Origin of the sequence: Streptomyces sp. NPDC051561, assembly GCF_044454195.1 — a bacterium.
Classification (GTDB): Bacteria; Actinomycetota; Actinomycetes; order Streptomycetales; family Streptomycetaceae; genus Streptomyces.
The window spans coordinates 1-57,671 of record NZ_JBITDM010000033.1; the positions used below are offsets into that span (position 1 = coordinate 1).

56 protein-coding genes and 1 pseudogene are annotated in these 57,671 nt (G+C 71.4%); 55 read left to right on the forward strand and 2 right to left on the reverse strand.

Annotated features, from left to right (window positions below; all coding sequences use genetic code 11):
* The first annotated feature begins 1,013 nt into the window (after positions 1-1,013).
* The 24 genes from ACIA73_RS38440 to ACIA73_RS38555 all read left to right on the forward strand — a co-directional run bounded on the left by ACIA73_RS38440 (position 1,014) and on the right by ACIA73_RS38555 (position 20,624).
* The gene (locus ACIA73_RS38440) at positions 1,014-1,436 is read left to right on the forward strand and encodes a hypothetical protein (RefSeq protein WP_399443632.1); all 423 of its coding nucleotides are present in this window, start codon (positions 1,014-1,016) and stop codon (positions 1,434-1,436) included.
* A 92-nt stretch (positions 1,437-1,528) separates the two neighbouring features.
* Positions 1,529-1,882, forward strand: coding sequence for a DUF2958 domain-containing protein (locus tag ACIA73_RS38445; protein WP_399443633.1), 354 nt, complete (start codon positions 1,529-1,531; stop codon positions 1,880-1,882).
* Positions 1,883-1,988: 106 nt separating this feature from the next.
* Positions 1,989-2,300, forward strand: a complete 312-nt coding sequence (locus tag ACIA73_RS38450) for a hypothetical protein (protein WP_399443634.1) — start codon at positions 1,989-1,991, stop codon at positions 2,298-2,300.
* 106 nt (positions 2,301-2,406) lie between these two features.
* Entirely contained in the window at positions 2,407-2,667 is a 261-nt protein-coding gene (locus ACIA73_RS38455) for a hypothetical protein (RefSeq protein WP_399443635.1), read from the forward strand.
* Between the two features lie 530 nt (positions 2,668-3,197).
* Positions 3,198-3,866: a PP2C family protein-serine/threonine phosphatase gene (locus ACIA73_RS38460; RefSeq protein WP_399443636.1), complete on the forward strand. Its 669-nt coding sequence runs from the start codon at positions 3,198-3,200 to the stop codon at positions 3,864-3,866.
* Positions 3,867-3,954: 88 nt separating this feature from the next.
* Positions 3,955-5,745: a ParB N-terminal domain-containing protein gene (locus tag ACIA73_RS38465; protein ID WP_399443637.1), complete on the forward strand. Its 1,791-nt coding sequence runs from the start codon at positions 3,955-3,957 to the stop codon at positions 5,743-5,745.
* Positions 5,746-5,888: 143 nt separating this feature from the next.
* The gene (locus tag ACIA73_RS38470; RefSeq protein ID WP_399443638.1) at positions 5,889-6,581 is read left to right on the forward strand and encodes a hypothetical protein; all 693 of its coding nucleotides are present in this window, start codon (positions 5,889-5,891) and stop codon (positions 6,579-6,581) included.
* A gap of 169 nt (positions 6,582-6,750) precedes the next feature.
* A complete protein-coding gene (locus ACIA73_RS38475; RefSeq protein ID WP_399443639.1) occupies positions 6,751-7,221 on the forward strand; it encodes a hypothetical protein in 471 nt (156 codons plus the stop codon).
* 81 nt (positions 7,222-7,302) lie between these two features.
* Positions 7,303-7,692, forward strand: coding sequence for a hypothetical protein (locus ACIA73_RS38480; RefSeq protein WP_399443640.1), 390 nt, complete (start codon positions 7,303-7,305; stop codon positions 7,690-7,692).
* A 270-nt stretch (positions 7,693-7,962) separates the two neighbouring features.
* Positions 7,963-8,778 (forward strand): hypothetical protein, encoded by an 816-nt coding sequence (locus ACIA73_RS38485; RefSeq protein ID WP_399443641.1) that lies wholly within the window; start codon positions 7,963-7,965, stop codon positions 8,776-8,778.
* A gap of 91 nt (positions 8,779-8,869) precedes the next feature.
* Positions 8,870-10,171, forward strand: coding sequence for a hypothetical protein (locus ACIA73_RS38490; RefSeq protein WP_399443642.1), 1,302 nt, complete (start codon positions 8,870-8,872; stop codon positions 10,169-10,171).
* Positions 10,172-10,246: 75 nt separating this feature from the next.
* Positions 10,247-10,858 (forward strand): hypothetical protein, encoded by a 612-nt coding sequence (locus tag ACIA73_RS38495; protein WP_399443643.1) that lies wholly within the window; start codon positions 10,247-10,249, stop codon positions 10,856-10,858.
* An 876-nt stretch (positions 10,859-11,734) separates the two neighbouring features.
* Entirely contained in the window at positions 11,735-12,265 is a 531-nt protein-coding gene (locus ACIA73_RS38500; protein WP_399443644.1) for a hypothetical protein, read from the forward strand.
* Positions 12,265-12,732: a helix-turn-helix domain-containing protein gene (locus ACIA73_RS38505; protein WP_399443645.1), complete on the forward strand. Its 468-nt coding sequence runs from the start codon at positions 12,265-12,267 to the stop codon at positions 12,730-12,732. Before ACIA73_RS38500 ends, ACIA73_RS38505 begins: the two co-directional genes overlap by 1 nt.
* Positions 12,733-12,868: 136 nt before the next feature.
* Entirely contained in the window at positions 12,869-13,501 is a 633-nt protein-coding gene (locus tag ACIA73_RS38510) for a hypothetical protein (protein ID WP_399443646.1), read from the forward strand.
* A 150-nt stretch (positions 13,502-13,651) separates the two neighbouring features.
* A complete protein-coding gene (locus ACIA73_RS38515; protein ID WP_399443647.1) occupies positions 13,652-14,080 on the forward strand; it encodes a hypothetical protein in 429 nt (142 codons plus the stop codon).
* Positions 14,081-14,135: 55 nt separating this feature from the next.
* Positions 14,136-14,357 (forward strand): hypothetical protein, encoded by a 222-nt coding sequence (locus ACIA73_RS38520; RefSeq protein WP_399443648.1) that lies wholly within the window; start codon positions 14,136-14,138, stop codon positions 14,355-14,357.
* A 154-nt stretch (positions 14,358-14,511) separates the two neighbouring features.
* The gene (locus ACIA73_RS38525) at positions 14,512-15,201 is read left to right on the forward strand and encodes a hypothetical protein (protein WP_399443649.1); all 690 of its coding nucleotides are present in this window, start codon (positions 14,512-14,514) and stop codon (positions 15,199-15,201) included.
* 170 nt (positions 15,202-15,371) lie between these two features.
* Positions 15,372-17,072, forward strand: coding sequence for a DUF6248 family natural product biosynthesis protein (locus ACIA73_RS38530; RefSeq protein WP_399443650.1), 1,701 nt, complete (start codon positions 15,372-15,374; stop codon positions 17,070-17,072).
* 223 nt (positions 17,073-17,295) lie between these two features.
* Positions 17,296-17,679, forward strand: coding sequence for a hypothetical protein (locus ACIA73_RS38535; protein ID WP_399443651.1), 384 nt, complete (start codon positions 17,296-17,298; stop codon positions 17,677-17,679).
* A gap of 429 nt (positions 17,680-18,108) precedes the next feature.
* Positions 18,109-18,816, forward strand: a complete 708-nt coding sequence (locus ACIA73_RS38540) for a hypothetical protein (protein WP_399443652.1) — start codon at positions 18,109-18,111, stop codon at positions 18,814-18,816.
* Between the two features lie 169 nt (positions 18,817-18,985).
* Positions 18,986-20,146, forward strand: a complete 1,161-nt coding sequence (locus tag ACIA73_RS38545; RefSeq protein ID WP_399443653.1) for a DNA polymerase thumb domain-containing protein — start codon at positions 18,986-18,988, stop codon at positions 20,144-20,146.
* A complete protein-coding gene (locus tag ACIA73_RS38550; protein WP_399443654.1) occupies positions 20,143-20,358 on the forward strand; it encodes a hypothetical protein in 216 nt (71 codons plus the stop codon). Before ACIA73_RS38545 ends, ACIA73_RS38550 begins: the two co-directional genes overlap by 4 nt.
* A complete protein-coding gene (locus ACIA73_RS38555; RefSeq protein WP_399443655.1) occupies positions 20,355-20,624 on the forward strand; it encodes a hypothetical protein in 270 nt (89 codons plus the stop codon). The genes ACIA73_RS38550 and ACIA73_RS38555 overlap by 4 nt, the downstream gene beginning before the upstream one ends.
* A 231-nt stretch (positions 20,625-20,855) precedes the next feature.
* On the opposite strand, the gene ACIA73_RS38560 is transcribed toward ACIA73_RS38555, so the two are convergent.
* Positions 20,856-22,232 (reverse strand): hypothetical protein, encoded by a 1,377-nt coding sequence (locus tag ACIA73_RS38560; protein ID WP_399443656.1) that lies wholly within the window; start codon positions 22,230-22,232, stop codon positions 20,856-20,858.
* A gap of 140 nt (positions 22,233-22,372) precedes the next feature.
* Here ACIA73_RS38560 and ACIA73_RS38565 point away from each other — a divergent pair, with 140 nt between their 5' ends.
* The 30 genes and pseudogenes from ACIA73_RS38565 to ACIA73_RS38710 form a co-directional block, all read left to right on the forward strand.
* On the forward strand, positions 22,373-22,501 hold the full coding sequence (locus ACIA73_RS38565; RefSeq protein ID WP_266662108.1) for a hypothetical protein: 129 nt from the start codon (positions 22,373-22,375) through the stop codon (positions 22,499-22,501).
* A 106-nt stretch (positions 22,502-22,607) separates the two neighbouring features.
* On the forward strand, positions 22,608-24,188 hold the full coding sequence (locus ACIA73_RS38570; RefSeq protein WP_399443657.1) for a hypothetical protein: 1,581 nt from the start codon (positions 22,608-22,610) through the stop codon (positions 24,186-24,188).
* 67 nt (positions 24,189-24,255) lie between these two features.
* Entirely contained in the window at positions 24,256-26,145 is a 1,890-nt protein-coding gene (locus ACIA73_RS38575) for an ATP-binding cassette domain-containing protein (RefSeq protein ID WP_399443658.1), read from the forward strand.
* Positions 26,146-26,920: 775 nt separating this feature from the next.
* Positions 26,921-27,841 (forward strand): conjugal transfer protein, encoded by a 921-nt coding sequence (locus ACIA73_RS38580; RefSeq protein ID WP_399443659.1) that lies wholly within the window; start codon positions 26,921-26,923, stop codon positions 27,839-27,841.
* A complete protein-coding gene (locus ACIA73_RS38585) occupies positions 27,838-28,140 on the forward strand; it encodes a hypothetical protein (RefSeq protein WP_399443660.1) in 303 nt (100 codons plus the stop codon). The genes ACIA73_RS38580 and ACIA73_RS38585 overlap by 4 nt, the downstream gene beginning before the upstream one ends.
* On the forward strand, positions 28,137-28,745 hold the full coding sequence (locus ACIA73_RS38590) for a hypothetical protein (RefSeq protein WP_399443661.1): 609 nt from the start codon (positions 28,137-28,139) through the stop codon (positions 28,743-28,745). The genes ACIA73_RS38585 and ACIA73_RS38590 overlap by 4 nt, the downstream gene beginning before the upstream one ends.
* Positions 28,742-31,375 carry an ATP-binding protein gene (locus tag ACIA73_RS38595; protein WP_399443662.1) on the forward strand — a complete coding sequence of 878 codons (2,634 nt, stop codon included), beginning with the start codon at positions 28,742-28,744 and terminating at the stop codon, positions 31,373-31,375. The genes ACIA73_RS38590 and ACIA73_RS38595 overlap by 4 nt, the downstream gene beginning before the upstream one ends.
* Positions 31,372-34,263: a hypothetical protein gene (locus tag ACIA73_RS38600; RefSeq protein WP_399443663.1), complete on the forward strand. Its 2,892-nt coding sequence runs from the start codon at positions 31,372-31,374 to the stop codon at positions 34,261-34,263. The genes ACIA73_RS38595 and ACIA73_RS38600 overlap by 4 nt, the downstream gene beginning before the upstream one ends.
* Positions 34,260-35,423 (forward strand): NlpC/P60 family protein, encoded by a 1,164-nt coding sequence (locus ACIA73_RS38605; protein WP_399443664.1) that lies wholly within the window; start codon positions 34,260-34,262, stop codon positions 35,421-35,423. The genes ACIA73_RS38600 and ACIA73_RS38605 overlap by 4 nt, the downstream gene beginning before the upstream one ends.
* Complete coding sequence (locus ACIA73_RS38610) at positions 35,420-36,109, forward strand: hypothetical protein (RefSeq protein ID WP_399443665.1); 690 nt, start codon at positions 35,420-35,422, stop codon at positions 36,107-36,109. Before ACIA73_RS38605 ends, ACIA73_RS38610 begins: the two co-directional genes overlap by 4 nt.
* Positions 36,091-38,709: an ATP/GTP-binding protein gene (locus tag ACIA73_RS38615; RefSeq protein ID WP_399443666.1), complete on the forward strand. Its 2,619-nt coding sequence runs from the start codon at positions 36,091-36,093 to the stop codon at positions 38,707-38,709. The genes ACIA73_RS38610 and ACIA73_RS38615 overlap by 19 nt, the downstream gene beginning before the upstream one ends.
* Entirely contained in the window at positions 38,706-39,617 is a 912-nt protein-coding gene (locus ACIA73_RS38620) for a replication-relaxation family protein (RefSeq protein WP_399443667.1), read from the forward strand. Before ACIA73_RS38615 ends, ACIA73_RS38620 begins: the two co-directional genes overlap by 4 nt.
* A 302-nt stretch (positions 39,618-39,919) precedes the next feature.
* Positions 39,920-40,483: a hypothetical protein gene (locus ACIA73_RS38625; RefSeq protein WP_399443668.1), complete on the forward strand. Its 564-nt coding sequence runs from the start codon at positions 39,920-39,922 to the stop codon at positions 40,481-40,483.
* Positions 40,465-41,373, forward strand: coding sequence for an ATP/GTP-binding protein (locus tag ACIA73_RS38630; protein WP_399443669.1), 909 nt, complete (start codon positions 40,465-40,467; stop codon positions 41,371-41,373). Before ACIA73_RS38625 ends, ACIA73_RS38630 begins: the two co-directional genes overlap by 19 nt.
* Before the next feature lie 31 nt (positions 41,374-41,404).
* Positions 41,405-42,112: an SAF domain-containing protein gene (locus ACIA73_RS38635; RefSeq protein ID WP_399443670.1), complete on the forward strand. Its 708-nt coding sequence runs from the start codon at positions 41,405-41,407 to the stop codon at positions 42,110-42,112.
* The gene (locus tag ACIA73_RS38640) at positions 42,112-42,963 is read left to right on the forward strand and encodes a hypothetical protein (protein ID WP_399443671.1); all 852 of its coding nucleotides are present in this window, start codon (positions 42,112-42,114) and stop codon (positions 42,961-42,963) included. Before ACIA73_RS38635 ends, ACIA73_RS38640 begins: the two co-directional genes overlap by 1 nt.
* Complete coding sequence (locus ACIA73_RS38645; protein ID WP_399443672.1) at positions 42,953-44,434, forward strand: CpaF family protein; 1,482 nt, start codon at positions 42,953-42,955, stop codon at positions 44,432-44,434. Before ACIA73_RS38640 ends, ACIA73_RS38645 begins: the two co-directional genes overlap by 11 nt.
* Positions 44,431-45,366, forward strand: a complete 936-nt coding sequence (locus ACIA73_RS38650; RefSeq protein ID WP_399443673.1) for a type II secretion system F family protein — start codon at positions 44,431-44,433, stop codon at positions 45,364-45,366. The genes ACIA73_RS38645 and ACIA73_RS38650 overlap by 4 nt, the downstream gene beginning before the upstream one ends.
* A complete protein-coding gene (locus ACIA73_RS38655) occupies positions 45,363-46,241 on the forward strand; it encodes a type II secretion system F family protein (RefSeq protein WP_399443674.1) in 879 nt (292 codons plus the stop codon). The genes ACIA73_RS38650 and ACIA73_RS38655 overlap by 4 nt, the downstream gene beginning before the upstream one ends.
* 61 nt (positions 46,242-46,302) lie before the next feature.
* Positions 46,303-46,530 (forward strand): hypothetical protein, encoded by a 228-nt coding sequence (locus ACIA73_RS38660; RefSeq protein ID WP_399443675.1) that lies wholly within the window; start codon positions 46,303-46,305, stop codon positions 46,528-46,530.
* Between the two features lie 2 nt (positions 46,531-46,532).
* Positions 46,533-46,928: a TadE family protein gene (locus tag ACIA73_RS38665; protein ID WP_399443676.1), complete on the forward strand. Its 396-nt coding sequence runs from the start codon at positions 46,533-46,535 to the stop codon at positions 46,926-46,928.
* Between the two features lie 38 nt (positions 46,929-46,966).
* The gene (locus ACIA73_RS38670; RefSeq protein ID WP_399443677.1) at positions 46,967-47,455 is read left to right on the forward strand and encodes a TadE/TadG family type IV pilus assembly protein; all 489 of its coding nucleotides are present in this window, start codon (positions 46,967-46,969) and stop codon (positions 47,453-47,455) included.
* Positions 47,452-47,949: a hypothetical protein gene (locus ACIA73_RS38675; protein WP_399443678.1), complete on the forward strand. Its 498-nt coding sequence runs from the start codon at positions 47,452-47,454 to the stop codon at positions 47,947-47,949. Before ACIA73_RS38670 ends, ACIA73_RS38675 begins: the two co-directional genes overlap by 4 nt.
* Positions 47,946-51,290, forward strand: coding sequence for a LysM peptidoglycan-binding domain-containing protein (locus ACIA73_RS38680; RefSeq protein WP_399443679.1), 3,345 nt, complete (start codon positions 47,946-47,948; stop codon positions 51,288-51,290). Before ACIA73_RS38675 ends, ACIA73_RS38680 begins: the two co-directional genes overlap by 4 nt.
* A 199-nt stretch (positions 51,291-51,489) precedes the next feature.
* Positions 51,490-51,612, forward strand: a complete 123-nt coding sequence (locus ACIA73_RS38685) for a hypothetical protein (RefSeq protein ID WP_399443693.1) — start codon at positions 51,490-51,492, stop codon at positions 51,610-51,612.
* Between the two features lie 496 nt (positions 51,613-52,108).
* Positions 52,109-52,804, forward strand: a complete 696-nt coding sequence (locus ACIA73_RS38690; RefSeq protein WP_399443680.1) for a hypothetical protein — start codon at positions 52,109-52,111, stop codon at positions 52,802-52,804.
* Between the two features lie 70 nt (positions 52,805-52,874).
* The gene (locus ACIA73_RS38695) at positions 52,875-53,780 is read left to right on the forward strand and encodes a hypothetical protein (RefSeq protein ID WP_399443681.1); all 906 of its coding nucleotides are present in this window, start codon (positions 52,875-52,877) and stop codon (positions 53,778-53,780) included.
* 459 nt (positions 53,781-54,239) lie between these two features.
* Positions 54,240-54,371 carry a hypothetical protein gene (locus ACIA73_RS38700; protein WP_399443682.1) on the forward strand — a complete coding sequence of 44 codons (132 nt, stop codon included), beginning with the start codon at positions 54,240-54,242 and terminating at the stop codon, positions 54,369-54,371.
* 73 nt (positions 54,372-54,444) lie between these two features.
* Positions 54,445-54,858, forward strand: coding sequence for a hypothetical protein (locus ACIA73_RS38705; RefSeq protein ID WP_399443683.1), 414 nt, complete (start codon positions 54,445-54,447; stop codon positions 54,856-54,858).
* Between the two features lie 35 nt (positions 54,859-54,893).
* A pseudogene (locus ACIA73_RS38710) lies at positions 54,894-55,025 on the forward strand (IS5/IS1182 family transposase); the annotation flags it as partial.
* Positions 55,026-55,046: 21 nt separating this feature from the next.
* On the opposite strand, the gene ACIA73_RS38715 reads toward ACIA73_RS38710, so the two are convergent.
* Positions 55,047-56,504 (reverse strand): NF041680 family putative transposase, encoded by a 1,458-nt coding sequence (locus ACIA73_RS38715; protein ID WP_399443684.1) that lies wholly within the window; start codon positions 56,502-56,504, stop codon positions 55,047-55,049.
* A gap of 251 nt (positions 56,505-56,755) precedes the next feature.
* Here ACIA73_RS38715 and ACIA73_RS38720 point away from each other — a divergent pair, with 251 nt between their 5' ends.
* The gene (locus tag ACIA73_RS38720) at positions 56,756-57,193 is read left to right on the forward strand and encodes a hypothetical protein (protein ID WP_399443685.1); all 438 of its coding nucleotides are present in this window, start codon (positions 56,756-56,758) and stop codon (positions 57,191-57,193) included.
* The last annotated feature ends 478 nt before the right edge of the window (positions 57,194-57,671 follow it).

A 57,671-nucleotide genomic window follows, 5' to 3' on the forward strand; every position in this document is an offset into this window, starting at 1 on the left:
GCGCGCGCCTCGCTCCGCGAGGACGACGCGGGGCCGCTACGCGGCCCTCTGACGGATCGCTCCGCGATCCTGACACCGGTCCACTCCGTGGCCCTGTGTGCCCGGTGACCGCTTCGCGGCCTCCGGGCTGAGGTCGGCTGGCCGACCTCAGCTTTGGTGCTCCGCACCAGCAACTCCCCTGCTCCGCAGTGGAGTTGACCCGCTTCGCGGGTGGCTGGCTACGGGGTGGCCCACCCAATCCCCCGTAACTCGACTGCACACCGTGAGGGCCGAAGGAACACCCCTCCCCTACATCCCGTACCCCGGGGCCCCCTGCGTCCAACCACATCGGACGCACAAAACTTACCCGACATCCGAGAACCGGGGGCACCCCCTCCCCCGGCGGGGTTGTGCCGCCCAACTCCCCTGTTGTGTAGGGGAGTTGGGCGGCCCGGTGACTCCGGGGTAGGTATTCGCCGTCCGGCTTCAGCGGCAGCCCGGCGATCCGGACCACGACCCGCCCGGCCACGCCCCGTGACCCGCGCTCGCCTCCCCGACACCTACCCACCCAGAAAGCCCCACAACGCCCCTCAGGGGCCCGCAGTGCCCCACCAGTGCAGGAGACCGGCAACGGGTCACAAGCCGTCAGAACGCCGCACACGGCGTCTAGGTGGTCGCGGGAGCGCAGCGACCGCACCCGAACCCAGGAAGCCGCCCAAAACCCCCGAGCAGCGTCCTGTACTGCTGCCCCGCCCTATTTTCCCAGGGGTGGCGGTACAGGAGGCTGTGAGGGGGTTGTCTGGGTTTCTCAGGGGACTTACCACGGGGCTTGACCAGGGGGGATGTCGCTTTGGGGGCTAGGAGCGTTGAAGGGGGCTATGTAGGGGACTTCGAAGGAGGCTTCGAGGGGGACTACGAAGGGGACTTGGCTCGGAGGTCGGTAAGTGGTTGATCTAGCCACTCCATGAGTGTACAGTTACAACTGTAAGGACGAGGGGGGCGGCAACCCCCACCAACCCACCTGGAGCGTGCGCATGAACATGAATGTCACGGAAATTCTCAACCTGGCGGACACGGCAACAGCGGCTCTCATCGAAGGGCTGCCCGACGGCCGGCACAGCGTGGTGTGCGCTGACGAGGAAGCCGAGTACATGTGCACGCTGGAATTCAGTACGTTGGCTGGCCTTTCCGCCATCTGTCCGGACTGCATTATGGAATTCACTGAAAACCTTGCCTGCGTAATCGCAATTGGTGCTGGTGGGCTGGTAGCGCGCACCCATGCTGAGGATGAGGAAACGGTTCGAGGATGGTCCGTTACCTCTTCCGGAGTTGCCCCAGTGAGCAAGTCGGTAACCTATTCGGCTTACACCACGGACGCGGTCACCGGGGACCCCATCCCGTCGGAAGAGGGGGTTATCTACGCGGCAGGGTTTTCACTCTCGCAGCCTGAGTCGTAATTGACGCACTGTCGGGAGGGTGGCGGCAACCACCCTCCCCTCAGACCAACCCACCAAAGTCCGAGAACCGGTCTGAAAAGGAACACACGAGAATGACATTTCCCGCCGAAAAGAACAGCGCGCGCCGAGGCCACAAGTTCTACCCGCCGGAAAGCACCCTGAAGAAAATCCCCGCCCTGTACGCGAATGAAGATGTGCCGTTGTCGGAGAAGGTTCTCCACGCGCATTTCTTCGTGGGTGGTTGTGACTGGTATGTGGCTGAGTTGGACCCGCAAAGCGGTCTGGCTTTCGGATGGGCCCATATCACTCACGGTGAATGGGGGATGTTCTCTCTTCCGGAGATGGAGAACATTTCGGTTCGGGGGTTGTTTGTGGTGGAGCGGGATCTTTATTTCGACCCCGCCCCCGCGACGGAGATTGACCGCATTCCCGCCCACGCGTACTAGGGGCGTGGGGCCGGGTATCCCCGCCGGTCCGTTCATTGCTATCGGTGCCCTTCCCGTCCGGCAAGGCGGGAAGGGCGCCCAACCCACCAGGAACGAGGTACCACCCATGGCCGAGTCTTACCACTACAGTGCCCCGCTGACGGCCGAGGACGCCGAGCGTATGGGCCAGCTACTCGGTTTGGTCATCGCGACGAGCGCGACGGCCTGCGCCACGAAGACGGGTTTTTCCGTCGACTTCTTCATGGCCCGTTTCACGATGGATTCGACCCTGGACGCGGTGCAGCTGGAATTCCTCAGCCGCATTGCTCGCGGAGAGTCCGAGGTGGAGGCCGCAGCAGGGGCCGGAGGGTTTTTGATTGACTCCGCTCACCGCGCCATGCGTCGCGCTGTTCTTATCGCCCAGTTGCAGGGCCGGTAGGACTCTGGAATGGGGAGGGGGTGCCCATTTCCCCTCCCCATTCCAGGGTTCTGCGGTCCGGCAAGGCCACGGAGCCCCAACCCACCACAGCGTGAAGGGAATTGGCATGGAGCTTGAGACGTACGAGGTTTTCGGCGGGCAGGTGCTTGCCATCGGTAACGGCTTCTTCTTTGTCCGTGAGTCGACGGAACCGGCGAATGGAATTTTCCCGGGGCTGACCTTCTGGGGTTACTGGTGGAACCACGCCGAAGGCGTGTGGGGAAGTGACACCCCGCTTTCCGCCCCGTTCGACGCGCGGAAGTGGCGCGCCCTTGAGCGCGACCATGCGGAGTCCATTTTCCCCGTGCTGCCGGGCGTGTTGTCCTAGCCCCGGATTGGAGCCGCACCATGAGTAGTTGCCACACGTGCAAGGACGGCCTCTTCTCGTGCCCGGAAGATGACGGCCGCCCCGGTTGTACGTTCATCCCGCCCGGGGGAATGACTGAACAGGCCATGGCGTATATCGCCGAGGACGAAGAGCCCGTGTTCGACGGCGATTGGTAGAGCCGCCCGGTATGGAAGGCCGGTCCGGGGAGCAGCCAGCCCCGGACCGGCCCCCGGGGCCTGCGGAGCAGGGCGCAACCGGCGCTCTCGGGTGCGGAGCGCCCGCCTGCGTGACGATCGCGTAGCGATCGGCGCGCAGGTACGCCAGCTGCCCACCGGCCCCGCAGCGCGGAGCGCTGCGCTTTCCCGCCGCGTAGCGGCGGCGCGGCGTCTCTGCGGAGCAGAGCGCGCGCAAGACAAGAGAGAGGGGCGCGCGCCCTGTGCTGCGCCCGCCCCGCACCCCCGTTTCGTGAGGAGAGTTCTGTGATGCGTTGGACAAGTGCCACGGTGGCCGCCCGAGGGCGCCGGTATGAAATGGCGGATGCTGCCGACTGGCAGCGTGACCCGGCGACGGGCAAGCGGGCTTGGGCGGTTGCCGACGGGATCGGCGATGACGTCGATGCGGCGGAGGCGGCCGAGTTCGCTGCTCGGAGCGCCGTGCGTGCCGCCGTGCGTGGCGGGGCGGTGTGTGGGGTGCACGCCGCCCGTGCCGCGCTCCGGGAGGAGGCCGAGGGCCGTTACCGCCCGGGGGATTGTGTCTTGGTGGTGGCGGTGCCGATGAGTGAGCGGGTGGGCGGGGGGTGGGACATCGGTTGGGTGGGTGACTGCCGGGCGTATGTGCTGCGCGAGGGCCGGGTGGAGCAGGTGACCGAGGATCACACCGAGGGGCAGCGGATGCGCGGGTCGGCCGACGCGTTCTGGCGGGAGTTGGCCCCGGGGTATGACCACATCGTGACGCGGAGCGTGCTCGGGGGGCAGCCGGCCGCTTCCGTGCGGGTGCTGGGGCCGGTCGATCGGCTTGTGTTGTGCACGGATGGGCTTTACCAGGCGGTGACGCCGGGAGATCTGTGGTCGGGGATGAACTGTCCGGGGCCGCCGCATGTGGCGGCGCGGATGTTGCTCCGGGCGGCGCAGGTGAAGGGGCCGACGCGGGACAACGCGACGGTGACGGTGGTTGAGCCCGTGCCGGTAGAGGGGAGTTGACAACAACCCCGAAGAGAGTACACTTACAACCGTAAGAACGGAGGGGCGGCAACCCCTCCGGCACCAACCCACCAGAAACAGGAACCACATGCCGAAGAAGACCGCACCGGCCGCGCCGGTGGCCCGCATGACCCTCCCGCTCACGGCGCTGCGCACCGAGCACAACATCCGCCACCACTTGCAGATCGGGGACGGATGGCTGATCAACAGCGTGCGCGAGAACGGGGTGATCTCCCCGCTCGTGGTGGAGCCCGCCGCAGACGCCCCCGGTGTCTTCGACGTCATCCAGGGCAAGCGCCGACTGGCCGCCGCCTGTGCCGCAGAGCTCACCGAAGTGCCCGTGTACGTCGTCGACCCGGCGCAGCGCACGGCGGGGATGCAGTACATCGAAATGATCGTTGAGAATGCCGAGGAGGGCCGTAAGTCGCTCAGCGCGCTGGAGGAGGCGGACGCCCTCTTCCTGGCCACCGAGTCGGGCATGACCGAAGCCGCCGTGGTCCGGCGCTCCGGCCGCAGCGCGGAGCAGGTCGCCCAGTCCCTCACGGCCGCCCGCACGGTCGGCGACCGCACCCGCGAGGCACTGGCGGAGTCCGACGCCTACGAGCTGGATCTTGCCGTGTTGTCCGTGCTCGGCGAGTTCGACGACGACCCCGACGCTGTGGCCCGCCTGTTGGACGCGCACGGCAAAGGACTCTTCGAGCACCAGGTGACGGCCGAGCGCGACGCCATCGAGGAGCGCGAGGCCCGCAACGTGGTGCGCGAGGAGCTGGCCACGGCCGGTATCCGGCTGATCGAGCCCGAAGAGCTGGAAGAGGGGGTGGAGCTCGAACCGCTGGAATTCCTCTGGGACAAGGAGGGCAACCCGCTCACCGAGGACGGCCACGCCGCTTGCCCCGGGCACGCCGTTTCCTGGGAAGAGGTCAGCGACACCCCCGATGAGCTGTACGCCGGGTGCACCGACTGGCAGGGCAACGGTCACCTGGACCACCCCCACGGCGAGGAGACCGAGGAGGCCACTGACGACGCCGAGGAGGAGTCCGCGCTCCGCCCGCCCCACGACCAGGACGACGACGAGGACCAGGACGACGAGGACGACGCGCCCGCCCCGCGCCCGGCACCGGCACCGGCGCCCGTCAAGCCGAAGCCGGACGGCATGGCCCACGCGGTGAAGCTCGCGGGCAACAAGGCCTACCGGGCAGCACTGAAGACCAGGCGCGCATGGGTCAAGGAGTTCTTGCAGCGCAAGACCGCCCCCAAGACCCTGGCCGGTTGGGTCACCGAGCAGTTGTTCATCTGCCCGCCGGAGGTAGAGAAGTGGGCCGGGGACGTTCCCCGGGTAGCGCTGCTGGCCGAGTTCCTGGGTGAGAACAAGAGCGTGAAGGCCAAGGAGCGCGCCAAGTGGATCCCGGCGGGTGCCTCCCCGGGCAAGCTCGCGCTGATGAACTTCGCGGTGCTGGCCGCCAGCCACGAAAAGCGGCTTGACCAGGTCCAGACGTGGCGGACGGACAAGCCCTCTTGGGACACCGAGGAAATCCGGGACGGCGCCCGGACCTACCTTTCCTTCCTTTCCACGACCGGCTACACCCTGTCTCCCGTGGAGAAGGCCATCGTGGACAACGTCACCTTCCACCCCAGCGGGGAGCCGGAGGAGTCCGAGGCCGACGACGGCCAGGACGAGCAGGCCGAAGGCAGCGACGAGCAGGCCGACGCCCCCAACGCGGAGGAGCCCGAGGAGGAGGCCCCGCAGGAGTCGGCCGACCCGGACGACGGCCCCCTCCCCGGCGAGCCCCCGGCGGTGGACCCCGAGGACGGCGGCGCGCAGGAGGAGCCGGACGAGGCGCAGGAGGACGGCCCGCCGCAGGACGCGCCGCAGGAGTAGCAGCACCCGGGGGCGCTGCCCGCCAGCGCCCCCGGTCACCTCAGTCGGCCCACCCCCGTGGGTGGGCCGGCCGCCCCGCCCCGCTGCGCACCGGACCGGCGGCAACCGGCCCGGTGCCACCAGCCCACCTCAAGGAGTACGACGTGAACACCACCATGCCCCGCCCGTCCCTGCCCCGTTGGGTCATCAAGGGAGTGACGGACGACTGCACCACGTGCGACTGTTGCAACCGCCAGAACCTGAAACGCACCGTCGCCATGATCCCGCTGGACGAGGACGGGAACGAGGACGGCGACGCCGTTTACTACGGCACCGCGTGCGCCGCCGCCGCCATGCGGCGCACCACCACGTTCGTCACCAACGCCGCCAGTGCCGCCCGCAGGCAGTCGCTCGAACGCGACGAGTGGGCGCGGGGAATCATCAGTAAGTACGGGCCGTACGAGTTCGCCACGACCCGCGAGATGGCCGCTGCCTGGTACAGCTGCAACCCCGAGTACACCGGGCGGGGCGCACGGGAAGAGGTCGAACACTTCCTGTCGATGGCCAGGGCCCAGCTCACTGACACGACGCTCGGGCCCGTCCGGCCGCACACCGTCGCCGACTTCCGTCCCTATGTCGTTGTCACGGACCGGGATGCGTCGCGCGTGTACATGGCGTGCGCCGTGCCGGTCGAGGGGGCGGAGGAGTTCCACCAGTCGGTACGCCGGGATCCCCGGTGGCGGGAGCGGTACATCGTGACGGTGTACGCGCTGGACGAGGAAGCGGCGAAGGACGTGGCCCGCCTGCGCTACTGGCTCACGCAGTACCGGGACGAGCGTGCGGCGTACGCCTTCTGAGCCCCCGGCGGGGGCACATCCCGCCCCCGCCGGTAGGAATGCTGCGGGCAACACGCTGGTAGATCACGGGGGTTGACACCCCTCATCATGAGAGTAGACTTACAATTGTTGGCATGGGAGGGGCGGCAACCCCTCCCCCCGGCACCAACCCACCACAGATCGGAACCCCATGCAGACGCACCTGCGGTACTGGACCGTTTCCTACCGCACCCGCCCCGGAACGCGCACCGGGAAGCCCCTGACCAGCCCGGCGACAGTCCGCCGCCACCACGCGGCCATGACCGCGCAGGGACGCACCGACGTCACCCTCACCGAGCACGTGATGACCAAGACCGACAGCCCCATCACGGTCGCGGACCTCCCCGGACCCGGTGAGCCGACCCCCCTGCCCCCACTCCCCGCCACCGCCCACGAGGTCCGCCGCTACTTCCGGTGCGAGAACTACGGGCCCCCTGCCCTGCCCACCGGCGACCACGTGCGGAGCTTCCTCTCCTGGGTCGCGGACGTCCGCGAACGCCACACCGCCGGAGCCCGCCGCAGCGGGTCCAGCAGCTACCCCGACCCGGCCACCCTCCGGGTGCGGGATGTCCGAGTCGTGGTCTCCCAGCGGCAGATCACCCCGGACCAGCTCCCCGCCTGACCCGCTTCCCGCCCGGGGCGCAGGCCCCGACCGGCCCCCGGGCGGCCCCCCACACCCCCAGACCAGCACCTCAGGAGAGCCATGCCCGAGTACCCCCGCTCAAGCGTCCCGGCGGCATTCGACCGCGGTCACCTCTACAGCCCCACGCTCGCCCAGACCGCCCTCTCTCTGGACGACCGCTACGCCTACGACTACCGGCCCGGCGACCTCTTCGAACCGATGCCGGCCGCACCGTGCGAGCCCAAGGCGTACCGCCGGTGGTGGAGGAACAGCGCCCACGTGACCACGCCTGACTTCCTCGGCCTGCGCCCCGGAGACACCCTCACCGTCCAGCACGTCACCAGCGTCGGCCCCGGCACCGTACTGGCGACCTGGCGGGCCGGGGCGTGGGTCGAATACCCCTACTCCGCCCCCGCCGAGTACGGCAGGACCCTGGTCCGCCGCCGCAACAATTCCGGCCACTGGTACTAGGCCTCCAGCACCGCCACCCGGTGGGGACCGCACTCCCCCGGCCCCCACCGTGCCCCTGACCGTGCGGACGGCAATCCGCGCCCAACCCACCACAAGGAGCACCACCGTGCCGAACCACCCCGACAACGAGCCGGTCATCCCCCGCCGCCCCATCCCCGGCCCCCGCCGCCCCGTCGACGGCCCCCGCGTCCCGCCTCAGCGCACCGCCTGACCGCCGCCCACCGGTGGGCCCGACCGGGCCCACCCCTCCCCCCATCACAGGAGCAACCCATGCAGCAGAACACGCCCGCCGTCCGGGAGTTCTTCGTTCTCGGGCAGGCCAACGTCGACACGTTCACCCTCTGGCACGTCTGCGCCGCCCCCGAGGACGCCGAGGAGAGCGACACACTCTTCGACAGCTTGGCCACGCACGCCGACCAGGGATGCGGCACGCTGGTCACCGAGCACGCCGCCAGCGCCTGCGAGGCCGTGTACCGGTACCTGACCACGCTCGGCAACGCGGCCGGGACCCGGGTCACGCTGCACCCGGAGAGCAACCCCGCCGCCCTGAAAGAGCTCCAGGAGTACCGCCCGGATCTCCTCAAGCGCCGCGCCCCGTACTTCGTCGTGACCGACGACCGGCGCCCTGTCGAAGCGGACCTCTTCCAGGAGGGGCACGAGGGGTTTCGTGTGGTGCACGTCGAGCGCGAGACGGACCACGACACCGACGCCGCCCGTGAGGCCCAGCTGTCCCAGCTGGCGAACTTCTACCTCACGTACCAGCCGCTGAGGATGCACTGCTACACGGCCACCAGCCGTGGCCAGGCCGCCGCCATGGCCCGGCAGGACCACGCGCGGACCCTGGCAGCGGAACGGATGGCCGAAGCGGTCAACCGCCACCTGAAGAGCGCGCCGCGCCAATGGCGCGGCGGCTCGGTGCTGGGGTGGGTGGCGGTGCGAAACACGGACGGCAGCAGCGACGGACGGCTGTACGCCGACGCCGAGGACGCCCGGAACGCCCAGCCGGCCCCCCGGGCATGCATCGTCTTCCCGCTCACCACCCGGACCCCGTTCACGGTCGACGACTGCCGCGCCTGCCTCGCATAGCCCCCCCCGACGGGGGCGGGATCCCGTGCGGCCCTCAGCCCGCCCGCCGGAACTGCCCGCCCCCGCCCCCTTCTTCCTTCAGGAGTGCACTGTGCCCCACCCCGCTACCCGTTACCTGAAGAGCGGGATCCTGACTCCCCGCCCCTACCTGCCCGGCGGCATGACCCCGGCCGCTTCCAAAGAGACCGTGTTCTCGGACAGCACATGGTCAACCGGATACGTGACCGGCATCGAGGCCGACTGCCTCTTCCGGCGGTCGGCCGCCCGGCGCCGTGGCCTCCACGTGGCGGAGTACGGCGCTGTCCGGATCTCCCCGCGCGGGAACCGGCGGGCGGTGGAGCTCACCTCCGTCACCCACCCGAAGAAGCTCACGCAGCGGCAGTTCGACGACCTCCTACTGATCGAGCAGTGCGAGAAGGGCGCCCGGATCCTGCGGGACAGCACCGGTGCCCCCTGCCGAGTCGACGCGGGCTTCTTCCGGATCCCGCGCACGCAGACCGCGATCCTCCTGGCCCGGGGCTGGCTGTCGCAGCTATCGCACTCGGATGAGGTGTGGATCTCTGCTGCGGGCCGGATGGCAATGGCCTACCGGTGGCACCGCCAACAGGGCCTGCCCGTACGGGTGCTGAAGGGCCTGTATCTGGACGCGGTTCTTACCGCGGCCGACGCTGCCGGGCACCGGCTGGCCCGGTTCGCCGATCCGTGCGGGGTTGACAACCCCACACATGGGAGTAAACTTACAACTGTAGTTACGGCGGGGCGGCAACCCCTCCGGCACCAACCCACCAGGAGCACATCCATGAGCACCACCCCGACCACCCCCCTCCCCTACCGCATCGGGGAACCCGACTTCGATTGCCGCCAGCCGGTGATCATCACCGAGGACGGACAAGACCTCGCGCTCGGGCAGGCATTCCGGTGGCATCGCGACTGGCTGGTCCTCTCCGGCGGACAGGAGACCAATCTCCGCCGCCCGCTCACAGGCGCCAAGGGCATCGACATGGCCGCCACCCACCTCCTGACGCAGTACCGCACCGGACAGCTCACCCCCATCCCGCTGAAGGAGCTGCTGACCACCGACGCGCCGAGGGAGATCCTCGGCGAACTCCCCCTGCTGCACCCCCGGATGCCCGACAACCCGACCAACCGCGACAACGCCCGCAAGGCGTTCGCCGGTCTGGCCGAGCACTTCTGGCGCCCGGTATGCACCGGGTTCCCCGGCAGTGACAACGGGTGGTACCTGCGCTGCATGCTGTGCGGCTGGGTCGGCATCCGGCACTGGTCGCACCACCGGGGCCGCAACGGCAACCCGCCCTCCCCCCACCGGCACGCGGGCGGCTGCATCGGCAAGGACAAGGTCCGCGCGCTGATCCCGGCCTACCGCACGCAGTAGCCACCTGCGCACCGCCCCCGGGCCGCGGGCTCACAAAGCGCCCCGGCCCGGGGCCCCAGGACCTGAAAGGCCCCGATGAAACCCCCTCTTCTCACCACCGCGCGGCGCGCCGCCGCTCTGCTGGGACGCGGCTGGCAGGCCGCTCCCGAGGACCAGGCGGCGTGGCCCGGTGCCGTTCTGCTGACCGCCCCCCGCCGGGGAGGTGACCCCTACCGCATCCGGCTGACCGGCGAGGGGGCGCGCATCATGGCGTACGGGCAGATGGACCGCAGCGCGGACCACTGGCTGCTCTACAGCGCCGACTCCCCGCAGATCACCATCACCGCCGACCTGCCCTCCCGCCGGATTCCGTACCACCTCGCATCCCACCTGCGGCGGCGGATGCTCCCCCTCTACGACGCGGCGCTGACCGAACTGGCCGACGACCGGGCCCGCTACGCCCGCGAGAGGGACACCCGCGATGCCGTGGCCGAACACCTGCGGGACATGCTGCCCGGCGCCCACGTCTCGGAGTCCTACCAGGACCGCGACCGCGTCACCGTCACGAGCCACTCGTACGGCAACGGCCAGCCGCGGATCAGCGCAACTGTCGCCCACGACGGCGAGAGCGTCCGCATGGAGCTGGACTACCTGACCCCCGATCAGGCCGAAGCGGTCTGCCGCGCCCTCCTACGGGTGGACCCATGAGTGAGCACCAGTCCGCCGCATGGTTCGCCTGCGAGGTCAGGACGACGCGGCACGCGACGGGTCGCCCCTGACCGGTACTGCGGCGCCCGGGGCGCCGGCCGCCAGCTCGCCGAGGCCCAGCACAGTGACAGTCCGGGTCCAGGCGTTGGTAGGCCGCCCCCGAGGGGCCTGATCCCGCCCCCGGGGGCGCTGGAGGCCCATCCGGTATCCCCTCGGGCACTGACCAGGCGACTGACCACGCAAGTGTGTCCGTCTCGTAATCGTGGTCACCCCTGCATGGTCAGCGAACCGGTCAGCCCGGGTGCGTTCACTGAGCAGCCGTCACCGGCCGCCGACCACCGAGGAGTCCGCCATGCCCCCGCTTCCCGCGCGCTGCCCGCGCACAGCAGCGCTCCGCGTGCTGCCGACGGGGCGGCTCCCCGGCCTCAGGCCCGCAGCTGACGGCCGGACCAGTCCTCCCACCGCCTTCACTGCCCGCGCCCAACGAAGGGACGGGGGGCACGGCGCGGCACGCGGTCAGGCGTGGACGGGGACCACCCGAGCCCACCACCGTCCCCGGCCCCGCTGCTGGCCTTTGGTCCACCCGTGCCCCCACGGCCCGGCGGGCACGCGCGGACGGCCGGGAGGGAACCCCGCCCGGCCCCGGCCCGGCACCCCGGCCACTTTAAGAGATAACGGCAGCCCTCTGACCTGCATGTTTGCCGCCGATTTATTCGCCTGCACGCATAAACCGGTGCTGCGGGCCCCCGAGATTTATGCGCAGTACCCGAATAAATCCCCCCGTCAAATGCGGCGCTCTCAGGCGCATAAAAACCCGCAAAAAATAGCTTGGACGCTATATTACGCGTCTGCTTTTCCAAGAAGGAGCAGGTCACCGTGGCACAGCCAGCACAACCGCGCCCCGCCGAGCGCCCGTTGGCACCGGTGCCGACCGGACGGGACGAGCCCGCCGAGCGCGGCCTGGTCGAGACGCTGGATCGGATCAGCCGGCACGGCGGGTCGGTGCAGTTCTCACCGCCGCCGCGGCCCTACGGGTTCCCGGGCGGGCGGCACGTGAACCTCTCGCAGGAGCTTCACCTGAACCTGTGGCGTTTCGGCCTGTCGGCGATGGCGCGCGACCTCCTGGACCACATGACGGTCACCCACGACGACCACGGCACCGTCGGCGTCACCCAGGATTCCCTGGCCCGGTACTTCGGTTGCAGCCAGACCAGGATCCAGCGGGCACTGGCCCAGCTGTCCCGCCACCACTTGGTGTGGAAGGTGCGCAACGGCCGATACCAGCTCAACCCCACCTACGCCTACCGGTTCAGCAGCCGCAAGCACGCGCTGCTGCTGGCCCGGCTGGGAAGCGCCACACTGACCAGGCACAAGATTGTCATCCCCCTGCCCGAGAAGAGGTCTTGATGAGCGGGATCCCCGGCTTCCACAACCCCGCCGCATGGGAGCAGCTGCCGAACGCCCGCCTGACCCCCACCACGCGGGACGTCTTCGACGTGCTCACCGCGCGCCAGGCGCCGGGCGGGGAGGTGCGGGTGCGTCAGGCCGACCTGGCCGCGCGGCTGGACACCACGCAGAGCGCGATCTCCCGGGCGATGACCGAGCTGCGGGACACCGGGCTGATCGAGGGCCGCACCCGGCACGGCCGGGTGCTCATCCACCCGCTGTTCGCCGGGTATGAATCGCTCGCCCACATGGTCAATCACATCGAGGACCCGGCCACGTTCATCTGGCCGCTGCACTTCCCCTCCGGGGACATCCGGCCGCCCCGCCGCAGCGACCCGCGCACCGGGACCCGGTTCGACCCGGACCCGGACGGGGGCGAGCCCGCGCCGGCCCCGAAGGCGCGCCCGGACCTGCGGATCGCAGGCTGACCGGGACGCCCCGGGGAGTCCCGGTGGCGTGGTGCGTGGTTGCCCCACACCCAAAAAGAGTGTATACTTACAACTGTAACGAAGTGGGGCGGCAACCCCTCCTCCAACCCACCACAACGCACGCACCCTCCGGTGCGTGAAAGGAACCTCCGTGCTCAACCCCCACAAGCCGTTCCTGTGCGTGGTCCAGGCGACCATCGTGTCCGCCGACCGCACCGGCGCCACCATCACGTCGCACGCCATGCCCGCAGCCCCCTTCGGCTCCCCCGCCTGGCAGCTCCCCACCGTCGCGGCCTACCTCAACCGCCTGCACCGCACCGGAGACCACCCCCGCCCCGAGGACTTCACCGCTCACCTGGAAGCGCGCGCCCGCACCGCCGTGCCGAGCCCGGCCCGCCCCTACCCGCACGCCCCGCTGCACGACAGCAGCGTCACGTGCCTGATCGACGTCGCCCTCACCCCGGCCACCTCGATGGGCTGGCCTGGCGTCTCCCTGGTCTTGCACCAGATGGAGCCCGGCCGCTGCGGCTTCACCCGCACCGAGACCTTCCGCGGATGCCACGCCGCGCTCGTGCACACCGAGAACGAGATCACCGCCGAGCACCAGCGGCTCGCCAGCCGGGCACGCGAGTGCCGGACCGGCGGCGTCCGGGAACTGCGGGACCTCGCCGGGGCCACCGTGACCTGGATGCGCCAGCTCACCCAGGCATCCCGCGCCGACCTCGTGATGGCCCGCGCCGCCGCCGTCCGCACCGAGATCCGCCGCTGACCTCCCGGAGCGGGCCCCACGGCCCGCCCCGCACCCCCACACCGCGCACGGCCACCGGGCAGCGGACCCGCGTCTGCGCCCCGCCCCGCCGGCCGGGCACGCCCCCCCTTGGATCCGGTGCCCCGTCCGGGGCACCGAGAGGAGAAACCCATGGGCGTTCTGCCCCGCACCACCCCGCCCACCTTCCTCCAGGAGCTCGCCGCCGCGCTCGGCAACACCGGAGCCAGCCGACTGAAGCCCGGCCCCCGCGCCACCCACACCGCCACCGGCCTCGACGGCACCCCGTGGCAGATCACCTACCTCACACGGCACAGCCGACAGCCCGTGTGGGGCCTGAAGGGCCCCGGGCACGAACACGGTGTCGCCGTCGGCACCGCCGAGGCCGCCCGCCTGATCACCGCCCCCGCGCCCGAGCCGCAGCCCGTCCCGGCCGACCCCCACCCCCGCGCGCCGCGCACCCACCTGGGCTTCCCCGTGCCGGAGTTCGTCCGCGCCGAGTGGGATTCCGAGCGCGCCCAATGGTGGCGCCTGGGCATCGCCACCGCCGTCGGCACACTGCCCGACAACCGCCCCCGCTGACCCCGCCCCATACCGGCCGGGCCCCGTGCCCGGCCCCCTGAATAGGAGGCAACCCATGCCCGCTTCCGAAACGCCGACCACCGGCCGCCCGGCCACCTACCAGGTCACGTGGCGCGCCGACTTCGAGGCGGCCAGCCCGCAGGAAGCCGCAGAGCTCGCGTACGAGCAGCTCACCACGTACGGCACGGACGCATGGCCGCCGGAACTGGAGGTCGACGGCCCGCACGGCGAAACGCTGGTCATCGACCTGCACACCACGGCCGACGCCGACCGCTGACGGCGCGGCGCCTGCACGCACCACCCGCCTGACCGCCCACCTGGCTGTCCCGGGGCCCGCCGCCCCGGGACGGCCAGGGGCAGCCGGGCACACCGTTGTCCACCTTCTTCCGTCCCCGGCGGCAACCGGGGTCCGACCCACCAGGAGCACCACCATGATCGACTCACACCCTGCCCTGACCGCCCACTTCCCCCGGTGGGCGGTGAAGGGCACCGCCCGCCACCGCACCACGTGCGTGTGCTGCGGACACGAGGGCCTGGAACACACCGTCGCCCTGGCCCCCTTGGACACGGGCGGGGGCGAGAGCGGCCCGGCGGTGCACTTCGGCCCCCGGTGCGCGGCTGCCGTCCTGCACCGGCCCGTCGCTGCCGTCGGCCTGGCCGCCCGCCAGGCCGACATGCACGCGGAACGCAGGGAGGCGTGGGCGCGGCGGATCATCAGCCAGTACGGCCCCGTGGAGTTCGGTACCGACCAGGAGATGGAAGCCGCCTGGAACCACTCCGGCAACGCGAGCAGCTCTGCCCGAGAGGCCCGCAAGTACGTGACGGAGTTCCTCGCTGACGCCCGCGCGCAGCTCGCCGACACCACGCTTCAGCCCGCGCGCCCGCACAACACCCGCGACTTCCAGCCCTATCTGGTCGTCCTGGACACCAGCACCCTGCGCCACCACTGGTGCGGCCCGGTGCCGGGCGAAGACGCGGAAGCCTTCCACACGTCCGTGCACCGGGACTGGCCGGGCCTGGTCAGCGTGACCGTGGGCGCACTGGACGAACTCTCGGCCCCTGCGGTGGCGTTCGCACGGCGCGGCATCGCCCAGTACAACGCCGGGCGCGGCTGGTTCTGACCCGCCAGGCCCCTCGTGCAGCCCCGGTGAGCCGTCCGGCCCGCCCCCCCCCGCGCTGCACAGACCTGAACCCCCAGCGGCCGGTGGGGAAGCCGGGCGGATCCCGCCCCCCTCCCCCACCCCTGCCGCCCCTCCCACCCCGCACACCTCACGTCTTCAGGGGACCTCCCATGCCCGTGTCCGAGAACCATCACCAGGCCCGCCCCGTCGCCCCAGCCCGGACGACAGCCGTCGAGACGGCCCGGCAGGCCGCCGCGCTCGCCGTCGCCGCCGCCGACACCGCCATGCACGCCGCATCCCACGCACCGTGCGGGCAGAGCGCCCACCGGGAAGACGCCATGCACGCCGCCCACAAGGAAGCCTGCGAATCCGAGCGGTACGCCCGCCTGGCCCAGGACCCATCCGGCGACGAGCACCGGCGCGCCCGGTACGCGGCCCTTGCCGTCGAAGCCGCGGTCCGCGCCCAGACCGCCGCCGGCACGGAGACGACGGCGGCCGCGCTGCGCACCCGCCCGGAGCGCCCCGCCACCGCCGAACAACGGGCATGGCGTGCCCAATGGGAAAGCGCCGCGCGCGCCCAGGAGACACAGGAGGAGGCGCGGGCGCGCGCGGTCACCGGCATGGACAGCGACAACCGCGACCGGGAGGCCCGCAACCGGGATCTGGCCGAGGACTTCGTGAGCGCGCTCGGCTGGACGATCGGCCACCTGCGGGTGGTGGAAGCGGCGGCGACCGGGCGCCTGTTCTGGCGCGGCGGCCGGGCACGCCTGGCCTCCCGGCCCGGAGTCCGGGACGGCGGGCGCCTGGTCAGCAAGGACCGGACGCTGCCCCTGTATGCCGCCCGGTTCCTGGTCGCCGCCGGTCACGACGACGGGGTCCGGCAGCTGACGCTCAGCCCGATGGGCGAACGCGCCCTGGCGCTGGTCCGCCTGCACCCCGCAGGCCTGTACCCGGACGATCGGGCGGCGTACGAGGCCCGGTATACCCTCTCGGCGAAACGCTGGATGAGCAGCGACCAGAAGAAGGCGGCGGCCCGCCGTCTGCCCCCGCTCGACCATCTCGCGCTGCGCTTCTACCGGCGGCCGGTGACTCTGGCCGAACAGGAGGAACGGGCCGGGCGTGAGGCACAGGAGCAGTGGGAGGACGAGGGCGGGTACTGCCCCGGCGTGCCGACACCGTCACCCGTCGCCGCCCCCGCCGCTCCCCGCCCGCCCGCAGCGGCCCGCCCGGAAGCCGCCCCCCGCACAGCACCGGCAGCGGCAACGGCTCACCGCTGGCCGGTTGTCCGGCGCCCGCAGCGCACCCTCACCCACCGTGAACTCGCGGCGGTGCGCCGCACTCCCCTGCTGAATCTGCACGGCGCGCTGCTCATGGGCATCACCGACCCGGTGCCCAACCCGTCGCCGATGCCCGAGCCGGAGGGGGAATGGGTGCGCAGGCGCGTCTGGCCCGAGCATTACCTGGAGATCGACCGCAAATACCCCTTCGGGTTCTGGCGGTGGAGCACCTGTGAACGGGGAACGTGCTGGAACTGCCTGGCCAGCCGCTGCGAGTGGTGCGTGCACCGCCAGAAGGGCGGCCCGCACGTGGACAGCAGCACCGACTGGGTGCACAACCATCACGGGCAGGCCGTCGCCCCGCTCCTGCTGCGCGCCGGCGGTACGCCGTGCATCTGGTGGTGCCGCTGCCCTTGCCCGAAGGAACCGTCCGCCGCCAAGCCCCGCCGGGGGCGCCCGCGGCGTACGGAGCACCCGGCTGGCGCACGGGCAGCAGCTCCGGCCAAGGACGGGCCGCCGACACCTGCGGCAGCTGCCGCAGGCGCCCGCCAGGAGGACACGGCGCCCGGATGGGTGCCCGGGACGTTGTTCTAGGTAGCTATGCGAGAACCTTCGCGATGTGGCACGGGCGGCGCAAAGTGCCTTTGACAGTTGGGAACATGCCGTCATGGGAGACCCGCCCCCCCGCCGCTGGTCAGGTTCGACTGAAGACCCGAACGGTAGGGAGAAGCCGTACCACGGATTTCGTCTATCCCCCCTAGAGATAGCCCTCTAGGGGGGATAGACTTTCCATCTCGTCCCGAGGAGGGTGCTGAGTATGGAGCTGCCCAGGATCATCGCCCGTCGCGCCGACGGCGGATGGATGCTCGAAATGGAGGGACTCGCCCCCGCCTACGTGCGCCGACTGAGTGAGGCAGCCGAGTGTGGACGTGCGCTCATGAAAGCCGCGGACGCACCCGGGGCCGATCAGGGTGTTCAACTCAAGGTCGACCTTGGCAAGGAACTCAACCGACGCATCAAGGCTTCAACCCAGGCAACCGTCGACGCTCACAAGGCCCAACTACAAGCGGCAGCGGAGCTTCGACGAACAGCGTCAGCCCTCAAGAGCCAGGACATGACCGGCCGGGACATCGCCCACATCCTCGGCGTCTCGCCCCAACGGGTATCCCAACTACTTACCCAGCCCGCGACCGGAGGTTAATGCGCAAGCTAAACGGCCGCACCCCCTGCCCGCAGGGCACGGCCGCGGGCGCGGCGGGCAGGTACGCCGGAAGCGAATGAGCTGTTCAGGGACTTGGGGACGGTCCCGGCCGGGACCGGACAGCACCATGGGAAGGCCCCGGGAAGGCTGGGCGGGCTCTGCGGCTGCGGTCATTTCGCCGGCGGCACGGTTGACACCCACACCGAGCGGGAGCAAACTTAAAAGTGTCCACATTGGCGGTACGTCGTGATGATGGCCGGCAGAGGCACCCCTAGGGGTGTCGACCCGGGCGGCAACCCGGCCGAACGCCTGCCGGCCATCGACGTTCCAACCCACCAAAGGAAAGGAACGCTGACATTCTAGGCCCGCCGGACACTCCCCTCGCACACCCCCGCCCGCCCGCCAGCCCGCACCCCGGAGAAGCCCGCCATGACAGAGACCGCCCACCCCGCCGAAATCACCGTCGGCGGCCGCACTCTGGTCAGCCGCGACTGGATGGCCGAGCGCTCCGGCGCCAGCAAAGTGACCGTCGGCTACTGGCACAAGCACCGCTTGGACAACCCCGACCCCGCCACCCGCTTCCCCGAGAAGACCGCCACGGTCAACCGGGTCGAGTACTTCGACCAGGAGCAGTTCGAGCGGTTCTTCGCCGCACACCAGGAGAAGAAACAGAAGAAGGTCCTGCCCACCGACCCCGCCCTCTACCAGGGCCACCCCGAGGACCTCATCCCGATCGGCGAGGCCGCCAAAATTTTCCACTTCGCCGAGCCGGCCGTGATCCGCAAGTACCTGCGGGACAACCCCGGTTACTTCCCCGAGCCTGCGGGCACCGAGGTGCTCGACAGCGGCAAGGAGGCGCGCGTCTTCCGCCGTCGCGACCTCCAGGACTTCGACAAGCGCCGCACCGGCAACAACATCGCCACCGGCGCCCGCAGGACGGCCAACCCGCCCCGGGGCGCCAACGCCGAAACCGAGCGGCGGATCGCCGTCGCCGCCGCCTACCTGGACGAGATCGGCGGCTGGCGCCGCGGCGCCGCTGGCGAACTCGCCCAGCGTGAAGGCGGCTCCCTGCCTCAATGGGACCGGGCCGTCCGCGCTGCCCGCGCACAGCGCGAAGAGCGGACCAGCAGCCGCTGACCCCGCCCCGGCAGCGCAGGACAGGCGTCACACCTGGCCACTGCCGCAGCAACGGCCTCGTCAAGGACCATCCGCACCCACCGGCCGCACCCGTCCGTCGCAAAACAGCGCCCCGCGACGTACTCTAAATAGAACAGAGGTTCGACTTAGCGCGGTGTGGGAGGTGCTCGTGAGCGAGCAGACGGGCCGAGAGGCGCCTGCCAGCACAGTGCTGCGGGTGCACTTCCACTTCTCCGGTGAGGGCGAGGTGTACGAGCGGCTCCTGGCGCTGTTGCATGAGGCCACCCCCCGGGTGCATGCGCTGCCGCCGTTCGCGGCCGAGCTCGATGTGTCCGGCGCCCTGCGCTACCACGACACCGACGCCGCCGGACTGGCCGCGATGATCCAGCTGCGCGCCGCAGGCCTGCACGGGGTGTCCTCCAGCGTCGGGATCGCGCCGACCCGCAGCCTGGCCCTGATGGCCGCCGACAGGACGGCGCCCGGCTGCATCACCACCGTCGGCCCCGACCCGGAGACGGTCCAGGAGTTCCTGCGCCCCTGCAAGGTCGGCGCACTCCCCGGCGTGGGCCCGGCAGTGGCGAGAACACTCGCCCGGTACGGGCTGCACACCATCGGCGCGCTCGCCGACGCCTCGCTGCTGACCGTGCAGCGCATCCTCGGCGCGGCCACCGGCCGACTCCTGCACGAGCGGGCCCGCGGCATCGACCCCCGCCCGGTCGAACCCCACGAACCGGCCCGCTCGCTCTCCGCCTCGCACGCCTGTCCCCGAGACGAGCTGGACGCCCTCGCGCACCGCAACGCGCTGCTCGCCCTGGCCGAGGGCCTCGGGCAGCGGCTGCGCACCACCGGGGACGCCGCCGCGGCCCTGTCCCTCCAGGTCCGCTACGCCGACCGCTCCACCACCACCCGCAGCCGCGCCCTGTCCGTGCCCAGCAACCACACCCCCGCCCTGACCGCCACCGCCTACGAGATGTACGACCGGCTCGGGCTGCAACGCGCGCGCGTCCGCACCCTCGCGCTGCGCGCGGAAAGCCTGCAACCGGCCGACACGGTGGCCCACCAGCTGTCCCTGGACCCGCAGGACGACCGCGCCCACGCTGCGGAGGCCGCCGCCGACCGGGTCCGCGCCCGGTTCGGGCCCGCCGCCCTCACCGCCGCGTCGCTCGCCGTGCCCGGCCGCACCACCTCCCCCCGCGACCGGGCCGCCAGCCGCCACCCGATGCGGACGCAAGGCCCTGCCGGGGCGGGGCTGTCAGAGGCGGCCCATAGCGTCGGCCCACGGACCCCCCGCCCGGAAACACCCCTCGCCCACAGGAGCAGAGACCAATGAACGACACCCCCCGCCCCCGGACCGCCCCCTCCTACCAGGACACGTTCGACACCCTCGCCGCCACCCACCGGGGCCGGCCAACGGCCACGATCGTCCCCCTGCTGCGCCGCGCCGCCGACCGGGCCCTGCTCGGCTTCCGCGACACCGACCTCCAGGAACAGGCACAGGCCATCAGCACCGGCGTCCCCTGCTCCCTGCGCATCGCCCGGTGACCCTCCCGCACCCGCACCCGCACCCGCACCCACCGGACCGTCCCCGGCAAGCGCGCGCAGCAGGCCCCGTCACGACGTACCGGACCGAGCTGCGCTTCACCCTCGGCGGGCCGAAAGTGGCCGGCTTCTGGGAGAACCGGGCCACCGCCGACCGCACCCTCACCTCCTGGATCGGCCTTTACGGATCCCACCCCCAAACGCATATCCGGCTGGTCGAGGTCAGCGCAGCGGGCGAACGTCTTCTGCAGCAGTGGCCCAAGCCGTAGCCCCCGTCCACTCCCCACCCGCGCCGCTACTCGGCGCGGACGCGAGTCACGGTGGCGGTGCGTGCCGGGTGGCCCCCGCCGCCACTTCCACCATCAGCCCGGCAGCGGGCCCCTTCGGTACGTCCGAGGAGGAAGTTCCGGAGTCGAAGCGGACCGGGGCGTCCGTCACGGCTTTCGCCGCCCGCCCCAGAGCTCAGTCCGGCTGAGGTTACAGCGGGTGCGGCACGGTCCTCACCGGTGGTGGGCGAGGAAGACGCGGGCGCGTTCGTCGAGTTCGGCCGCTACCCGTACGCCGCGGGACCGGTACGGGCGTAGGTCTGAGCGCAGGGTCCGGACAGACTTGAGGGTGCGGGTGGACTTCACACCGGTCATGGTGTCGATCGCCTGGCCCCAGGTGGTGCACGCCTGCTCGATCTGCCCCTGCTTGGCCTGCTGCTCGGCCTGGGCAACGAGGTCCAGGGCGATGATCCTGGCGTACGTCGTCCCCGGCCGGCTCGCTGCGGCGGTCGCGTAACTGCGGGCGGAGTTGGGCCGGTCGCCGAGCGTCTCGAAGACTTTCGCGCTGCGACTGTGAACGGTGGCGGCGGGCGGGCCCCACACCAGGGCCCAGAACGGGACGTCGTCGGCGGCGCCGGCCACAAGCGCCGCGTGGGCACGGTCGACGCCGGTGAGGGCCTGGGGAATCTGGCCGGTCTTGGCGAGGGCATGCGCGTGGGTGATGGCGAACAGCGCCTCGACCTGGGAGCCGACCCGGCCCTTGGCCCGGTCCCAGCCGGTCTCGGCGAGCGCGAGGCAGTGCTCGGGCCGGTGCAGTTTCATGCCCTGCTGGGACATGGTCCGCATCACGAAGCCGTCCTGGCCGAGAATGCCCGACTCCCGCGCGAGCGCCAGCGACTGGACGTAGTAGCGCTGCGCCAACCCCTGTTCCCCACTGTCGTACGCCTTCCAGCCCGCCAGGTGTGCTGCGGCCGAGGCGACGGACAGCGCCTCGGCGCGGATCTCTTCATTGGCGAAGCGGCCCCGGCACAGGCCGGCGATGTCGGTGACCAGGTACTGCACGAACGCGGAGCGGCCATGCTGCCCGCCGTGGCGCTCGTCCATGTCCATGAAGAGCTTCACCATGTCGCGTACCGCCGCGACGTCGGCGCGCCCGGCGACGGCTCCGCTGCTGACGGTGCGGGTCCGGGCGGCAGCTTCCTGCACGCTCTCCAGCGGCAACGTCGCGGCGGCCATGGAGTAGGCGGAGGCGGCGAGGAAACGGCGTCGGTTCACGTCTGCGCTCCCGATGGCGGTCAGCGTCTCGATGGGATCGAAGTCCAGCGTCAGACCGATGCTTTCATCTTCGCAGCCCGTGGGGGAAACGAGTCCGAGATCTTCGCGGGTGATCCGGCGGCCCAGGCGCCGGGAGAGCGCCTCGGCCAGGTATCCAGGGGTCTGGCCGGTCGGTGTTGCGCCGAGGGTCCAGTGATGGACGGCCGACTTGTTCGTCCCCAGCCGCTGGCCACTCTCCGACGCGATGGCCTTCACGGCCCGCGCGACACCGTCGTACGGCAGCCCGGACTCGTCGATCAGCCTCTTGAGCTGGTGGTTCGCAGTGCGCTGGGTCATGGGGTCCCTACCCTCTATATACCCGATATACGGTTTAGCGCAGTCCGTACGGTACCCGTGAACTCCCCTGCCCAGTTCACTGATTGACGAAGCCCGATGACGTTCTGTTAACGGGTTCGCCCAGTGAAAAGGGGATCGCCATGCAGGACCAGAGCCGTCCGTGGGAGTCCGTGTTTGCCGGACCGGAGATCACCGCTGTGCCCAGTGACACCGCGCGCTTCGACGAGAAGCCGCAGGAGAGCTCGGACCAGGGCCGGTTCGAGGACTGACCGCCTCGCTCCATCCGGCACCACCAGAACCACCGGGGCCCGCGCCCGACCTGTGCCGCGCGGGCCCCGTCGCATGTCCGAAGGCCGTTGCGAGGGGAGTTCAGGGATGTTGACGTTGTCGGTCGATCTGCGGGCCGGTAAGGGGCCGTGGCAGTGGTGTGAGCAGGGCGGAGGCTGCTGGGGACGCGGTGGGGACCGCATCCGGCCACTGGCAAGTGAGGCACTGGAGGCACGGGCGGTCACCGACGGCACGGCCACGCTGTTGGTGGTGCGCGAGCGGGCCGTGGGCCGCGCCTCCCTGCTCAGGGCGGCGGGGCCGGTACGGGTCGACGCCGCGGTGTACGCCCGCGCCGTCTCCGAGTGCGAGAAATGGCCGCTCCAGTCCGTGTGGATTGAGGCTGGCCCGGACGGGCTGCGCCTTGAGACCGGGCTCGGCGGGGTGTGCCCGCTCTACCTCGCGTACGACACGGGGCGGCTCGTCGGCTCGTGGCAACTGATGGACCTGAAGGCCCGCCAGGCGCCGGACAAGCTGGATGAGAAGGAGGTGATGCGGCTGCTGACCGGGCACCCCCGCTATGGGCACGACACCCTGTTCACCAGCATCAAACGGCTCTCGGAACGCTCCGGGGCGTACGCGGACGCTGAGGGTCTGCGCCTGGTCTACCCGGCCGCGGCCGAGCACGCCCAACCCTCCGAACTGTCCGAAGGCACCGACAGCGACGCTCTGGTGGGCGCATTCGAAACCCTCGTCGACTACATCTACGCCCGCCGCCCCCTCACCCCCGCCCAGACCGCAGCGCAGCTCTCCGGGGGCAAGGACTCCACCAACCTCGCGATCTCCCTCGCACTCGCGCACCCGGGCCTGATCACGCCGTGCGCGCTGCTGATCGGCGGCGACGCCGGACCGCAGCAGATCGCCCGTCGCCGCATGGTCATCGACCACACCGGTTTCGCCCCGGACGTTACGGTGCCCGCTGCCGAGTATCCGCCGCTCGCCCCGGGCGGCCTGCGCCGCGCCCACCCCGAGGCGATCAGCCCGCTGGACGAGCCGCACCTGGAGGCCGCCGACGCGCTTGCCCAGGCGCTGATGGCGCGCGGCATCACCACAGTGGTCGCCGGGTTCGGCGGCGACGAAGTCGCCCGCGTCCGGCGCCCTGACGGGGCGCCCGTACGCGCCCCGGAGGCACCCACCTGGTGCGGTGAGCGGGTCCGTGACCTGCTCGGCGAGGTGAACACCGGGATCTCCCCGGCCACCGTGGCCCCCGAGACCGCGTTGGTCGCCCTGGAGGTCGCCACCCCGCTCCTCGCACGCCGGGGCCTGTGGGCCCTCGCCCCGTTCACCGACCCCGACCTGGTCCGCTTCGGGCAGCGTCTCCCACTGGAGTGGAAGCGCGAGAAGAAGCTGCTGACGACACGGTTCGCTGTCCGGGGTCTGCCCGATGCGGTGGTGCACCCGGTGATGCGGGAGAACTTCGGGCACCTGATGAACCGGGCCGTGCACGAATACAGCACCGGGTTACTCCGCAGCTGGGGCAAGGACCTGTACCTGGTCGAGCAGGGCTACCTCGATCCGGCCGTGCTCGGCGAGACGATCGAGCGTGCCGCGCTCGGCCCGGATGAGGCGGCACCGTACCGCACCGGGCTGTTCCTGATCACGGCCGTCGAACTGGCCCTGCGGGCCCTGTAGACACCGGGTCCACCAGGCGGGCGAGTTCGGCTCAAAAGGCCCCGGCCACCCCGGCGGGCGCACCAGGATGGGGCGGGTGACACAGTCCTCACCCGCCCCCACGACCACCGGTTCCCCGCAGCAGGTCGGCTACCAGAGCGACCCGCACTTCGAGGACATCGCCAACGCCTCCTGGTGGCGAATGGCCGCCCGGCTGCCGCGTACGCTCGCCGCCGCTACCCGGCTCGGCTGGGCCGCCGACCGCCCGGCAATGCTCTGGCTGGGTCTGTGCCAGCTGGTCGTCGCCGCCTCCGCAGCGGTCGCGCTCGGCGCACTGCCCGGCGCGATGAACCACCTCTTCGCCGGCGGCGCGGTCGCCGACCGGGTCAGCGCGGCCACCCCCGCGCTGATCGTGGTCGCGGTGGCCACCGGGGTGCGGGCCGGAGCCGATGCGTTCGCCGTCTATGCCTCGGCCCGCCTGTCACCGGAGGTCGCGACCGAGGCGGACCTCCAGATCCTCGCCGCCGCCCCGGAGGTGGAGTTGGAGGCATACGACCGGCCCGGCTTCACCGACCGCCTCCAGGCCGCCGGCAAAGGCGCCGAGGCGACCGAGAACCTGATCGGCGACGCCCAGGCCCTGGTCTCGGCACTCGCCCAGCTCATCGCGGCGGCCTCGGTTTTGACGGTCTTGCACCCCCTGCTGCTGCCCCTGCTCGTACTGGCCGTGGTCCCCAAGGGCGCCGCCGCCATCACCACCGCGCGGATTCAGCACCGGGCGGACTACCAGAACATCTCGGACAACCACCTGCGCTACCTGCTGCGGTACTACTCCACCGAGCGCCGCACCGCCGCCGAGGTCCGCGCCACCACCATGGCCACCTTCCTGGCGACCTGGTACCGCCAGATCACCGACCGGATCAAGGCTACCCACCGCGCGGCGGCCCCGCGTGTCCTGCGGGTCACGCTGCTCGGCTCCACCATCAGCGGGCTAATGCTCGGGGCAACCTGGGTCGCACTCGGCTGGCTTACCGCCACCGGGCGGATGGACCTGGCCATCGCGGCCACCGCCGTCATCGCCGTCCGTACCTCCACCGGCGCCCTCACCTCCCTGGTCATGGCCGCAGCCCGACTTTTCCGCACGTCGCTGTACCTGGACGACTGGCAGGCGTTCCTGCGCCGGGCGAAAGCCCTGCGCGCCGTACGCGGCACCATCCCGATCCCCGCCGACGCCCCCGCGGAGATCCGCGTCGAGAACGTCAGCTACACCTACCCGGGCTCCGACGCCCCGGCGGTCGACGGCGTCAGCCTCACGCTCCGACGCGGCGAGCTGATCGCACTGGTGGGAGAGAACGGGTCGGGTAAGACCACCCTGTCCGCCCTGCTCACCGGGCTGCGCGTCGCGAACACCGGGGGAACGGTGGCCTGGGACGGCACCGACCTGGCCGAGGCCGACCCGCACAGCGTGTGGTCCAAGGTCGGATTGGTCCCGCAGGGCTACACCCGCTGGCCCATGGACCTGCGCGCCAACATCCACCTCGGCCAGCCCCGCACCGACGACGACGCCCTGCTCCTTCACGCGGCGAAGGCGGCCGGCGCGGACAGCGTCATCAACAAGGTCCCCTACGGGCTCGACACCCTGGTCGCGAGCTCCAACTGGGGCGGCACCGACCTGTCCGGCGGACAGTGGCAGCGCATCGCAGTCGCCCGAGCGTTTTACAGGGACGCCGCCATGCTGATGCTCGATGAGCCGACCTCCGCGATGGACCCGCGCGCCGAGCACCTGGTGATCCGCCGGTTTAAGGAACTCGCCGCGGGCAAGGCCGCCGTGTTCGTGACCCACAACCTGGAGAACGCCCGGATCGCGGACCGCATCATCGTCCTCGACCAGGGCCGCATTGCCGAGTCCGACACGTTCGAGGCGCTCTTGGACGCGGGCGGACTCTTCGCCGAGCTGTACAAACTCTCCCAGGACCGGTGAGAGATCCAGCTACGCTGACCGGACCGTCGGCCCCGGCGCTGTCCTCCCCCGTGGGGCAGTGCGGGGGCCGGCCTGGTTTCCGGGGGTCCACTCCTGCCCGCCGCCGTCATCGTTGTCGAGTCGACGGCATCCGAGTCACGCAGGGGCCGCAGCCCGCTGACCAGTTGTGAGGCCGTGCCGTTGGCATCCCCTACCTTGCGACCCAGCGCCCGCTCCGCACGGGAGGCGCCCGCGTCCGCTGGTCACTGGGCATGCGCGGTGGCCACCGCGCGCCCCGGTGGCCAGCGCGAGTGGCCACCGGCCAGTGGCAGCAGCCCGGCGGCCTCCGGCCAACCCACTGTGGCCACCCCGGACGCGGTGGCCAGCGGCCGCTTCCTCCTGCGGGACCTACCCCATGGTCAGGTGGCCACCGGCCATGGTCAGTGCGGCCGCCAGCCGTGGCCGGTCCCCCTGCCGGTGCACGCTTGGCCGCCCTCGTGGCCAGTGCCGGAGCGGAAAGAGGCGTGGTCAGTACCATGGTCAGTTCAGTGAACGTCATGGTCAGTGCCGTGGTCAGTGTCTGCCCCGCCCTCCTTGCGTGGTCCGTGCCGAACGAATGCGGGCAGCGGCGCGGTCAGTGTCATGGTCAGTCTGCCGCCGGGCTGACCATGACACTGACCAGGAGAAACGAGACCGCCTTGTGATCGTGGTGAGGCGGATTCGGTAAGCGAACCGGTAAGCCCGGGTGGGTTGTCTGCAGGTGTCATCCCCCGCAGACAACTCCCAGGGAGTGCCGGTGTCTCCACGTTCCGCTCGTACTACTGCGTCCGACGAGGCGTCCCCGCCCGTCGCCGACGGGGCCGCGCTCGGTGCTGCCCGGCGCCGGGTGTCCACCGGCCGGATGGCCGTCTGGGGTGCGCTGGCCGCAGGGCCGGCCGCTTTGGTCCTGGCCGTGCTGCCCGCCCCGCGCACCGTGGCCGCCGCCCCGAAGGAGGCGCCCGCCACGGTGGCCATTGCCCCCGTGGCCGACCCGTCCGGGTACGCCGAACTCCTCGTGTCCTCCTGGCTGGCCAGCAGCACGAAGGTCGTGTCCGAGGCGTCCCGCCGGGTGCAGGCGATGGCGCCGGGCACCGATCTGCCGGACACGCCCGCTCCGGCCGCGATGGTCAGCGCGATCAGCGCGACGGCCACCGCCCCGGGCCGGTGGCAGGTCACCGTCGCGGCCACCGGCAGGGGCGGGTCGGTGCGGTACTTCGCCCTCCCGGTCACGGCCGGCAGTGACGGACGGTTCGCCGTCCCCGGCGGGCCTGCCCAGGTGGCCGCCCCCACCCCGGCCGCCGAGGTTGCCGAGTCCAGCTACCCGGTCGCCGTGCCCACCACCGGGCAGCCGCTGTCCACCACGGTCGCGGAGTTCCTCACCGCGTACCTCTCGGGCGGGCAGATCGACCGCTACGCCGTCCCCGGCGTGAGCCTGAGTGCCCCTCAGGCCGCTTACCACCAGGTGGAGGTGGAGCAGCTCGGCGCCGATCAGCAGGCCGCCGCCGTCGAAACGGTCGCGGCCGACGGCACACGGGTGCGGGTGCGGGCACAGGTGCGGGCGAAGGACACGGCGGGCGGAGCCTGGCCGTTGGACTACGGCCTTGACCTGACCGCGCGGGCCGGACGGTGGGAAGTGGCCGCCGTCACCGCCAGCGGCCTCACCGGGGGTGCCCGGTGAATGAACTGATTCTGGCCGGGCAGGTCGGTGTGCTCGGCGACTCGTGGATCGCGACCCTGGCCGACTGGGGCGACAAGGGGCTCAAGGCCGCGCTCATCGTGATCGTGGTCATCACCGTCATCCGCCGCGCCAGCCTGAAGGCGGGCATCGGGGCGCTGCTGCTGATGGTGATCGCGCTCGCCCTCTACGACTCCCGCAACGCCCTCTCGGACAAGTTCGAGGACGAGGTCAACAACCCGGGCACCAAGCCGAAGGCAGCTGCGGTGATGTGGGTGCGGCCCGAGGATCCGGTGCTGTGAGCGGGGCACCGGCGCGGGTCGGCCGTACGTACACCGCCGCCCGCCGCCACCCATGGGTGCTCGGGCGGGTCGGCGAGTGGAAGTTGCCGTTCGGTCCCTACACGCCGATCCAGCTCACGGTCGCCTTCCTCGGTGCGTTCACCCTGATCAAGACCGTCGGCTGGTGGGCGCCCGCGCTGGGGCCCCTGCCGATCGTCGGCTGGGCCGTCGCGGTCTGGGCGGTGCGGGGCGCACGGATAGCGGGCCGCGAGCCGTTGTCCGCATTGCTCGGCTGGAGCAGCATGCTGCTCCGCCCGCACGCCGGGCGGATCAACGGACGCGCCGCCCACGGCCGGGCCCCCCGCACCCTGCACGGCGGGTTCGTCATCGAGGCCGCCCCTGTCCCGGGAGCGAAGCCGGCTCCCGCGGCCCAGCGGGCGGCGGCCGCCCGGCGGAGCCCGGCCCCGCGGCGGCGGCCTTCCCGGGCCGCCCCTTCCCCGCGCCCCAGCGCCACACGCCCGCCGTCCCGTCCCGACCGCCGGGCTGCTGCCCCGCTGTCCCCGCTCCACCAGCGGCTCGCCGCCTCTGCCGCCGTTTCCGTTTCCACGTCCAGGAGTTCGTCATGAGGGTCCCCATCCGACACATCGCCGGTCACCTGCTGTGGTCCGTGCAGGGCACCACCTGGGCCGTGTGGCGGATCAGCCCCGAAGGGGGCCGCTACCTGAGCAGCCAGGTCCGCGAGGAAACCCTGGCCAAGGTCACCTCGCTGGTGCGCTCGCTGTCCGGAGCGCCCCGGTTCTTCGGACTGTGCGCACAGACCGACCCCGGCGAGATCGCCCTCCAGATGATCGACGGTGTGGCCATGCCACCGGGCCCCGATGGGGAGCAGCACCCGTGGGCGCAGACCACGGAGGCCGCGCTCGATCTGCTGGACGGGCAGGAGATGCACCAGCGGACGCTCTGGCTGGCCGTGCCGCTTGATGCCGCTTCCCGCCGGCACGAGGCCGGGGCCGCGCTCGCTTCCCTGTGGGCCGAGGTCTCCGCCGAACTCGGCATGCAGGCAGCCCCGGTTCGGCGCAGTGAGGTGACGGCGTGCCAGAAGCAGGCCGACCGGATCGCCGCCGCGATCGGCTCCGCCCTGGAACTGCGTGCGGCAACCCCGGCGGAAATCGTGTGGATCGTTCAGCACGCCCTGCACCGCGGCCAGCCCGAGCCGCTCCTCGCCGAGGCGGCGACCTGCGGTCTGTACGGGGGTCGGGTGCGCGGCGGCGTGCTGCGCTCTCCCTCCTATGCGGACCTGGGGCAGGTGCGGCTGACGGAGGGCGGGCAGGACGCCATCCGTGCCGAGGACGACGGCCAGGAGGAGGACGAGCAGGACACCGCGCGAGGGCTGGCGGCGAGGTTCGCCCGACGAGCGGCGCGGGCGGGTTCGCCGCTGGCGCGGCGGTGGCTGGCCGTGGAGACCGAGGACGGCACCGGCTTCCAGGCCCACCTCGTTCTGTCCCAGCTGCCCCCGGCGGTGACAGCGGACAGTGCCGATCTGCTGACCCAGCTCGAAACGCTCCCGTTCCCGGTGGACTTCACCGTCGACATGGAGATCCTGACGGCCGCGCAGTCCCGGAGGAAGATCCAGCAGAAGAAGAAGGATCTCCACGAGCAGGCCGATCAGTACGGGGCGCAGGTCACCGGGATGCCCTCCTCAGTGCCCGAAGCGGTCGGGGACCTGAACGAGATGGACGCGCGGATGTCGCGCACCTCGGTGGAGGTCGAGGTCCAGTCGGTGACCGTGCTGACGGTGTGGGGGGCCACCGCGGCCCAGTGCGACACCCGGGCCCGTGCCCTGGCCGCCGTGCTGACGCAGGCCGACTACCGGGCGGTGCGCCCCACCGGACGCCAGGAGGTCCTCTTCGCTCTGGGCCTGCCGGGCACGGCCCGCCCCGCCTCGCTCCGGGAGTTCGTGCAGCTGCACGTCTCGGAGGACTGGGCACTGATGGGGGCGGTCACCGGTGGCGAGTCCGGCGACCCGACCGGGATCTTCATCGGCTACGACCAGGACTGTGGCACCACCCGGCCGGTGCTGATCGACCCGGCCGACGCCCCCGCACAGCACGCCTCCGCATCGCTGGGAGTGGTCGGGGACCTGGGGTCGGGGAAGTCGGTGCTGCTGAAGTTGCTGAAATCGGGGGTGGTGGACCGGGGCGGGCGGGCCATCGTCATCGACCGCACCCCGGTCCGCGAGTGGGCCGCCTACGCCCAGGATGCCGCCCCCGGGCGGCATCAGATCGTGGACGCGGCCACCGCCGCCGTGTCGATCGACCCGCTGCGCATCTTCGGCGGTGCCACCGGCGCCCACTACGCCCTGTCCTATCTGACCTTGCAGCTGGGGATCGGGGCGATGTCGACGGCTGGCTCCGTGCTGCACCGGGCGGTCGAGGAGGCCACCGCGTCGGCGGAGCCGTCGATGGCCGGGGTGCTGACCGCGCTGGAGGAGATGGCCACCGCGCAGAGCGGGGCCAGTGCCCGGCGGGACGCCGCCGCCACGCTGACGGACCTGCTGCAGATCGTGGCCCGCAACCCGCTGGCCGCGATGATCTTCGACCCCGCGCTGCCGCCCCTCACCCTGACCGACACCCCCGGCTCGGACCTGGTGGTGGTCACCACCGCCGGCCTCACCCTGCCCCCCAAGGAAGCGTTCGCCCAGCCCGAAGTCCTGCGCCAGCAGCCGCTGGAGGCCCTGATCGGGCGGGCCGTCCTGTACCTGATCGCCGCCATCGCCCGGCAGGCCGCGTTCGCCGACACCTCCCAGTTCTGCACGGTCGTCACCGATGAGTGCTACTGGCTGACCGGCTCGGCGGAGGGCACCGCCCTGGTCCACGAGATCCTGCACGACGGCCGCAAGCACGCCGCCGGGATCTTCATGGGCGGCCATGACGCGAAGGAACTCGGTCCCGACCTGGGACTGCTGGCCTACCGGGTGCTCGCCCGCACCACCGACCGCGCACGCGCCGCCCGGGGTCTGCAGTGGCTCGGCCAGGACCCCACCGACGAATCCCTCCTGCGCACCGTCACCACCGACCTCTCCCCTGTCGGGCAGAAGGGCCGCGAGGGCGAGATGCTCCTCACCGCCCCGAGGCAGAACACCTGCCGCGTCAAGGTGATCATCCCGGCGCTGGCCCGGATCCGCTCCGGGATCTCCACGACCCCGGGGGCGGCGCGGCCGAGTCTGTCCAAGTCTCTTCAGGGGGCAAAGGTATGAGGGGGCGTCTGCGCCGACTGGTGCCCGCCCGGTTCGACCGGGGCACCCTGCGGGCAGCCGGATTCGTCGTGCTGCTGGCCGTCGTGTTCACCGTGGTCGACACCCAGGTCGCCGCCGCCGCCGACGGCACCAGCGGCGGAGGGACAGGGCTGCTGGCCCCGCTGAACCTGACGACCTCCGAGGGGGCCCCGCTGGAGGGCTACCGGATGGGCTCCAACCCCGGAGTGGTCCTGAATGTCGCCGACAACGCGCGGGCGTTCCTGCTCAGCGGCCTGTTCGCCGCCGTGCGCCTCCTGGTCGGCCTGGCGGGCTGGCTGGTGGAATTCGTGTTCAGCTTCCCGCTGCTGGGGCTGCTGCTGGGCCCGGCGCAGGAACTTGCCGACACCTACAAACGTCTCGTGGTCGACACCCTCGGCCTCAAAGGGCTGCTGCTGGGCTGGGCGTTCATTTTCGGGCTGATCCTGTTCATGCGGGGCAAGACGGCGCGCGGGCTCGGCGAGATCCTGCTGACCCTGATCATCGCCGCGTTCGCCGCGTCCGCGCTGATCCGCCCGGACTACCTGCTGGCCAAGGACGGGCCGCTGGACCAGGTCCACCAGGCCGCCGCCGAAGTCGCCGCCACTACCGTCAACAGCTACGACTTCGACACCCATGGAGAGGAGCCCTGCACCGGGCTGCCGGGGGCCGCGGTAGCGGCGTGTGAGCAGCGGCAGGGCGCCAAGGCAGACCCGGACAAGGTCAGCGTGAAGGGCATCGCCAAGCCGCTCCAGGATGTGCTGACCAACGCGCTGATCGTCAAGCCCTACATGCTGCTCCAGTACGGGCAGATCCTCGACCCGGCCAAGGATGCCAAGGCCTACGCCGTGCACCTGAAGTGGATCAACGGCGCGTACACGCCCGGCAGTGCGGCGCAGGGGGAGCAGAAGAAGAAGGCGGAGGACGTCTGCGACGTCGTCGACGGTCCCGCACACGACTACTGCGTGGCGGGCAACGGCGGGCCGCCCGTCAACCCCCCAACAGCGGACGACGAGCTAGGCCCGGGTGCGGTCATGGAGTACCTCTCCCCGGAGTCCCGCGAGTTCAACGCGTTCACCGAGGAACTGGGCAAGGCCGGCGAGACGGGCGCGAAGGCCGCCGCGTATGCGAAGAACAGTTCGTGGGAGCGGGTCGGAGCGGTGCTGGCGCTGCTCATCGCGGTCGTCCTGGTCGCCGCGATGATCGTGGCGATGGTCCTGGTGATGCTCGGTACCCAGGCCGCCGAGGTCTGCGCCAGTGCGGTCGGCGGGGTGGCCCTGGTCTGGGGCATGCTGCCCGGCCCGAGCCGGTCAGCGGTCTGGAAATGGCTGATGATCTTCATGGCGTCCACGCTGCTGATGTTCGCCGTCGCCGCGTTCATCCCCTTCTTTGGTATCGCCGTCGACGTGGTCCTTGTGTCCGGGCCCGACCTGTTGCTGGAACGCCTGCTGCTGGTCGACGCGGTCGCCGTGCTCGGACTGGCCTTCCACCGCCGCCTGTTGGCGTCGGCGACCGGGTTCGCCGACCGGCTCCAGACCCAGATGCGGTTTTCGAAGGTCGGCGGCTCCCATCTGGCGGGCGATTCCACCGAGTTCGGCGCAGCCTTGGCCACCTACGCAGCCGGCGGAGGCACTGGCGGCGGGGTGTCGAGCGGCATGCTCCTCGTCGGCGGCAAGGGCGGTTTCAGGGCTGGGCTGCTCGGTACTCGTCAGCGGTTGATGAGCCGTCTGGCGGCGCTGTCGGACGGCACGGGCATGCCGGTGAACGGCGGTGGCATCCTGCGGGACGCGGGCGCCGAGGCCCGCCGGGGCCTGGCCCCCGGCATGATCGCCGCTGCTGGTGGTGCGCTGGCCGTCCGCGGCGCCTACTCGCTGCTGGTCGGCAGCCGCCCCGGTGACGACCAGCTCGCCAAGTGGCGGGTGCCCACTGACCCGAAACTCCCGCCGGGCGAGCAGGACGAGGCGTCGGTGAGCGGGCCGCACGGCACCGGCCCCAACGGCCCGCAGTCCCCCGGCGGCGGGAAGAACGGCCCGCAGCGCGGCCCCCACGCCCCGGTACGCATCCGGGAAAACGGGGAGGTCCTCCACGACCCGGCGACCGACCGGCCACTGCTGGGGGTGCGGGCGCACAACCGGCTGGTGCGCCTGCGGGGTTACCGCGTCGCCCGCCGGGCGGGCCTCACCGGCTACCGGGCCACCTACGGGCTGGCCGCCACCGTCGACCGGGCCAACCAGGCACGCTCGGACCTGTGGGCGGACGCCAAACAGCAGGTCACGGTCGCCAAGGCGCAGCTCGGAGAGGATGGCCGCCAGTGGGAGCCGGTCGGACGGCCGCTGAAGGCCGCCGGACAGGCCACCCATCAGGCGGCGGTGAACACGGCGGTGGCCGGCGCGATCCTCTCCGCACCGGCACGCCGCCCCTCCTCCACGGCACCCGGTTCCTCGCCCACGCCGGTCTCCCGGGCTGCCGAAGGCGCCTCCTACACCCGTCAGCGCGTCAACGACGCGTTGTTCGAAGCGCAGCGGGAGGACTGGGAAGCCCGCCGCGCCGAGGAAGGCCGCGGGGGCGCCCCGCTGAAAGCCAGGCCGCGGCCGCAGCCCGCGCCGGAGCCGGTGCTGGATCCCGCCGAGGCGACTCCCCTCTCTCCGCAGGACGGGCCGTGCGCGCGGTGCCACCGGACCACCCGCAAGTACGGGATCGGCGGCAACCCGCTCTGCGGGACCTGCCGGGCGGCCGCCGCCCGGCCCACGCCCCCGCCGACGTCCGAGCCGAGGCGCAGGCCCCAGCCGGAGCCGGAGCCAGGCGGTGGGGACCCCGTCAACTGGACGTGGGACGCGTGGGACGTCGGTCTCGACGGTGGTGACGGGGAGTGACGGCCAAGCGGAAGCTCGGCTGCCTCGCGGTGCTGCTGCTGGTCAGCATGGTGTGCTGTGCCGCCCCGGTCTCCAGCGCGCTCAGTGCGCTCAGTGCGCTGGCCGCCCAGCCGGAGCAGGCAGTCGACGACAGCGCGGGTGGCGGCGAGGGCACGTCGGCGGACATCCCCGCCCGGATGCTCAGCGCGTATAAGAACGCGGTCAGCAAGATCGGCGGAGAAGTGCCCACGTGCAGGGGGTTGACCTGGCCTGTGCTGGCCGGGGTGGCCCGCATCGAGTCCCACCACGCCCAGGGGAAGGCGGTGGCCGCAGGCGGGGACATCAGCCCGCGCATCCTGGGCCCGCTCCTCAACGGCTCCGGCGTCGGCGGCAACACCACCGCCTTCAATGACACCGACGGCGGCAAGTGGGACGGCACCGCCACCGGCGAACGGGCCGTCGGGCCCTTCCAGTTCATGCCCGCCACCTGGAACGGCAGCGGACGTGACGGCAACGGCGACGGACAGCGCAACCCGCACAACGCCGACGACGCCGCGCTCGGGGCGGCGGTCTACCTGTGCGGGAACGGCCGCAACCTCACCGCCCGTGACCAGCTGCGCAAAGCCCTCTTCCAGTACAACCGCAGCACCGCGTACGGCAACGAGGTCCTGCAGTGGATCGACACTTACACCGAGGCCGCCCGCACCTCCGGCGGCGGAGCCGGTGCCGGAGGAACGGCGACGGGGCGGGCGAAGAAGGTCATCGACGCGGCGCTCACGATGCGGGGCACCCCGTACTCGTGGGGCGGCGGCACCGCCAAGGGCCCCAGCCGGGGCTCCTGCTGCTCCCCCAGCGGCAAAAGCGGGGCCGGCACCAGCGGGTTCGACTGCTCAGGGCTGACGACGTACGCGTTCGCGCAGGTAGGGATCAGCCTGCCGAGGACGGCGGCCGCGCAGGCAGGAAAGGGCACGCGGATCCCCGCCTCCGCCGGACAAAAGGCGCTGCGCCCCGGCGACCTGGTGTTCTACGGCTATATCGCCACCCAGAACTCCTCGATACACCACGTCGGGATCTACCTCGGCGAGGGCCGCATGATCAACGCCGCCCGGCCCGGCACGGTGGTGCGGATCGATGCCCTGTCCTCCATGCCGGATTACGCGGGAGGGGCGAGGCTGCTGTGACCCGCATCCGCACCCGCACCCGCAGCGCTCCGCGCTCCCCGCTCGTGCTGCTCGCCGCCGGCGTGCTGCTCGCCGTGCTCGGCGTGTTCCTGCTGGCCGAGCCGGCACCACCCCAGCCCGTTCCCCGCCCGCCCGCCGTCCTCTCCCCCACCCCCCGGGGGCCCGAGGACGGCGCGACCGCCCGCTTGGGCCCGGCACGCTCGGGCCTTGGTCCTGCCCAGCAGTCGGCGGCGGATCCGGTGCCGGACGCGCCTGCGGGACGGCCGAACGCACTGCCGGTCTCCGGGGAAGGACCGCGGGGCGATCCGGCCATCCAGAAGGCGGTGCGGGCGGCCGTGCCCGACGACCTCCCACCGGACACCGGGCAGGTGCTGGCCCAGCTGGGCAAGGCCGTCCAGATCGCTGAAACCACCGGCCAGGGACGCCACTTGTGGCCCGCGTACTTTCCGCCCGATCAGCCGGTGCGGGCCTACACCCGGGTCCGCATCCAGGCCTCCGCGGCCCGTGCGGACGGACCCGGCAGGGCGCTGGTCCACCTGGTGTGGGCGGGCGCCGACCCGGCGGGCACCTACCGCGACGGCCGCCCCGCCACTCTCCGCTTCCAGCACACCCCGCCCCACCCGGACAAGAAGACCACCGCCACGACTGAAGGAGACGTGTGGACGTCATGGATCCCCACCCGCTGACGCTGGCCGGGGGCGCGGCCGTCATGGACGGGGCGCTCGCCCTGGTGAGGCTGCTCGCCGATCTGGCGGGCTGGGTCGCCGCCAGCCTGTGGTGGCTGCTGCCCCTCGCCGTGCTCCTCGCCGCCGGCGGCGAGGCCCTGGCCCGCCGCCTCGCGGACCAGGCGAGCCAGTCACGGATGGCCGTGGAGCTCGTGCCGCACGACGGGTTCGAGCCGTCGCTGGAGCAGATTTTCCGCTACGGCGTGCAGTTGGTGCGTGCCTCCGGCAGCGGCCCCTGGTACGTGCCGCGCCGGGCGAAGGCGGTCCGGGTGCGGATGCGCTCGGACGGCCGCACCCCGCTGGCCTACCGCATCGAGGGCCCGGCCGGTGCCTCCCTGCTGCTGCGCACCAGCCCGTACTCCCCGGCAGTCACCTGCCGCAAGGCGCCACCGCTCAAGGCGGGGAAGGCCCGGCACACGGTGCGCGCGGAATTCGTCCTGCGCGGCCACACAGTCGGCGCACTGCGGGAGGTGCCGCTGGACCCGGACCCGTTGCAGCCGCTCGCCGACGCAGTGGCCGACCTGCGCGCCGACCTCGGAGACCTCGCGGAGATCTGCCTCGACCTCCAGCGCGCCCCGGCGTGGCAGTTGCGGGCCCGGCGCTGGCAGGCAGTCCAGGAGGCCCGCCGGAGCGAGCAGCGCGAAGCCGGCCGCGCGTCCTCGTGGGTACGCCGGGACGCCGAGCGCGCCGAGGACAGTGTGCTGAGCGTGCTGCGGGAGATGCTCAGCGGTGACCACCGGGGCAACGGGCGGCGGTGGGTAATGCCGCCCTCGCCGCGCCGCATCGACCGGGACAAGGCTCTCGGCAAGCTCACCGGCGCCCACCTGGTGCGCGTGCAGGTCCTGGTGCGGTGCACCTCCGACATCGAGGGCCGGGCCCGTGCCCGACTGCGCCAGCTCGAAGCCGCCTTGGACGTCTTTGGTGGGGAGGCCCGCTGGCAGATGCGCGGCTGGCACCTGGGGCCCTGGCGCTACTCCAGCGACAGCCGCCCGGCTTCCAAGAGTTTTGATCACCGGTGGGAGACGGGGCAGGTCCGAGCCCCGCGCTCGAACTGGGCGGCACTGGGCGAGGTGGCCGGGATGCTGAAGCCCCCCACGATGCATTGCCGTCTGCCCCTGCTGGCCACCGCCGTGCCCACCTGGCAGCCGGGCAACCCGCGGCTGGAATTGCAGGGCTGGCACCGCACCGGCGACGGCGAGCGACGGCTGCTCGCCACCTTCGAGACGGAGACTCTCTTCGAGGTCGCAGTCGGCAAGGCCGGGTGGGGCAAAACGGAGCGCGCCCTGTGCCAGGCCGTCGGACGTGCCCGCGCCGGCGGCGGGCTGCTGTTCGCCGACCCGCACGGCGATTCCTGGCACCGGGCAGCCCCGTATCTGGCCCACCCCGCACTGGCAGGACGGATCGCCCGCATCGACCTGTCCACCACCCACGGGCAGGCCCAGCTCGGCTGCTGGAACCCGCTGGGCATGGACCAGGGACAGCAGGACCACCAGGTGGTGGCCCAGGTCGTCGATGCCTTTGCCGCCGCGCTGGGCTGGAACGCGGTCAGCGCACCGCGCGCCCTGACCATCTTCACCAAGGCGGCCGAAGCGCTGGTCGCGGTCAACCAACTCGCCTGTTGGCGAAACGAGCCGACGGCGCAGGCCACCGTGTTCCAGATCCGGGCACTGCTGTCGGACCCGGGGTTCCGGGAGGCGGTCCTCGGCGCGCTCGGGCAAAGGCCGGAGGCAGCCGCCTGGTGGCGGACCACCTTCGCGACGCTGCCCGCCGACGCGCTGCCCGTCGTCCTCAACCCGCTGGACCGGCTCGCCGCCGACCCCACCGCCCGCGCTTTCCTCGGCAACCCGGTGGGGGCGTACAACATCCGCACGGCGATGGACCGGCGCATGGTGGTGTGGATCTGCCCGGCCGGGGACGGGCCCACCGACCGGCTGCTGGTCTCTCTGCTCATGCGGGACCTGCTGCGCGCCGGGCTCTCCCGCCGTGACCTCCCGGAGAACCGCCGAGTCCCCTTCAAGGGCTACCTGGACGAGCTGATCACCCTGGACGGGGCCGCGTCGGAATCGCTGGCCGCGATGCTGGAGCAGCTGCGGAAGTTCGGGGTCCGGCTGCACGGGATGACGCAACTGCTGCAACGGCTCTCCGACCCGGTGCGGGCCTCGCTGCTCCAGAACTCCTCGACGCTGACGACGACGGCCGGGTCGATGGCTGCGATCCGGCACATCACCGGTGAGTGGGGTGAGCGTGTTGCCCCCGAGGCAGTGGCCCGGCTCGGCCGCTACCAGCACTACGCCACCTTCACCGTCAAGGGCGAACGCATCGGCCCGCTGCTACTGGAGGGCCCCCGTCTCGAAGACGTCTTCGGCACCGGGGCCAACCCTGCCGAGGTCGCCGCGCTGACCCGGGCCGCCGACCACCTGGCCGGCGCCCAGCCCCTCGACCGGCTCGCCCAGCAGGCGCTCACCCACACCTCCACCGTGCAGGACTTCCTCAACAAGAACGCGCCGCAAAGGGCGGGCACCATGCCCGCCGGGAACGGCCCGAGCAAGGAGTACACGTGACCACCACAGCCCGCCCGCAGACCGGGTACGTACCCGCCACTCAGGAGACCCTGGCGCACCAGGTGCTGGCCGCGCTCGGCCAGCACCGGATGGCCACCACCGACCAGCTGCGCGAGATGCTCGGCGTCAGCCGGCAGTCGGTCGCGGAGGCCGTGAACCGCCTGCGCACGGCCGAACTCGTCGGGTTCATCCAGCTGCCCGGGGGGCGAACCCGGGCCTGGTTCCTGGACGTGGAGGGTGTGCGGATCAGCCGGGACTGGCCGGAGCTGCGCGGCCGCCCGGCCTACCCCGTCACCACCGCGACCGCCGCGTCCCTGCGCACCGCCCACACCCTGACCGTCGTCCGCACCCACCTCGCGTTCGCCCGTGACGCCCGTGCACGCGAGGACGAGCACGGGTTTTTGGACTGGACGCCGGAGGTGTCCCATCAGCTGCCCGACGGGGAGCGGCTGATCGCGGACGCCCTGCTGCGCTACACCCTCACCACCGGGGAGGTGCGTGCGAAGCTGCGGGCGTTCGTGGAGGTCGACCGGGGCACGATGAGCGCGGAGCGCCTGGCGAGCAAGCTGATCGAGTACGCCCGATTTCGGACCTATGAGCCGGTGGCGCCGGGCGGGCGGCGCAGCACCGAGGCCGCGCAGGCGGTCACCGGGCCTGCCTGGCAGCGCTGGTACCCCCGCTTTCCGAGGGTGCTGTTCGTCCTGACCGGGGGCGGGCGTCGGGCGCTGGCGAACCGGATCGCCGACCTGCGGGCGATGGCCGCCGAGCACCCCCAGGTCGCCGCGATGGCCCGTCAGGTACCGCTCGGCGCGGCGGTGCTGGAGGACATCGAGGAGCAGGGGCCCGGCGCCCCGGTGTGGACCCGGCTCGGAGAGCGTCCCGGGCCGTGCGGATGGGCCGAACTGTGAGCGCGCATATCCCCAAAATTCGCCGGACGGTCGCGTCTGCACACGACTACATGTCGATTTTCCGCAGGCACAGCATCCCCTTAAGCGCAGTATGTCCCATTCAAATCGTTGACGGCAGTGGGCAGTTGACCGTCCGTTGCGTAACGTGCCGGCTACACAGAACGATCAAATCTGCTGCTCCACCAGCCCGAACACGTGCCGCCGCACCTTTTGCAGCCCTCCACCGCCACCGACCCGGGGTCCCCATGAGCCAAGCCAGCCTTCCCGTTGCACTTCGCACACGAAACCGAATCGCCTTCAGCGTGGCGGGGGTTGCCGTCGCGCTCACCGTCACCGGCTGTTCGACCGGGTCCGGCAAGCCCGAGGCCAAGCCCGCCGCGACCGCCAGCTCCAGGCCGACCCCGCCCAAGACGCCGGCGGCGCCGCCCACCAGCGCCGACCCGCTCGCCGCCGAGAAGACCGCCGTGCTCACGTCGTACGGGAACTTCCTGCGGGAGCAGGCCAGGGCCTACGAGATCGTCGACTGGAAGGCCACCGACGTGCGCCAGTACGTCAGCGGCCGCGCACTCAAGCAGGTCCACAACGACGTGCAGTCACTCAAGAACGCAGGCAACCACGCTCAAGGAGCACCCAAGAACGACTCGAAAGTGACGAAGATCACCATGAGTGGCCGGATTCCGACCGCGACCATCACCTCGTGCATGGACGTGTCGGGCTGGAAGACCCTCGACAAGTCCGGCAAGGCACTGCCTCCCGTGCCCGGGGCGCTCGACCGCTTCGTCATGGTGAGCAGCCTGGAGAAGTGGCCCAATGGCTGGATGACCATCGCGGAGAAGCCGGAGGGCGCATGCGCACCGGGCGCGTAGGGGCCGCCGCCGTCGCGGCCGCCCTGGGTTTGGTCCTCCTCAGCGGTCCGGCAACGGCGGTGCCCCTGCCCAACGACGGCTCGTTCGGCAACTGTGCGGGCCGCTTCGGGGCAAAGTGCGTGACCGCCAAGGACGTCAAGAAGAGCCAGAAACGTCCGGCGGCATCCGGGAAGAAGCCGGCGTCTTCCCGTCCGGGCGCAGGCGGGGGCAAGCCGGACCCGAAGGCGCCGGTGTGCACGTCGCAGCCGATGGTCCCGCAGCCGCCGCCCGGCAGTGCAGAGCGGGGCGGGGTGACCGGCACGGTCTATCAGTTGGAGTGCGCGGAGCAAGTGGGCAACCCTGCCACCACGATCGACTTCGTGGGTGGTGGCGGCGCGGGCGGAGGTGCCCCGGTCCCGGCGGTCGACCCGGTGGTGCTGGCCCATCAGGCGGTGGACCAGATGCTGCTGGAGGGGCCGACGATCCAGACCGCGCCGAAAAAGGGGGCGACCGGGCTGGTGGGGTTGCCGGTGTGGATGTGGAGTGCGGTCTCGCCCACGACGACCGGTCCGAACACGGCGTCGGCGACGGCCGGAGCGGTGACGGTGACCGCGACGGCGACGGTGACGTCGATCCAGTGGTCGACCGGTGACGGCGCCTCGGTGACCTGCGCCGGGCCCGGCACCCCGTACACCGCGGCCTACGGCAAGAAGCCGTCGCCCACCTGCGGTCACACCTACACCCGCACCTCCGGCAAGCAGCCCGGCGCCACGTACACGCTGACCGCGACGTCGACGTGGGCCATCGAGTGGCAGGTCCAGGGCACCGCGCTGGGCGGCGAGTTGACCGAGACGCGGACCGCAATCCCGCAGCAACTGGCCATCGGCGAGGCCCAGGCGGTCGGCAGCTGACGCTGCCCCGCCCCATCAGAGAGGCAAGTTCGTGAGCAAGACAGCAAGCAAGACGCCGCCGGCCGTGCCCGCGCAGCACACCCCCGCGCCCACGGTGTCGGTGGGGTTCAAGGCGCGGCGGCGCCGTCCGGCGATGGCCGCGCTCGGGGTGGCGCTGATCGCGGCGGGCGGGCTCGGCGGGTTCCTGGCCTACCAGGAGACCGGGCACCGCACCCCTGTCCTGGCGGTCGCGCAGGCGGTGCAGGCCGGGGACACCATCAAGGACGCCGACCTGGTCGTGGCCTCCGTCGCACTCGACCCGGCGCTCAAGCCGGTGCCCGCCGCAGACCGGGCGAAGATCGTCGGCAAGCGTGCGGCGGCCGCTCTGGTGCCCGGCTCGCTCCTCACTCAAGGGCAGGTCACCGACCGCGCCCTGGTGCGCCCCGGCGAGCAGCTGGTCGGCATCGGGCTCAAGCCGGCCCAGCTTCCGGCGAGCCGACTCTCGCCCGGCGACACCGTGTTCGTGGTGTCCACGCCGTCCGAGGCAGCCCGCGCCGCGCAGAGCACCGGTGCGAAGACCACGGTGCCGAAGGCCCCGCCGACGGTGCAGGCGCGGGTGGTGCGCGTCGGTGACAAGGCCGCGAACACCGGCGATGTGGTGGTGGATGTGGCGGTGCCCGCGGCGAACGGGCCGTCGCTGGCCGCGCAGGCCGCCACCGGCGACGTCGCGCTCACCCTGGACGCCGGGGGTGCTTCCTGATGGCGGTCACCGCACTGATCGGCACCCCCGGCGCCCCGGGCGTCACCAGCAGCGCGCTCGCGCTGCTGCGGACCTGGCCGCTGGAGGAGAACCGGCGGGTGCTGCTGGCCGAGTGCGACCCGGACGGCGGGGCGATCCTGCCCGGCGCGCTCCAGGGACGCCTCCCCGCGGACCGGGGGCTGCGGCACCTCGCGGTGTCCTCCCGCCGTCAGGGCCAGGACCTGGTGGCCGCGTTCTGGACCCACTTGGTCGCCCTGTCCGACCCCAGCGACGCGCTGGGGGCCCGGCGGCGGATGCTGCTGCCGGGGCTGACCGACCTGGCGCAGGCCGCCAGCCTGACCGCCGTGTGGCCGCAGCTCGCGGACCTGTTCACGGCGATCGAAGACCACCAGACCGACGTGCTCGTGGACCTGGGCCGTGCGGGGGCGTTCGGCCCGCCCGGGGTGCTGGCCCTGAAGGCGGACACAGTGCTGGTGGTGGTGCGCGGCACGCTGCGCGGGCTGCACGCCGCGTCGTCGCGGGTGGCCGCGCTGCGCCGGCGGATGGAGGGCGTGGACGGACGCGGTACGTCCGGGCTCGGCATCCTTCTGATCACCGAGGGCGCCTACACCGCCCGCGAGGTGGAACAGGAGCTGGAGGCACCGGTGATCCTGACGCTGCCGTACGCGCCGAAGGAGGCCGCCGTGCTCTCCGACGGCGCCCCCGAGGGGGCGAAGTTCGGGCGCTCGGAGCTGATGCGCGCGGCCCGTTCCGGAGCGGCGGCGGTGCGCGGGCAGGGCATCGCGCGGCGGCCGCGGATCACGTCACCGCTGCACCAGAAGCTGCGGGAGGTGGCAGGCGGTGGACGCTGAATTCCTCTACCCCGAGCCCTTGCGGATCCCCCAGGCCCGCCCCTCAGCGGCGGCGGGAAGTGCGGGCGCGCCCGGCGCCCTCGGGGCGGGTGTGCCGCAGGTGCGGATCGACCACCAGGCCGCGCAGGAGCTGAAGCGGCGGGTGTCCGAGCAGCTGCTGGCCGAGCACAAGGTCAATCCGGCGCTGGTGGGCGGTGTGCGGGAGCAGCGGGGCCGGGCGCTGATCAACGAGCAGGTCACGGTGTGGGCGGATGCCGCCGCGCACCGGGCGGGCGGCGTCCAGCCGGCCGAGGAACAGGCCCTGGCCGCGATGGTGTTCGACATGCTGTTTCGGGCCGGGCGCCTCCAGCGCTACCTGGACGACCCGCAGGTCGACAACATCTTCATCAACGGGCACGACAACGTCACCCTCGACTACGGCGACGAAGACCCCGTACCGGTGGAGCCGGTCGCCGACTCGGAAGAAGAGCTCAAGGAGCTGCTGCGGGATCTGGCGCGGACCAGCGGGCAGAGCGAGCGGACCCTGTCGACGGCGAACCCGATGCTGGCCCTGCGGCTGGCCGACGGGTCGCGTCTCCAGGCTCTCTCGGACGAGATCACCGGCGACCACACCTTCGTGACGATCCGCCGCCACCGGGTAGAGAAGGCCTCGCTCAAAGAGCTGATCGGCTACGGCACGATGGACGACACCCTGGCCGCGTTCCTGGCGGCGTGCGTGCGCGGCAAGCGCAACATGATGATCGTCGGGGAACAGGGGTCCGGCAAGACCTCGCTGCTGCGCGCGCTGCTGCGGGAAATCCCCGCTCACGAACGGTACGGGACGCTCGAAACCGAGTTCGAGCTGTGGGCGCACCGCAACGGGCACCACACCCAGGTGGTGCCGATGGAGGCACGGGAGTCCAACGGGGAGCGGGTCGACGGCCGGGGTGCCGGTGAGATCACGCTGATGGACCTCATGCACAAGGCAATGCGCATGTCGCTGACGCGGATCGTGGTCGGCGAGGTCCGCGGCCCGGAGATCACCGCGATGATGCAGGCCCTCACCAACGGCCGCCCCGGCAACCTGTGCACCATGCACGCCTCGTCCCCGTACGTGGTGTTCGACCGCATCGCGGAGCTCTACCTGCTGGCGCAGCAGAACTTCTCCGAGGCGCTGGCCTACCGGCAGATCGCCAACGGCCTGCACTTCATCGTGTTCGTCGACGTCGACACCACCCGCACCCGCAAGCGCCGGTACGTCTCGCACGTCCTGGAGATCACCGGCATCGGCGAGGGCGGACGCCCCGCGTACAACCTGGTGTTCGGGCCGCCGCCTGTCACCGGGCAGGGCTGGGAGGCCCCGGAGGCGTACGCCGTGCCGCGCACCCCGCCCACCCCCACCACCTTGCGCACCCTCGAAGCCGCCGGGTTCGACACGACGCTGCTGCACCGGCACGCCGTCAACCCCTGGCCCCAGGAGGCGACCGGATGAACGGGGTGCTGTGGTGGGCGCTGTGCGGCGCCCTCCTCACGGGCGGGCTGCTGGCCGTGGTGCTCGGCCTGGTCGGCACGACGCAGCCCCGGCGCGTCGGAGCGCTGGCCCGGTGGCGGGTGCGGGTGGCCGATTCCGCCGGCACCAACGGCCAGATGCCCTACCGGGTGCTGCTCTTGGCCGCCGTGGGCGTGTTCGTCGCGGTGTGGCTGCTGTCGGGGGTGTTCATGGCGGGGCTGCTGCTGGGCGGGTCCGTTGTCGGGGTGCCGTGGCTGCTCACCCCGACCGCGTCCACAAAGGCGCGGATCGGGAAGCTGGAGGGACTGGCGGACTGGGCGCAGCGATTGGCCGACGTCCTGATCCTGGGGTTCGGGATGGAGCAGGCTCTGATCACCGGGCGGAAGAACCCACCCCCGGCATTGGCGAAAGAGGTCACGGAGCTCGCGGACAAGCTCCAGGCCGGCTGGACCGCCGAGGAGGCGCTGCGGGACTTCGCGGACGAGCTGGACGACATCACCGCAGACAAGGTCTGTGCCTCGCTCGCGTTGTCGGCCCGGGATTCGGGTCCTGGTCTGGCGCAGGCACTGGAGGACCTGGCCGCGTCCGTGCGTGAGGAGGTCGCGTCCCGGCGGCGGATCGAGGCGGACCGGGAGAAGGCGCGCACCGCGGTGCGGTGGATGACCATCATCACGGTTGCCCTGGTGCCGTGCGGGTTCCTCATCCCCTCCTACACCGCGCCCTACGCCACGCTGCTGGGCCAGTTGGTGATGGCGCTGCTGGGGCTGGCGTTCATCGGGGTGCTGCTGTGGATGCGCTCACTGGCCACCCACCGGCCCGTCGCCCGCTTCCTGATCGCCGACCCCCGCAGCCGGGTCAAGCAAGCCCAGCAGGCACCGCAGGAGACGGAAGTGGAAGGGGTGGGTGTGCGATGAGCGTGACCGGAATCCTGGTGCTGTGCGGGTGCACCGCCGGAGCGGGGGCCGCCCTGCTGGCCCGTGAACTGGTGCCCGCACCACCGAAACTGGGCCCGGCGCTGCGCCGGCTGAACCCGCCGCTGGTACGGCCCGGCCAGTCCGCGCAGCAGTCCGCCTCCGAGGGCCGGTGGGAGCGGTTCGCCGAGCGGGCCCCGGGCCCGTTCCCGCGCGCCGACCTGGACCTGCTCCAGCAGTCCGCGGAGACGTTCTTCCTCCAGAAGATCGCGTTCGCGCTCGGCGGGCTGCTGCTGCCGCTGATCGTGGTCGGATCCTGGTCTTTGATGGGGATCAGTCTGCCGTTCGTCGTCCCCGGAGCTTTCGGCATCCTGGCCGCGGCCGCCCTCTGGTTCGTGCCCGACTGGCAGGTGAACGACCAGGCGAAAAAGGCGCGGACTGAATTCGCGCACGCCGCCGCCGCGTTCCTCGAACTCGTGGCGCTGCGGATGCGCTCCCACGTCGGCGCCTCCACCGCCCTCGACGAGGCCGCGGCCGTCGGCCGGGGCTGGGCCTACCTGCGCATCCAGGAGGCCCTGGCACGGGCCCGGTCGGAGAAGGTATCCCCCTGGCAGGCGGTCGAGGACCTGGGCACCCAGCTGCGGCTGCCGGTGCTGACCGACACCGCCGACATCATGCGCCGCTCCAGTGACGACGGCGCCGCCGTCTACGCCACGCTGCGCGCCCGCGCGAACAGCCTGCGCACCGAACTCCTCACCGACGAGGCCGCCGCCGCCAACGCGGACAGCGAAAAAATGTCCGCTCCCGGCGCCCTCCTGGCCACCGTCGTGATGTTCGCCATCGCGTTCCCCGGCGTCCTGTCGATCTTCAACCTGTAGACGGCGCCGCCCGAACCAGCCGGTTCACCACCACTGTTGACCACCACATTCAAGGAGAATCATGCAAGAGATGCTGCTGAAGAACACTGTCCGGGCGCAGGTTGCCGGGCGCCGGGTCCGCGCCCACCTGGAGGAGGTGCGCCAGCGGGCCGCCGAGGACGGCGAGCGCGGCGAGTCCCCGATCCAGACCGTCATCATCATCCTCGCCGGAGTCGCCGGAGCCCTGCTCATCGGCGGTGTGCTCGCGGCGGTGTACGCGAAGTACGGCGGCAAGCTGGGCGGCGCGTAAGCGTGCGCAGCCGGCAACAGGCGGCTGACCGGGGGTTCACCGCGATCCAGACGGCGATCGTCGTGCCGGTGGTGCTGATGGTGTTCATCGCCGCCCTGCAGGCCGCCCTGTACGGCTACGCCCGCAACATCGCCCAGTCCGCCGCCCGCGAGGGCGTCACGGCGGGCCGGATGTACGGGGCCGGTGCCGGGGCAGGGGCGGCGCAGGCCCGCAGTCACCTGGACCGCAACGCCGGGAACAACCTCGCCGGGCGGGCCGTCTCCACTGCGGGCAGCGGAGCAGACCTGATCCGCATCACGGTGACCGGGCGCGCCCAGTCACTCATTCCCGGGATCCCCGACTGGCCGGTCACCGCCGAGGCCTCCGGGGAAGTCGAGCGCTGGACGCTCCCCAACTAGCAGCACCTGTAGCAGTACTGACGAAACGAAGGCAGAGCATGAACAGACGGGCAGGCTGGTGGGGCCGCTGGTGGACCGCCCGCACGGGCGGTCCGGGCGGGGGCGCGGAGCGCGGCAGTGCACCGATCGAGGCAGTGGTCGTGGTTCCGGTGCTGCTGGCGTTCGGGCTGCTGTTCGTGGCCGCCGCCCGCCTCTCCATGGCCGGACAGGCCGTGGACGCGGCGTCCGAGCACGCCGCCCGCGCCGCCTCACTGTCCCGCACCACCAACACCGCGCAGGCCGAGGCGCAGCGGGCCGCCGCCCAGTCCCTGGCCGGGGACAACCAGCCCTGCACCACCACCACCGTGAAGGCCGACACCCAGGGCATGGCGGCCGCCGTCGGGGCGGCGGCCACCGTCACCGTCACCGTGTCCTGCACGGTGCCCCTCGGCGCCCTGTTCTTCTTCGGCGGCGGGCCCGGAGTCCGCACCCTGAACGGCGAGTTCACGTCCGTGGTCGACGCCTACCGCCAGCGGGAGGGACAGTGAACACCCCCACCCTGAAGAACACCGCCTCGCGGCTGTGGGTCTCTCTGGTCGGCCGGTACGCGCACGCCGGCGCCGACCGGGGCAGCGTGGCCCTCTTCGTGGCGATCGTGTCCGTGCCGATGCTGCTGCTCGGCGGGCTGCTGGTGGTCGACGCCACCGGGAAACTCCGCGCCGCCGCACGGGCGGACGCCGTCGCGATCGAAGCCGCCCGCGCGGCGGCGCAGGCCATCGACGGGGCCGCCGTCCTGGGCGAGGGCAAGGTCGCCGCCGACCCGCAGACCGCCACCGCGGCCGCGCACGCCTACCTCGCACGGGCCGGTGTCACCGGAACGGTGCGCATCGGGGGTGGCGGAAAGCGGATCGAGGTGACCGTCGCCGACACCTACGCGACGAAGTTCATGAGCATCGCCGGGGTGGATTCCCTGGCGGTCAGCGGGCACGGCCAGGCCAACCTGCTCCACGGCGTGCTCACCCCCCAGGAAGGCAACCAGTGACCCCCACCGCTCCCACCCACCGTCCCCGCGCCCGGCGCGGTGCCCTTGCCGTGGTGCGCGCACTGCTGTCTTTCGCGGCCGTGCTGCTCCTGGTCGGCGGACTGCCGGTACTGCTGTGGCACGCCAGCACCGCCGTCTGGGACCCCGGGGTCGAGGCGCTGGCCCACCTGCTGACCCGTCAGGACACCAGCGCGGTCTTCCTCCTGGCCCTGACCGCGCTCGGCTGGGCCGGATGGGCAGCGTTCACGCTGTCGCTGGCCGTCGAGGTGCCCGCGCAGCTGCGCGGGCTGCGCGCCCCGCGCCTTCCGGGGCTGGGGGCGGGGCAGCGGGCGGCGGCCACCCTGGTCGGCGGGATCCTGATCCTGCTGCCCGCCGGCAGCGCATTCGCCTCCCCCGCGCAGGCCGCTCCCGTCGCGGTCACCGCACCCCAGACACCCCAGGCCGCCCCCTCCGACAACGCCCCAGGGGCGAAGGCGTCGACCGCCAAGGAGCAGGCGGCGCCGACATACACGGTGCGCGAGACGCGGCCCGCGGAAAGCCTCTGGTCCATCGCCGAACACCAGCTCGGCGACGGCACCCGGTACACGGAGATCGCCAACCTGAACCAGGGCCGCCCCATGACCGACGGACGTGACTTCGACGCGAACACACCGATCCAGCCCGGCTGGAAGCTGCGCATGCCCGCCCCGCCCACCACCCCCAACGTGCCCGCACCGCGCCCGCACGGCAGCACCGGCACCGACCCGGCGGCCGCCTCGTACACGGTGGTGGCCGGGGACACCCTGACCGGCATCGCCGAAGACCAGCTCGGCGACGCGGAGAAATACGAGGAACTCTTCACCGCGAACAAGGGCACGCCTCTGCCCGGCGGCGGCACCTTCACCGACCCCGACGAGATCGAAGCCGGCCAGCACCTCACCCTGCCCACCACACCGAGCCCCCCGGACACCCCGGGCACCGAGGAGACCCCGCCGACGCCGGACGACCAGCCGACACCGCAGAAGCCCGGAGAGGACCGGGCGCAGCCGACCCCGAGCACAACCAGCACCCCCACGCCCTCCGCGCCCGCACCGCAGAAGCCCGCGCCGACGGAACCGTCCGCTTCCGTTCCCAAGCCTGCGACGACGGCGCACGGGAAGCCGTCGGCGTCCCCGCCGAGTACGCCGTCGTCCCCCTCTCCGTCCGCGACGCCCGACCGCGAAGCCGAGGTGCCCGTGAAGACTCCTTCCCCGACCACCACCACCCCGCCGCCGGCCGCTGCTCCCGGTGGTGCTGCCGCCGCTCCGACGGGGCTGGATTTGCAGACCCTCGCGGGCACCGGGGCGTTGCTGGCCGGGTCGGCGGTGACCGCGCTCGCCCTGAAGCGTTTGCTGCAGCGGCGCCGGCGGAAGCCGGGGCAGCGCATCGCCATCGCGGAGACCAGCCAGGCCGAGCAGGCGCTGGCCGCCACGGCGGCGCAGGCCAGTCCGGACCTGCTGGACCACGCCCTGCGTGCCCTGGCCCACCGGGCCGCGAGCACCGAGAGCCCGGTGCCGGTCCTGCGGGCGGCGCGTGTCGGTTCGCGCACCGTGGCCGTGCTGCCCGATGACCTGTCCGCCGAGCCCGCTTGGCCGTTCACTGCGGGAACGGGCGGGTGGTGGGAGCTGGACGAGCGTGCCGAACTGCCCGACGAGGCCCGCGATACGGTGCCGCCGTGCCCGGGGCTGGTCACGCTCGGCTCCTGCTCGCAGGGCAGTCTGCTGCTGCTGAACCTGCCGTCGGCCCGGCATCTGCTGCTGGAGGGCAGCATCCCGCACATCGAGCAGGTGGGCACCTCCCTGGCACTGGAACTGAGCTCCAGCCCGTGGGCGGCCAACTCCGAGGTGCTGGTCGTCGGGTTCGGGGCGGAGCTACCCCGGTTGTTGCCGACCACCCGGATCCGGTACGTCGAGCAGGCCGCACACGCGGTGCGCGACCTCACCGAGCGGGCGATCGAGGCACACCAGGACGCCGAAGACGCCCCCACCGGGCCGTGGATACTGATCATCGCCGGGCAGGTGTCCAGCGAGGACGCGTGGGCGCTGGCCGACGCCCTCGACAAGGCCCGCGAGGTACCCGCCTGTGTAGTGCTGCCCGCCGCCCATGCCCGCGCCCACTTCCCCGACGCCGACGTCCTGGACGCCGACCTCGACGACACTGAGCCCCAGCCACTGCCCTCGCTGGGCCTGGACGTGCGTCTCCAGCGGATGGAGCCGGACGCCTACCAGGACGTCCTCAGCGCGCTCGCCACCGCCGAACAACCCGCACACGAGGCCGAGGGCGCATGGGTGCACGTCCCGGGCGAGGACACCCCCGCCGCCACCGCTCCGCACCCCGGAGCCGGCCCGCAGCCGAGGATCGACGGCACGCCCGTGGTCCTCGTCCACGGCGACAGCGACGCCGCGCAGGGGCCGGGGGCGTTCCCCTCGCTGCTCGCCGCCGCACGCCGCCCCGCCGACACCTCCACGACCCCCGCACCGGCCCCGGACGACGCCACCAACATCCCTGACCCGGCTGCCACACCGGCCGAGCCGCACACCACCGCCGGGGCCTGCCCAGCGGGCCCCGCACCAGCCTCGAACGATGCCCCGGAAGCCGGGGACGAGGCGGGCACGCGGCGTCTGCGGGTGCTCGGGACGATCGAGGTCACCGGCATCAGCACCAGCGGACACGGCCCCAAACTCGCCCAGCTCGCCGCCCTGCTGCACTTCAGGCCCGGCCGCGACCGAGACAGCATCTGCACCGCCATGGACCACAAGACCCCGTGGAGCCCCGGCACCCTGATGGCCCGCCTGTCCGGGCTGCGCAGCCAGCTGGGCTCCGCCCCCGACGGCACCCCCTACATCCCGCGCCGCAAGACCGGCGACCCCTACACCCTGCACCCGCAATTCCCTTGCGACTGGCACCAGTTCCTCGCCCTGGCCGAACACGCACTGACCGACAACACGGTGGAGCCGCTCGACCAGGCGCTCGCCCTGGTCCGCGGCCGCCCGTTCGGCACCCACCCCCCGGAGTGGGCCTACGCCCTCCAGCAGGACATGCTCACCCGCATCATCGACGTCGCACACACCAGCGCCCGCCACCACACAAACCACGGCAACTACCCCGCCGCCCGCCAGGCACTGGCCATCGGCCTCGAAGTCGACGAGACCGCCGAACTCCTCTACCGCGACCTGCTCCTGCTGGAGCACGCGCACGGCAACCGGGCCGGGGTCCACGCGACCATCGCCCTCATCCAGAAGGTCAACCGGAACCTGGACATCAGCATGGACCCCGACACCGAGCACCTCATCACCGAACTCATGGAAGAACGGGCCCACTGACCAACGCTGTAGGTTCCGCGGTTTCGTGAGCAATTCCGCGTGATCACGAGCACCGTTCGAGCAATTCCGCGTGATCATGAGCAGCGGCTACGTTCAGTAGCTGTAATCCCTGAAGGGTGGGGCCGGTCAAGTCAGGGCCTCGTGCTGGTTCTTCCTGTTGCGGCGTGGGGGCATTCCCGACGCCTGAACCGGATCCTCGGTGGTTGAGATAATGATCGCCGACCGGCTCGATATCACCGGTGCCCGCTGGGGACTCGCCGGCGCCGAAGATCTCCTGAAACTCCGGGCGCTGAACAGCAACGGCCACTTCAACTCTTACTAGCGCTACCACCTCACTCGCGAACAACACCGCGTCCACCACACCACTGACCAGGACCAATGCACCCTCGCGGCCTTCGAATAGCCGGCCCAACGGCGCGTGGTCCAACCAACGCCGGGCCCAGGCCAGCGAGCTTGTGGACATCTCTTGAGGGTCGGATCGTGGGATCCGGTCAGGAGGTGTTCTGGTGGGTACTGCCCGGTATTCAGACGAGTTCAAGCGGGATGCGGTCGCGCCGACTGGGGCCGCGCCCGGTGGGCCTGCGCCAGGTCGGTGGGGTGACACGCCGGGGTGGGGCGCTCCCTGGGTAGGTGCGCGCTCCTCGGTCGCCTTGTGTGGCCGTGGGCGGTCGACAGGTGCTGCTGCGGCCGCTCCGCCCGTAGCTGGTCAAATACTTGACTGGTCAGGTATTTGACTGGCAGGGTGGGTGGTGAGCGAGGAGGCCTCTGTGTGGAGTAGCGACGAAACCCCCCATCCCGTGGTCAAGTTCCCCCGGAGCGTGACCCGAACGTTTCACCAGCTGTTGTCCCTTCTCCACGAGGAGGGACTGACCTGGCTGACCGTGGACGACGTGATCAACAACCTTGGTGCGGTCGCCCGGTGGGGCATGCACCGGGAGGTGCCCGCCAAGACGTTCCGCCACAGTGCGGAGAGCGGACCGCTGGGGACAGTGGGTTCGTCCGGGGAGCAGGACCGTTTCCGTCTTCAGGAGCTGTGTGCCCAGGCCGGGTGGCCGCTGCCGTTGGAGGGCGGGGGGAGGGACCATACGACGCCGGCCGCGCTGGCGGTCTTCGAGGCGAAGTCCCGGCTCGCGAAGGCGATGGTCGCCGACAGCGTCGAGCAGAAAATCAGCGCGAACACGATCGCCGGGCGCGCTCAGAACGCACAGAGCAGACCGACCACCCTCAAGATCCTGTCCGCTGAACTCCTGCTGCACGACACCGCCCAGGCCCTGGAACCTCTCTTCCAGTCGGAAGCCCTGTTCGTCACCTGGGGCCAGGACAGGGCCGTGCAGCTGATGGCCGTGTGGGAGGACGAACCACGGGACGAACGGCTGAGCCTTCTCGCGGACGCGAAAAGCCGGCTGGACGCCGCAAGCCTGCACCTGGCCGACGAGAAGACCGGCGAGAGTGTGGACATCACCCGCCTCGCCGCCGACGACGCCCAGGGCGTCGTCGTGCGCCGTCTGCCGTAGCCCGACACGCACGAGAGGCGGCCTCACCAACAAGCCCGCCCTGCCACCGACTGACGTTCAGGAGAGAGCTGTGGACGACGCGAAACCGTCCCACCGCCCGGCCCCGGTGCTGCGCCCCGGGCTTGATGCCCGGACCCGCGACCTGATCCTCCGGGGCCAGGTCCCGGGGAATCTGCGTATGTACTACCAGGCACTTGTCTTCGCCGGGTTCCTCGTGGCCAGCCTGTTTCTCCTGCTGATGCTCAGTGACACCACCCTGGGCGATCTCCTGCTCCGCCGGGATCCCGACGGGTTCGACCGTACGCAGCAGGCCCTGCCGCTGTTCGGCGCCGCCCTGGGAGTGCTCGCCCTCACCGGCGTCGCCCTGGGCGCCGGCTCCACGGCCACCACCCACACAGCACGCAAAGCCGCAGCGAACCCCGGCAACCGTGTCGACCCCGCAGCGGAGCTGACCGACGAGGCGGGGGTCTTGCTCGCACGGACACAGCAGGCCTGCACCCGGATCCGCGCCTCACAGGTCCACCAGCACGGCCTGATCGACCGGGAACGCAACGTGCAACAACTGCCCGACGAGGAGTGGGAGATCGCGGTCGCCCTGCGCACGTACAGCGGCCTGGTGAGCACGGCACCCGAGGAACCGCACGGGAAGGCCGTCGCCGATCTTGTGGCACGGCGCCGCCAGAGCCTCGACAACGGACTGAAGCCCCTGATCCGGCGGGTCGAGGCACTGGAAACATACGCCGAGCAGACGATCGTCGCCGACGCCCGCTACCGCGAAGTCGAACAGCTCCACCAACTCGGCGACCACGACCAGGTCCTGGACTTCCTTGCCCGGACCGCCCGCGACGAACTGGCCGTCGCCGAACTCGACGCTCTCAGCGAAGAAGCCGCCGCGATCACCGAAGCGTTCACCCAGGCCCTGCACGAGACACGGGAACACGCCGCACTCGCCCTGCCGCAACACCCCGCGCCGTAACGCAGCGGCGTGCCGCCAACTGCCCCGGTTGCGAGGAGTAGCGCGACCCCCGAGAAACCGGTCCGCGTTATCGTCCGCATCGGCGGGCGCGTCGCCCACGGCTGACGGGCACGACGTGTGAAAAGCATGCCCGGGGCGCGACCGATGCTGCTGCCGGGCGTACAGCGCGCCCGTGGGAACCGTAGCCGGTGACGTGAACGGTCACGTACAGGTCTCCGGGTGGCCCGCCGTGTATGCCGGGCTTGCCCTACTCACGGACCCGGACCTTCTGCCCGTGCCAGATCCCGGCGGGGGTACGCACGTTGATGGCCTGCTGGGTGAGCAGGACCTTGCGTTCGCCCCGGCAGGTGGCGCAGGCCCGCGCCCGCGGCGACCTTCGCCAAGGGGCAGCACGACCCCGCCCCCGCCGAAACCCCTGCGGAGGACAACGGTTCGTGGTGGGGAGCTGCATGGTCTGCCGTGGACGAACTGGGCCTGGAGGAGGCGATCAACCCGTACGTCCCGGCGAGTTCACCGGCTGTTCTGTGGCGGGTGTACGCCGACGGGTGGCACCTTCTGGGGTTCGAGGGCCTGCTAGGACTTGTCCCGTAAATGACGGTGGAGGCAGGCACGACGAGGTGCAGTGGCAAGATGACGGCTTCGACGCTACTGAGAGGTCATCTTGGTGCCCACGCCAGCCGACTACCTCGCACTGGCGCATGCCGAGAAGGACAGCGTCGTGCTGCAGCGTCTCGCGCAATGTCCGTACCCCTTCGTTTGGCAGGCCCTGGCCGCCAATCCCCACACCCCGCCCGTCGCCCTGCAGGAGCTGAGTACGGCCCGAGACAGCGTCTGGAACGACAACAGACTCCTTTACCTGCTGGCGAAACATCCCGGCGCGAACCCCGTCGTTCTTCGAGCTGTCCTCGGTGCCGTTGCCGCGAAGCTCGAAGAGGGCGAACGGCCCTACGCCGCCGTTCTAGCTCTCGCAGACCGGCTGGAACTTGAAGCGGACGAGGTGAGGCAGCTCGGCAACCTCTGTGGCGCCTCTGCCCGTCTACGCCACCGGCTCAGACGGCGGCTGAGCCTTCGCACCTGAGCTGTCTCTCTGGTCACGGGTGAAATGATCTTGTTGTGGCTGGTGTGATTACGGCGTCGGAGCCCTCTTGGATAGCCCCTTTCACCGGGTTGAGTCAGCGGCAGTTCGGCAAGCTCGTGACGGTTTTGCGGCGTCAGGGCGCGGATGCGGTCCGCAGGGGCCGGCCGGGACAACGCTCAGCTTGATCTTTAACCTGTGCGCGGTGGTCGTGGGGTAGTTGGCGTCTTCTTTCGTTGTTTCGCGGGTTGTGTTTTTTGCGGTGTGTGCACGTCGTGGCGGGGTGTAGGTCGGGTGTACTTTCTGCCCGGTGGTCGTCCGGGTCCGGGGCGGGTGGGTTTCGGCGCTTGGGCCGGGCAGGAGGCTGTTGGGCGGATGTGCCGGAAGTCGCGGCGGACGCGGGCGGGGGTGGGTCTGTCCGGAGGGCTGGGTTTCTCCCAGGGGCGTCGTAGGTCGGCTGCGAGGGGCCGGGCGAGCCGCAGTTGGGTGTAGGCGGCGAGGATCAGCCAGGTACACCGGTCGGCCGCCTCGGGGGTGCGGATCTTGGGGCTGGTCCAGCCGAGTGTCTGTTTGAACAGGCGGAAGGTGTGCTCGATGTCGAAGCGTCTCAGGTAGGTCTGCCAGAGGCGGTCGGTGTCAGCCGGGGTGGCGTCGGTGCCGGACCACCACAGCCAGACCGGCTTCGGTGTGGCGCCGCTGGGCAGGCGGTCGATGTCCAGACGGGTCACGGTTCCTTCGACGATCGGGAGGGTCCCGTCGTCGGCCGCCCAGGACGAGCGGTGGGTCAGTTTGGGGTGCAGCCGGTCCCAGGAGCGGGCCCTTGCGGTCCCGTAGAGGCGTGTGTCGGTGACTGTTTCGGTGTCCGGGGTGCTCCAGGTGTCGGGCTGCCCGAAGACGAACTCGCCGCCGTGCCGGGGCGGTCGACCCTGGGTGTGCGGGAGCCGTGGTGGGACAGCTCTCCGCAGGACCCGGTCGGACCGCATCCGGGCCAGCACCTGCACCGGCAGGTCCTGGAGGAGGAAGCCGAGGCGGGGTGCGTCGTATCCGGCGTCCGCCACGATGAGGATGTCGGGGTCACCTGTCTGCCACTGCCCCGCGGTGATCAGACGCTGGAGCAGATCGCGTAGCTGCCGGGCAGTGACGGTGGCGGTGTCGTCCCCGGGCATCAGACGCAGGGCGTCCAGTGGTGCGGTCCATGAACTACGGCCGGGCTCGAGCGCGCAGACGATCGAGTAGGGCCAGCCGGGTACGGGGATGTGCTGGTCCTTGCCCCGGCCGTAGGTGTGGCACAGGATCCGCTGTGGTGAGGTGTGGGCGGCGGGCCGCAGCCGGCAGGTGATGTCGATTGCCAGGACCAGCCGGCCGTCGCCAGCTCGCGGCAGCGGGACCTCGGCCAGGGCCCGCCGCAGCCGGTCGGCATCAACGCGGCCACGGGCCAGGGCGGAGTAGAGGCCGCCATGTCCACGGCGGTGTTCGCCCACCAGCGACAGTTCGGCCAGCGATCTCACCGGCCCGTCGCCGCACAGAACGGCATCGGCCAGCTCGAACAACGCGTCCGAGCGGGCAGTCAGGCAGGAGTAGAACTCACCCCGGAAGCATGACAGGTGTGCCAACGACTCTTGCCGGGCGTCGTGATGCAGCAGGCTCATCCTCACGGCCTTCGCGCTGGATATGTGTGTTCTTTGGTCGGAGCACATGTTCAGCCGAAGGCCGCTTCTGTGTACGGCAGTTACCGAACCGGGTGATCAAGTTCGACTGACCATTCGACGCTGGACGTTAGCGATCAGGCGGGAGCCCCGAACGATTCATTGGAGCCGGACTCCGTATCATCTAGCCCCTCTAGACGTCTGCATCTAGGGGGGCTAGAGTACGTCTTCTCGCCCCGAGGAAGGTGCCGAATATGGATTTGCCCAAGGTCGTGGCCCGTCGTGCCGACGGTGGGTGGATGCTCGAAATGGATGCACTCACTCCCGCCTACGTTCGCCGACTGAGTGAGGCAGCCGAGTGCGGACGTGCGCTCATGAAAGCCGCAGACGTACCCGGGGTTGAGCAGGGTGTTCAGCTCAAGGTCGACCTCGGCGACGAGCTCAACCGACGCGTGAAGGCTTCGACCCAGGCAACCATTGACGCTCACAAAGCCCAACTTCAAGCGGCAGCGGAACTTCGGCGAACGGCGTCAGCCCTCAAGAGCCAGGACCTGACCGGCCGGGACATCGCCCACATCCTCGGCGTCTCACCTCAACGGGTGTCCCAACTACTCACCCAGCCCGCGACCGGAGATAAAATCCCAAGCTTAGGGCTTGCAGAAAATCAACTTGCCGTCGAACACCGTGCATGAGCTGCGGTGTCGACAGCGAGAACACGCAACTTATTTACCTGCAAGCCCTTAGCCCACCGGTACCCGTCACAGCCGCACAGGGCAAGGCGCACCATCCAAACGAGCCGTCGTAGCTGCCCGGCGGCGCACACCCGGCCCTCCCGCAACCCTGCCTGGCCGGCAGCAGCCTCCCGCTCCCGGATCTGCTCCCCGGTGGGCCCTGGCCCACGCCTCGGTAGCCACCTCTTGGTGCGGCTGCTACGCAACCAACGTACGGCGCCGGGCCCATGCTCGACCTGCCGCGCGGACACCCCCGGCCGGAATTGACCAGCACGGTCTCGTCGCACCGAGGCTCGCACAGACAGCAGCGACACCCGAAGCAGGCCGAGCACTCCCAGGACGTCCTGCTTCCACGACGCGCCGTTGTGCGCTGCCCGTTCAAATCCTTGATCGTCCCGAAGGACGACCGCCATATCTGCGTACTGAAACTGGCGGCGCT

What these genes read in the sequence shown, in the direction of transcription:
- ACIA73_RS38565 (WP_266662108.1), top strand. Translation starts at nt 22,373, where the DNA reads ATGCAGGACCAGAGCCGTCCGTGGGAGTCCGTGTTTGCCGGACCGGAG.
- ACIA73_RS38480 (WP_399443640.1), top strand. Translation starts at nt 7,303, where the DNA reads ATGCCCGAGTACCCCCGCTCAAGCGTCCCGGCGGCATTCGACCGCGGT.
- ACIA73_RS38445 (WP_399443633.1), top strand. Translation starts at nt 1,529, where the DNA reads ATGACATTTCCCGCCGAAAAGAACAGCGCGCGCCGAGGCCACAAGTTC.
- ACIA73_RS38505 (WP_399443645.1), top strand. Translation starts at nt 12,265, where the DNA reads ATGAGCGGGATCCCCGGCTTCCACAACCCCGCCGCATGGGAGCAGCTG.
- ACIA73_RS38640 (WP_399443671.1), top strand. Translation starts at nt 42,112, where the DNA reads ATGGCGGTCACCGCACTGATCGGCACCCCCGGCGCCCCGGGCGTCACC.
- ACIA73_RS38520 (WP_399443648.1), top strand. Translation starts at nt 14,136, where the DNA reads ATGCCCGCTTCCGAAACGCCGACCACCGGCCGCCCGGCCACCTACCAG.
- ACIA73_RS38550 (WP_399443654.1), top strand. Translation starts at nt 20,143, where the DNA reads ATGAACGACACCCCCCGCCCCCGGACCGCCCCCTCCTACCAGGACACG.
- ACIA73_RS38535 (WP_399443651.1), top strand. Translation starts at nt 17,296, where the DNA reads ATGGAGCTGCCCAGGATCATCGCCCGTCGCGCCGACGGCGGATGGATG.
- ACIA73_RS38515 (WP_399443647.1), top strand. Translation starts at nt 13,652, where the DNA reads ATGGGCGTTCTGCCCCGCACCACCCCGCCCACCTTCCTCCAGGAGCTC.
- ACIA73_RS38475 (WP_399443639.1), top strand. Translation starts at nt 6,751, where the DNA reads ATGCAGACGCACCTGCGGTACTGGACCGTTTCCTACCGCACCCGCCCC.
- ACIA73_RS38600 (WP_399443663.1), top strand. Translation starts at nt 31,372, where the DNA reads ATGAGGGGGCGTCTGCGCCGACTGGTGCCCGCCCGGTTCGACCGGGGC.
- ACIA73_RS38715 (WP_399443684.1), bottom strand. Translation starts at nt 56,504, where the DNA reads ATGAGCCTGCTGCATCACGACGCCCGGCAAGAGTCGTTGGCACACCTG.
- ACIA73_RS38530 (WP_399443650.1), top strand. Translation starts at nt 15,372, where the DNA reads ATGCCCGTGTCCGAGAACCATCACCAGGCCCGCCCCGTCGCCCCAGCC.
- ACIA73_RS38460 (WP_399443636.1), top strand. Translation starts at nt 3,198, where the DNA reads ATGGCGGATGCTGCCGACTGGCAGCGTGACCCGGCGACGGGCAAGCGG.
- ACIA73_RS38660 (WP_399443675.1), top strand. Translation starts at nt 46,303, where the DNA reads ATGCAAGAGATGCTGCTGAAGAACACTGTCCGGGCGCAGGTTGCCGGG.
- ACIA73_RS38570 (WP_399443657.1), top strand. Translation starts at nt 22,608, where the DNA reads ATGTTGACGTTGTCGGTCGATCTGCGGGCCGGTAAGGGGCCGTGGCAG.
- ACIA73_RS38630 (WP_399443669.1), top strand. Translation starts at nt 40,465, where the DNA reads ATGCGCACCGGGCGCGTAGGGGCCGCCGCCGTCGCGGCCGCCCTGGGT.
- ACIA73_RS38440 (WP_399443632.1), top strand. Translation starts at nt 1,014, where the DNA reads ATGAACATGAATGTCACGGAAATTCTCAACCTGGCGGACACGGCAACA.
- ACIA73_RS38595 (WP_399443662.1), top strand. Translation starts at nt 28,742, where the DNA reads ATGAGGGTCCCCATCCGACACATCGCCGGTCACCTGCTGTGGTCCGTG.
- ACIA73_RS38655 (WP_399443674.1), top strand. Translation starts at nt 45,363, where the DNA reads ATGAGCGTGACCGGAATCCTGGTGCTGTGCGGGTGCACCGCCGGAGCG.
- ACIA73_RS38450 (WP_399443634.1), top strand. Translation starts at nt 1,989, where the DNA reads ATGGCCGAGTCTTACCACTACAGTGCCCCGCTGACGGCCGAGGACGCC.
- ACIA73_RS38650 (WP_399443673.1), top strand. Translation starts at nt 44,431, where the DNA reads ATGAACGGGGTGCTGTGGTGGGCGCTGTGCGGCGCCCTCCTCACGGGC.
- ACIA73_RS38720 (WP_399443685.1), top strand. Translation starts at nt 56,756, where the DNA reads ATGGATTTGCCCAAGGTCGTGGCCCGTCGTGCCGACGGTGGGTGGATG.
- ACIA73_RS38465 (WP_399443637.1), top strand. Translation starts at nt 3,955, where the DNA reads ATGCCGAAGAAGACCGCACCGGCCGCGCCGGTGGCCCGCATGACCCTC.
- ACIA73_RS38560 (WP_399443656.1), bottom strand. Translation starts at nt 22,232, where the DNA reads ATGACCCAGCGCACTGCGAACCACCAGCTCAAGAGGCTGATCGACGAG.
- ACIA73_RS38575 (WP_399443658.1), top strand. Translation starts at nt 24,256, where the DNA reads ATGGGGCGGGTGACACAGTCCTCACCCGCCCCCACGACCACCGGTTCC.
- ACIA73_RS38670 (WP_399443677.1), top strand. Translation starts at nt 46,967, where the DNA reads ATGAACAGACGGGCAGGCTGGTGGGGCCGCTGGTGGACCGCCCGCACG.
- ACIA73_RS38525 (WP_399443649.1), top strand. Translation starts at nt 14,512, where the DNA reads ATGATCGACTCACACCCTGCCCTGACCGCCCACTTCCCCCGGTGGGCG.
- ACIA73_RS38615 (WP_399443666.1), top strand. Translation starts at nt 36,091, where the DNA reads ATGGATCCCCACCCGCTGACGCTGGCCGGGGGCGCGGCCGTCATGGAC.
- ACIA73_RS38495 (WP_399443643.1), top strand. Translation starts at nt 10,247, where the DNA reads ATGAAACCCCCTCTTCTCACCACCGCGCGGCGCGCCGCCGCTCTGCTG.
- ACIA73_RS38455 (WP_399443635.1), top strand. Translation starts at nt 2,407, where the DNA reads ATGGAGCTTGAGACGTACGAGGTTTTCGGCGGGCAGGTGCTTGCCATC.
- ACIA73_RS38485 (WP_399443641.1), top strand. Translation starts at nt 7,963, where the DNA reads ATGCAGCAGAACACGCCCGCCGTCCGGGAGTTCTTCGTTCTCGGGCAG.
- ACIA73_RS38540 (WP_399443652.1), top strand. Translation starts at nt 18,109, where the DNA reads ATGACAGAGACCGCCCACCCCGCCGAAATCACCGTCGGCGGCCGCACT.